Genomic DNA, 57671 nt, shown 5'->3' with positions numbered 1-57671 from the left:
TGAGTATGCCCGTCTCCGCCTGTGGCGTGTTTATTGTTAACACGAAAAACACCGGCTTTATCGCTGTACAGTGCCAGCGGTTTACCATGCTTATCGATATAGCGCCGCGTGGCTTCGAAGTAAGAAAACGTGGACTCCGATTTAACAAACAACAGTTCCATCAGTTTGCTGGTTGCATCATCAACATAGACCAGCGCGGTGCAGGCCGGGCCACGGCCTTCAAACCAGTCGTGATCACAGCCATCTATTTGTATCAGCTCACCAGTACACGGACGCCGGTACCGTGGTTGAGGGATCCTTGCGGCACGTTGTTTACGGGGAACCCATAAGCCAGCCCGCACCATGATGCGCCGGACAGTTTCTTTGCCAAGAAACAGTCCGTGGAGTTCTTCGAGCTTTTCACGCGCCAGAGTCGGACCGAAATCAGCATAACGCGTCTTGATCAGTTCCAGAGCCTGATCTGCGAGCCCGGGTGGCAACTGGCGGTTACCACGCATGCCACATCGTCTGCTGGCCATACCAAGCGGTCCGCCTTCACGGTAACGGGCAAGAAGTCTGCGGCATTGCCTGTCGCTGATACCGAGGTGCTCGGCCGCACGGCGCGTTGTGATGCGACGTTCAATGACGTCCTGTATAATCTTGATCCGGTTGATCTCTTTCAAAGTAAACACTCCTGAGCTTTCTGCGCTCATGATATGCCTCCCGGTAGTTTAAACGGACCAGTGAAGCTTACCATAGCGCGGACATCTGAATTGAGCCACAGGCGGACATTACTATTGAGCCATTACAGATAGTATTCGTGTGGTTGCTGTTATGGAAAACAATAAAAGAACCGCCATTGCAGATAATGGCGTCATCTGGATGAGACCCCTATGGCAAGGATAAAATCACGCGTACGCCGTTTCTTCAGCCTGTTATTACCTTTATTATTTATTTCTGCTGTTCACGCTGAACAAACTCCTGTACCCGCAAAAACCGTCACCGTTGAAGCGAAGAATGAAACCTTCGCTCCTCAGCATCCCGATCAATATCTCTCCTGGAAAGCCACGTCTGAGCAATCAGCCCGTGAAGATGCGCTGGCAGAAGATCCGCGTCTGGTGATCCTGTGGGCGGGATATCCATTCTCGCGCGATTACAACAAACCGCGTGGACACGCTTATGCCGTGACCGATGTACGTGAAACCTTACGTACCGGCGCACCAAAAACGGCTGAAGACGGCCCGCTGCCGATGGCCTGCTGGAGCTGTAAAAGCCCGGACGTAGCACGTCTGATCCAGAAAGACGGTGAAGATGGCTACTTCCATGGTAAATGGGCGCGCGGCGGTCCGGAAATTGTTAACAATCTCGGCTGTGCAGATTGCCATAACACTGCGTCACCAGACTTCGCCAAAGGCAAGCCAGAGCTGACGCTGTCGCGTCCTTATGCAGAACGCGCGATGGAAGCAATCGGCAAACCGTTTGAGAAAGCCGGTCGCTTTGATCAGCAATCCATGGTCTGCGGTCAGTGCCACGTGGAATACTACTTCGACGGTAAAAACAAAGCCGTTAAGTTCCCGTGGGACGAGGGCATGAAAGTCGAGAACATGGAGAAATACTACGACACCATCGCCTTCTCTGACTGGACCAACTCCCTGTCGAAAACGCCGATGCTGAAAGCGCAGCACCCGGAATATGAAACCTGGAGCGCGGGCATTCACGGCAAGAACAACGTGACCTGTATCGACTGTCACATGCCGAAAGTGCAAAACGCGGAAGGCAAGATCTACACCGACCATAAAATTGGTAACCCGTTCGATAACTTTGCTCAGACCTGTGCGAACTGCCACACCCAGGATAAAGCGTCCCTGCAAAAAGTGGTCGCCGAGCGTAAACAGGCTATTCATGACCTGAAAATCAAGGTCGAAGATCAGCTGGTTCATGCGCACTTCGAAGCGAAAGCTGCATGGGATGCGGGTGCGACTGAAGCGGAAATGAAGCCGATTCTGGAAGATATCCGTCACGCACAATGGCGCTGGGACCTGTCTATCGCCTCACACGGTATTCACATGCACGCTCCGGAAGAGGGTCTGCGGATGCTGGGTAGCGCCATGGATAAAGCCGCCGATGCGCGTACCAAACTGGTCCGTCTGCTGGCGACTAAAGGCATCACCCATGAAATCCCGTTACCGGATATCTCTACCAAAGAGAAAGCCCAGGCGGCGATTGGTCTGAACATGCAGCAAATCAATGCTGAGAAGCAGGACTTCATCAAAACGGTGATTCCGCAGTGGGAAGATCAGGCGCGTAAAAACGGTCTGTTAAGCCAATAACCCCATTTCGCCCCGTCAGGGGCGGATAACTCAACGGAGTGAATATGAGCGTATTACGTTCGTTATTAACTGCTGGGGTGCTGGCGTCAGGCTTGTTCTGGAGCCTGAGTGGAATCACTGCCACGCCAACGCCGCAGGAGTCGGATCAACGCTGGACGGTTACCCAACAGCGTAATCCGGATGCCGCCTGTCTGGATTGTCACAAGCCAGATACCGAAGGCATGCATGGTAAGCATGCAGAAGTCATCAACCCGAATAATAAACTGCCGGTCACCTGCACCAACTGTCACGGCCAGCCGTCACCGAACCACCGTGAAGGGGTGAAGGATGTGATGCGCTTTAATGAGCCGATGTACAACGTTGAACAGCAGAACAGCGTCTGTATGTCCTGCCACCTGCCTGAGCAGCTACAAAAGGCGTTCTGGCCACACGATGTTCACGTAACCAAAGTGGCGTGTGCCAGCTGTCACTCACTGCATCCGAAGCAAGACACGATGCAGACGCTAAGTGATAAAGGACGGATCAAGATTTGCGTCGATTGCCACAGCGATCAGCGTAACAATCCGAACTTTAACCCGGCGTCGGTTCCGTTGCTTAAGGAGCATCCATGAGTTGCTCTCGTCGCCAGTTTATCACCCGCGTCGGCGCGCTGGTGGCAGTGAGCGGGACGGCGGGACGCGTTGTGGCGAAGACGCTGAACATCAACGGCGTACGTTACGGTATGGTACATGATGAGTCACTATGCATCGGCTGTACGGCTTGCATGGATGCTTGTCGGGAAGTAAACAACGTGCCGGAAGGGGTATCGCGTCTGACGATTATTCGCAGCGAGCCGCAGGGGACGTTTCCTGATGTGAAGTATCGCTTTTTCCGTCATTCGTGCCAGCATTGCGACCATGCCCCCTGCGTTGACGTCTGCCCGACGGGGGCATCGTATCGCGATGCCGCCAGCGGTATTGTGGATGTGAACCCGGACCTTTGCGTTGGCTGCCAGTACTGTATCGCCGCGTGTCCTTATCGCGTGCGCTTTATCCATCCGGTTAGCAAAACGGCGGATAAATGCGATTTCTGTCGGAAAACCAATCTGAAAGCGGGCAAGCAGCCCGCCTGCGTTGAGTCGTGTCCGACGAAGGCGCTGACGTTTGGTAATCTGGACGATCCCAACAGCGATATCTCCCGCTTGTTGCTGCAGAAAACCACCTACCGTTACAAGCTGGCGTTGGGCACAAAACCGAAGGTCTACCGCGTTCCCTTTAAATTTGGGGAGGTGAGCCAATGACATCCGCTTCTGCATTTCATTTTGAATCACTGGTGTGGGACTGGCCCATTGCCATCTATCTGTTCCTGATTGGCATCTCCGCCGGACTGGTCACGCTGGCGATTCTGCTGCGTCGTTTCCATCCGGAGGCGGGCGGTTCTGACAGCACGCTGCTACGCACTACGCTGGTGTTAGGGCCGGGGGCGATTATCTTCGGTCTGCTGATTCTGGTGTTCCACCTGACGCGTCCATGGACCTTCTGGAAACTGATGTTCCACTACAGCTTCACTTCGGTGATGTCGATGGGAGTCATGTTGTTCCAGTTGTACATGGTGGTGCTGGTGCTGTGGCTGGCAAAAATCTTTGAAAAAGAGGTGATTGCTCTGCAACAGAGCTGGCTGCCGCGATTAGGGATCGTACAGAAAATGCTGACGTTGATTGCGCCGTTTCATCGCGCGCTGGAGACGTTAATGCTGGTGCTGGCGGTCCTGCTCGGGGCGTACACCGGTTTTCTGCTGTCGGCGCTGAAATCCTACCCGTTCCTGAATAACCCGATCCTGCCGGTGCTGTTTCTGTTCTCCGGGATCTCCTCCGGCGCGGCGGTGGCGCTGATCGCCATGGCGTTACGTCATCGTAGCAATCCGCACAGTACCGAAGCGCACTTTGTGCATCGCATGGAAGTCCCGGTGGTATGGCTGGAGATCTTCCTGCTGGCGGCGTTTTTCGTCGGTCTGGCGCTGGGCGATGACGGCAAAATGCGCGCGCTGGCGGCGGCACTGGGCGGCGGATTCTGGACCTGGTGGTTCTGGCTGGGCGTGGCCGGGCTTGGGCTGATACTGCCGATGCTGCTAAAACCTTGGGCCAACCGCAGTTCGACGTTTCATGGCGTGCTGGCAGTGTGCGGCGCCAGCCTGACCGGCGTACTGCTGCTGCGCTTTTTTATTCTCTATGCGGGTCAGCTAACCGTTGCGTAAGGTGATATCTGGACGTTCTCCTTCCTGAAGCCGGTTTTCTGGCACTGTTGTTAAGCCTCGGGGTCAACGTGTTGACCCCGCTTGCCGTGTTGGTGGGTGTCCGCCAGCGCTGGCAAGGCGTAATGCGCCTGGCAAGCGTGGGCATGTGGACGCAATTTTCGCTGCTGCTGCTGGCCTTTGCCATTCTGATATTCTGCTTTCTGACCAGCGACTTTTCGGTGGTCTACGTTGCTCAGCATAGCTACAGCCTGCTGCCGTGGGGATTAAAACTGGCGGCGGTGTGGGGTGGGCATGAAGGATCGCTGCTGCTGTGGGTGCTGTTTCTTTCCGGCTGGAGCGCGCTGTTCGCCTTGCGCTATCGGCGTGATTCCGACCTGCTGTTTCCGTTAACGCTCAGCGTCCTCGCACTGATAACGGCCCTGCTGCTGCTGTTTGTGGTGGTATGGTCCGATCCGTTCGTGCGTATCTTCCCGCCAGCCATTGAAGGGCGCGACCTTAACCCGATGCTGCAACATCTCGGGTTAATCCTCCATCCGCCGCTGCTGTACCTGGGTTACGGTGGCTTGATGGTGGCGGCAGGTGTGGCGCTGGCCTCGCTGCTGCGCGGTGACTTTAATGCGCAGAGCGCCGGGGTGTGCTGGCGCTGGGCGCTGCCTGGCTGGTGTGCGCTGACGCTGGGGATTATCCTCGGCTCCTGGTGGGCCTACTGCGAGCTGGGCTGGGGCGGCTGGTGGTTCTGGGACCCGGTAGAAAATGCCTCCTTATTACCCTGGCTATCCGCCAGTGCGCTGCTGCATAGTCTGTTCATCACGCGCCAACGTGGGATCTTCCGCCACTGGTCGCTGCTGCTGGCGATCGTCACGCTGATTTTATCGCTGCTGGGGACGCTGATTGTGCGTTCCGGCATTCTCGTTTCCGTGCACGCTTTTGCGCTGGATAACGTCCGCGCCACGCCGCTGTTTGCGCTGTTTACCGTATTGAGCCTGGCATCGCTCGGGCTTTACGCCTGGCGGGGACAGCAAGTCCGCCAGAATGCGCGTTTTGGCGGCTGGTCGCGCGAGATGCTGATTCTGGTCGCGCTATTACTTTTTTGCGCGGTGCTGCTGATTGTGCTGATTGGCACCCTTTACCCGATGATTTACGGGTTGTTCGGCTGGGGGCGGCTCTCCGTGGGCGCACCGTACTTTAACCGTGCTACGCTGCCCTTTGGCCTGCTGATGCTGCTGGTTATCGTGTTGGCGACAATCAGAAGCCGCAAAGTGTCTGTGCGTTGCCAGCTTCCGGCACTGCTGGCGCATGCCGGGGTGCTGGTGTTTGCGGCTGGGATCGTCTTTTCCAGCGGTAGTCGTCAGGAGATAAGCCTGAATCTCAGCCCCGGGCAGCAGGTGGAACTGGCGGGCTATATTTTTCGTTTTGAGCGTCTCGACCTGGAAGCAAAAGGTAACTACACCAGTGAAAAAGCGCAGATCACGCTGTGGCAAAATGAGAAACGCATTGGCAGCCTGCAGCCTGAAAGACGCTTCTATGCCGCGCGCCGTCAACAGATGATGGAGCCGGGGATCCGCTGGAATCTGATACATGACTGGTATGCGGTAATCGGCGAAAAAACCGGACCGGACCGTTATGCCATGCGCTTGTACGTACAGACCGGCGTGCGCTGGATTTGGGGCGGGGGACTGTTAATGGTCTTTGGTGCGCTGCTGAGCGGATGGCGAGGGAGAAAGCGCGATGCATAAACTAATCAACGCGTTGCCAGATGGCGGCGAACGGGGTGTGAAAACGGTAGGTCGGATAAGCGCAGCGCCATCCGGCAGAACATGTTTACTGTTAGCTATCATTTTGTTTTTCATCGCCTTCGCGACACATGCCCAGGTTGTGGACACATGGACTTTTGCCAACCCGCAACAACAGGAAAAAGCGTTGTCTATTGCCAGCCAACTGCGCTGTCCACAGTGTCAAAACCAAAACTTGCTGGAATCCAATGCGCCGGTAGCGGTCAGTATGCGCCACCAGGTTTATAGCATGGTGGCGGAAGGGAAAAGTGAAGCCGAGATAACGACGTGGATGACCGATCGCTACGGTGATTTTGTGCGCTACAACCCGCCGTTGAATGAGCAAACGCTGCTGCTGTGGGCGTTGCCGTGCCTGTTGTTATTGCTGGTGGGCGTGGTGGTCTGGCGGGTGAGAAGGCGTCAGCGCGTAGAGGAGGATGTGCAATGAGCCAGTCCACCCATTCCCCTGCGCCGTTACGCCCACTCCCCGTGAAGTGGCTGACCGCTGCGACGGTGCTGATGGTTGTGGCCTGCATCGGAGGTTACCTGTTGACACCCAAATGGCAGGCGGTGCGTCAGGAACAGACGCGGCTGGCGGACCCATTACATGCGTTCACCGATGAAAATGTTCAGGAAAAACAGCTGCTTTTGCTGCAATCGCAAATTCGTGCTAATCCACAGGACGGTGTGAAATGGGCGCAACTTGGTGAGTACTATCTTTGGCAAAACGCGTATCATAATGCGCTGCTGGCCTACGAGCAGGCGCTACGTGTAGGGGGTGAAAATGCTGAGATCTATTCAGCGCTGGCAACGGTATTGTATTACCAGGCCGGGCAGCATATGACACCGCCCACTCGCGAGATGATTGATAAGGCTCTGGCGCTGGACCCGACAGAGGTCACTGCGCTGATGCTGTTAGCCTCAGATGCGTTTATGCAGGCAGACTACGCCCAGGCCATTTCAGTGTGGCAAAAAGTTATGGATTTAAACTCGCCGAGGGTGAACCGGGCACAGCTCATTGACTCTATTAATATGGCGAAGCTGTTGCAGAATCGGCAAAAATAAATTTGTTTCTTTTGTGATTTGTATCATTTGGCCTGTTTAAAAAACAGGCGAACGAACAAATGAGCAAAAAAACTCACGCCATGACTTCTTCATTTTTGAACATATTAAAATTCTTTTATAACAAAAAGTTATTCATCAATACCCCGATAAAATTGCATTTTTATGCATAAATTCAGCTGAAGGCTCTGTTCCTGGAGGGTTGCGCGAGACAGTACGCAAATGATAATGATAATAAGCGTTAAAAAACTCCATAAACGAACGCAACACAATTCATACCCTTTCAGTATGTACTATTACCACACACCGCATGTGGAATAGCGCTCCATCGAGGAAGTCCGTTGTTATGAAAAATTTGAAAGTCAGCCTGGCATGGCAGATTCTGATCGCTATGGTGCTGGGCATTCTGCTGGGGAGTTACCTGCATTACCATAGTGACAGCCGTGAATGGCTGGTTGTAAACCTGCTGTCACCGGCGGGCGATATCTTTATCCATCTGATCAAAATGATTGTGGTGCCCATTGTTATCTCTACGCTGGTTGTCGGTATCGCCGGGGTCGGTGATGCAAAACAGCTGGGCCGTATTGGCGCCAAAACTATTCTCTATTTCGAAGTGATCACCACCGTGGCGATTATCCTGGGTATCACGCTGGCGAATGTGTTCCAGCCAGGCACCGGGGTGGATATGTCGCAACTGGCGACCGTGGATATTTCGAAATATCAAAGCACGACCGCAGAAGTACAGAGCCACGCGCATGGCCTGATGGGGACAATTTTGTCACTGGTGCCAACCAACATCGTCGCATCGATGGCAAAAGGCGATATGCTGCCGATTATCTTCTTCTCGGTGCTGTTCGGTTTAGGTCTGTCTTCCCTGCCGGCAACTCACCGCGAGCCGTTGGTTACCGTATTTCGCTCTATTTCCGAAACCATGTTTAAAGTCACTCACATGGTTATGCGCTACGCGCCAGTCGGCGTTTTCGCGCTGATTGCCGTTACCGTCGCGAACTTCGGTTTTGCCTCCTTGTGGCCGCTGGCGAAGCTGGTGCTGTTGGTGCATTTCGCCATTCTGTTCTTCGCGCTGGTGGTGCTGGGGATCGTGGCGCGCATCTGCGGTCTGAGCATCTGGATCCTGATCCGCATTCTGAAAGACGAGCTGATTCTGGCCTACTCTACCGCCAGCTCCGAGAGCGTACTGCCGCGTATTATTGAGAAGATGGAAGCCTATGGCGCGCCAGCTTCAATCACCAGCTTTGTGGTGCCGACCGGCTACTCATTCAACCTTGATGGTTCAACTCTGTACCAGAGTATCGCCGCTATCTTTATCGCGCAGCTGTATGGTATCGACCTGTCGCTGTGGCAGGAAATCGTGCTGGTGCTGACGCTGATGGTGACCTCAAAAGGGATTGCGGGTGTGCCGGGCGTATCATTCGTGGTGCTGCTGGCTACGCTGGGCAGCGTGGGGATCCCACTGGAAGGCCTGGCGTTTATCGCCGGTGTTGACCGTATCCTCGACATGGCGCGTACCGCGCTGAACGTGGTGGGTAATGCGCTGGCGGTACTGGTTATCGCCAAGTGGGAACACAAATTTGACCGCAAGAAAGCGCTGGCCTATGAGCGCGACGTGCTGGGTAGATTTGATAAGACCGCTAATCAGTAATTCATGACAGCTTGCCGGATAAGCGTAGCGCCATCCGGCAATGCAAATCATTACCCGTTTGTTAACTTATCAAATTCTTCGCAGCCGGTATCGAATCCTTCCATACAGCTCAGATTCAGCCAGTGCAGCGCCTTCTGTTTATTCTTCACGATAAAACCCTGTTCACCGTTTAAGAACATCATCCCTGCCCAGTATTCGGAATAACCGGTGCGTGAAATGGCTGAGCTTCGTTTGAAATACCACGTCGCTTTCTCATCGTCAGCGGGAATGCCCACACCGTTGGCGTAAATCAGGCCGAGCAGCATTTGCGCGTCGACGGCGGAGTCATTTTCCAGGTCTTCGGAGGCGTTTTGCAGCAAGGTAATGGCTTTAGGGTAATCGGTACGTCCAGCCTGGGTGTTGACCAGAATCCGCGCCAGGGTAAGTTCTCCCGCTTTACTGCCTGCTTTGGCTGCTTTTTCCGCCAGCGTTTTAGCCTGGGGGTAATCCAGACTGACCGGATTCGTAATTTTGATTTGCGCCAGTAGCGCACAGGCGTCGGCATCGCCGTTGTCGGCGGCTTTTTGCGCCCAATACTCGGCTTTGCTCAAATCGCCCGAACTGAACCAGGTATCGGCAAGAAAGTACTGTGCGCGACGATCCCCTGCCTCAGCGGCCTGCAAATACTGGCTTCCTGGCTCAGTATCACTGGCATGGGCAAAGAATGTCATAAAGAACATCAATGCAATGAGTTGTTTCATTTTGAGTTTTATTTAGGGTACGGAATGAACAGTATAAAGAGATCGTATGGATAAAAAAACAGCCTCCGGGCGGAGGCTGTTGCAGAACAGTTACGTAAACGGACTAACCCATCGCGCTTTCGCGCAGGCTGGCTTTCAGCTTGGTGTACTCATCAATGACATACTGCTCGGCAGCGCGCTGATCGGCAATGCGTTCAACGTTAACGGCACAGTACTTGTACTCCGGCGTTTTGGTAATCGGGCTTAAGTTCTCGGTTACCAGCTCATTACATGCGCCAATCCACCACTGGTAGGTCATGTAAATCGCGCCTTTGTTTGGACGATCGCTGACTGCTGCACGGGTAATGACCCGGCCTTTACGCGAGTTAACCCACACCAGCTCTTCATCCTGGATGCCCAGGCGTTCTGCGTCGGCGGTGTTGATCTGGGCATAGCCCGGCTCATCCGCCAGCGCGGCCAGCGCCGCACAGTTACCGGTCATCGAACGGCAAGAGTAGTGGCCGACTTCACGCACCGTGGACAGCACCATCGGGTACTCCTCAGTGAGTTTGTCGATTGGCGCTACCCAGTCGCAGGTAAAGAACTGCGCCAGACCGTTCGGGGTATCGAACTTCTCTTTGAAGAGATAAGACGTACCCTGGTCGGTTTCTGAGGTGTCGCGGCAAGGCCACTGGATATAGCCCAGTTCGCCCATTTTCTCGTAAGTGGCACCGTAGAAATCCGGGCACAGATGACGCAACTCATCCCAGATTTCCTGGGTGTTGTTGTAGTGCATCGGGTAGCCCATACGGGTGGCGATTTCACTGATAATCTGCCAGTCCGTTTTCAGATCCCACTTCGGCTCAACGGCTTTAAAGAAGCGCTGGAAGCCACGGTCAGCCGCGGAGAAGACGCCTTCATGCTCGCCCCATGACGTAGACGGTAAAATAACGTCTGCGGCAGCGGCAGTTTTGGTCATGAAGATATCCTGCACGATGACCAGTTCCAGATCCTCAAAGCCTTTGCGCACTGCGGAGAGTTCAGCATCAGTCTGTAATGGATCTTCACCCATAATGTACGCCGCGCGGACTTCGCCATGCGCCGCACGGTGCGGCAGTTCACTGATGCGATAGCCGGTATGTGCAGGCAGACTTTCCACGCCCCAGGCTTTAGCGAACTTCTCGCGGTTAGCCGGATCTTTCACATACTGATAGCCCGGATAGGTATCCGGTAGCGCGCCCATGTCGCATGCGCCCTGAACGTTGTTCTGGCCACGAACCGGGTTAACGCCCACGCTTGGCTTACCGAGGTTGCCGGTCAGCATTGCGAGGCTGGTCAGTGAACGCACGGTTTCCACACCCTGATAGAACTGGGTAACACCCATGCCCCACAGGATGGCCGCGCTTTTTGCCGTGGCGTACATACGAGCAGCCTGACGAATATCCTGTGCGCTAACGCCAGTGACATCTTCGACGGACTCCGGCGTGTAGCCTTCGACAATCTTGCTGTACTCTTCGAATCCTTCTGTACGGGAGGCGACGAACGCCTGGTCGTACAGTTTTTCTTCGATGATGACATGACCCATGGCGTTGAGCAGCGCGATGTTCGAGCCGTTTTTCAACGCGATGTGCATATCGGCAATACGCGCGGTTTCAATTTTGCGCGGATCGCAGACGATAATTTTCGCCCCGTTACGTTTAGCGTTAATCACGTGATTCGCCACGATCGGGTGGGAATCCGCCGGGTTGTACCCGAAGATGAACACTAAATCTGTGTTATCAATTTCATTGATAGCATTACTCATTGCGCCGTTACCGACCGATTGGTGCAGACCTGCAACCGAAGGGCCGTGTCAGACGCGAGCGCAGCAGTCAACGTTATTGGTACCAATAACGGCGCGCGCGAATTTTTGCATTACATAGTTGGTTTCGTTACCCGTACCGCGAGATGAACCGGTCGTCTGAATAGCGTCCGGGCCATACTTCGCTTTGATGGCGCTCAGACGAGTGGCGACGTAATCAAGCGCTTCATCCCAGGAAACGGATTCCAGTTTGCCGCCACGCTGGCGACGGATCATTGGGGTTTTCAGACGAGGGGTCAGGATCTGGGTATCATTGATAAAATCCCAGCCATAGTAGCCCTTCAGACACAAGGTACCCTGGTTGGTTTTCCCCTGCGCCGCTTCAGCCCGGACGATTTTGCCGTTATCGACCACCAGGTTGATTTTGCAACCTGATGCGCAATATGGGCAAACCGTGACGACTTTTTTCATCGGTCTCGCTCCAGTTAATCAAATCACGCATACGCGCTTGTCGCTTGAGTTATGCATCTTTTATGCCATGTTTTTATCAGGGGCATTAGTCGATATTACGGGCGAATTTTGCGCAAAACCCTGACGAAAAACAGGCTGTCGTCATATTTGACGTGACGAATCTCCAATACGTGACGGCCCGGCAGTGTGACCGAGGTTATGTTTCCCACACATCCTTGTGCCTTATCGCTGTCACTCTGTGCAGAATCAATCACACTCATTTAAGTTGGCCATAAATGGGGAAAAACAATGAAGCCAGCCATACTGGTTGTGGATGATGACATCGCTGTCTGCACGCTTTTACAGGATGTGCTGAGCGAACATGTCTTTGCAGTGACCGCATGTCACACCGGGCAGGAGGCGCTGCGCTGCATTGAGACTCAGCCGGAAATCGCTCTGGTATTGCTGGACATGATGTTGCCTGATATTAACGGTCTGATGGTGCTGCAGCAGGTGCAAAAGATCAGACCCGGATTACCGGTGGTGATGCTGACCGGGCTTGGCAGCGAGTCGGATGTGGTTGTCGGGTTGGAAATGGGCGCTGACGACTACATCGGTAAACCGTTCAATGCGCGGGTGCTGGTGGCGCGGGTAAAGGCGGTACTCAGACGCGTCGGCGTGTTAACGGCAGAAAGTGGCAGCCCGCAAACCACGGGACTTTCTTTTAACGGTTGGCATCTCGATACCGCCGGTTGCCAGTTACATAATCCTCAGCAACTGAAGGTGGAGTTGACGCAGGGGGAATACAGCCTGCTGCTGGCGCTGGCCCAAAACGCCCGCCGGGTACTTAGCCGAGAACAGTTGCTGGAACTGACGCGCAGCGACAGCGTTGAGGTGTTTGACCGCACCATTGACGTGCTAATCATGCGGTTACGGCGAAAAATAGAGCACAACCCGCATCAGCCGATGCTGATCAAAACCCTGCGCGGGCTGGGCTATGTGTTTGCCGCCGACGTTCAGCATCATGATAAGGCGGCGTAAACGTCTTATCCGGCTTACAAGGATGCTATATCGGCTTTTAACTCTGCCAACGTTTTCGCGCCGTCTATCGCGTTGGCGCACAGCAAACTGGCCCGTGCGCAGGCGTGTGCCAGCCTGACGCTGTCCGTCAGCGACCAGCGTTCATGACAGCCATACAAAAATCCGGCGCAAAACGCATCTCCCGCCCCGACGCTGCCAACGATCTCCTCCGGCGCCAGATACTGTGACGGGATCCAGACGCCCGGCAGATCCGGCGCTTCACCCCAGGCGCCTTCCGGACAGTGGATAACCACCCGCTGGCGTACGCCCGCATTCAACAGTTCGCGCGCAGCGGTGGCGATGTGCGCAATATGCAGCTCCCCGTTGGGCTGGCGGATCTCCAGCCCGCTGAATTCCCCGGCTTCCAGCTCGTTAATTACCAGATAGTCGAGATGGCGCAGAGCTGGCATCACTAACGGCTGATAGCGCGGGTCGCCCTTGCGTGAAACCAGATCCAGTGATGTTTCAAAGCCGTTGTCGCGCATTTGCGCCAGCAGCCGTGCGCTACGCGTGCCGTACTCCTCATCCGGCATGTCCAGACTGTCGAGCAGCAGCAGATAGCCAAGATGGAAGATTTTCATCGAGGTATCCAGTTGCTCAAAAGCGGGCAGATCCAGCAGCCGGTTGGCGCCGGGCGAGTGGAAAAAGGTGCGCTGACCGCTGGGATCGGTCATCACCTGTGACATCGACGTGGGGGCGAAAGTCGTGCGCTGCACATGTTGGCGATTAACATGATACTGCTCCAGCATCGCCATGATGTAGTCGCCGTCGCTATCCTGACCGATTAACCCCACCGCCTGCAGCGGCAGTCCGGTGTGCATTTTCGCCAGCGTCAGCAGTACGTTCAGCGGCGCACCGCCCGTGGCGCGTTCGCTACGGATGATTTCCGCCAGCCAGCCGCGTTCCGGCCACTGCACAATTTGATGCACATGATCGACCAGCATGTTGCCTGCGGCGATAACGCCTCTGCGTTCCATCAGACCCGTCCCGCGCTGCCAAAAATACGCATCTGTTCTGAAACGGTATCGGTAATGGCCTCTTCAATGGCGAGCAGCAGTTCGGCAAATTCGTCGTACAGGGGCTGACGATTCGCTATTCTTGTCTCTACTGCCGACAGCGCCGCCTGCGACATGCCGGTATAGAAATTAATTTTGTGAATGCCGAGTTCAATTGCGCGCTTGAAATCGTCGTTGCTGATGCCGGAACCGCCGTGCAGTACCAGCGGGATCGCCGCCTGCTGGCGAAGGGCGTCCAGACGCGGAAAGTCGAGCACCGGTTCGCCTTTATATTTGCCGTGTGCATTACCAATGGCGACCGCCAGTGCGTCAATCCCGGTTCTGTCGACGAAATCACGCGCCATCATCGGGTCGGTAAATAGCGACTCGTCGGCATGACCATACAACGCGCCGCCCTCATCGCCTCCCACCGCGCCCAGTTCGGCTTCCACCGATACGCCGACGGCGTGACACATCTTCACCACTTCGCGGGTTTGACGAATATTTTCTTCATACTCCAGCGTGGAGCCATCAAACATCACTGAACTGAAACCTAAGCGCAGTGCCCTAACCACCGACTCAAAGTGCAGGCCGTGGTCAAGGTTCAGCACTACCGGAATGTCATGCCGCGCGGCTTCGAACTTGACCGCTTCGACCAGAGAATCCAACGAGATATATTTAAAATGCACCTCGGCGATGTTGATGATAAACGGCGAACGTTCCTGCTTTGCCGCGGCAAACAGCGCGCGCAGGAAGTGTGAGTCCAGAACGTTAAACGCCCCTAAGGCATAGCGGTGCTCGCGGGCATGGGCAAGGCCATCGGCGAGAGATATCAACGGCATAATGCGCTCCTTGGTTAGCGGAACAGGCGATACTCATTACACAGCACCAGCTGCGCCGGTTCGTCTTCTTCAATGTCGTTATAGCGGGCGATCGGTTGCAGAAAGTGGTTATCGTGGTCGTCGTCATTAACAGAAGAAACCTCGCCGACCAGCACGTCGCCAAAACCTTCTTCCGCCCAGAAGCTGTGATACAGGCCCGGTGGCAGGCAGATGCTTTCACCCGGCGTCAGGCGCAGTTGACTGCCTGCCGCATGGGTTTGCCGACAGCCGTCAATCACCACGCTCACGTCGCTGTCCTCCGTTTGTTCTCGGATCCCCGCATTCCACAGTTCCACAATTAAATTACCGCCGCCGCGATTGATAATGTCTTCGCGTTTACGCCAGTGAAAATGCATCGGCGTGACCTGCGCATCGCGAACATGCATGATTTTCTCGGCGTAGCATTTCTCGTAAGGCATTTCTTTCGGCGAGCCATTACGCAGGGTAAACAGCGTTAACCCTTGCGCGGCGAAATTGTTGCCGCCAAACGCGGTGACATCCCAACCGAGCTTAAGGTCGAAAACTTCTCTCCAGGCGGCGGGATCAAGCTTGCGCCATTGGGTCGGCGGGAAACTGGCAAAAGGGGGGAGATGCACGTCGTGCAGAGAGAAAAACTGGCGCGTGTGGCCCAGTATCTCGTTGATAGCGGAACGTTTCATCGGCAGAATCCTCCTTAATATCATGCCGGATGGCGCTGCGCTTATCCGGCCTACAAAATCATACCGATCTTGTAGGTCAGATAAGGCATTTTTGCCGCCATCCGGCGTTGTTGTGGCGGGTTATTTCACCGTCCAACCCTTATAGCTGCCGACGTTGTTTTTATCGATCATCGTCACCGGGATCAGTACGGGCTCTTTCGGGGCGGGTTTCCCCTGCAATATGTCATAGCCGATTTCGACCGCTTTGGCAGCCATCACCTGCGGATCTTGTGCAGGCGTCGCCACAAATAGTGAGTTTTCCCGCTTCAACGCTTCTTCAGCGTCTGGCGATCCGTCTACGCCGACAATAAAGAATTCGCTACGTTGTGCCTGTTTTGCTGCCAGATCGGCACCGATCGCCGTAGGATCGTTAATGGCGAATACGCCGTCGATCTTCGGATTCGCCGCCAGCAGCGCGGTCATGATCTCTAGTCCGCCTTCGCGACTGCCTTTGGCGTTTTGGTTATACGACAGCACTTTGATATCCGGGTGACGTTTAAACTCGGTCTGGCAGCCTTCCACGCGGTTCTGGACGGCGGAAACCGGCGGCCCGTTGATAATGACGACGTTGCCTTTCCCTTTCAGACGGTCGGTAATGTATTTACAGGCCATTTCACCCGCCTGGGTGTTATCGGAGGTAATGGTCGCATCTGCGCCTTCCGCCGCTACGTCAACGGCAACCACTACAATCCCTGCGTCTTTCGCGCGTTTTACCGCTGGGCCGATGCCTTTGGAGTCGGCGGCGTTAAGGATAATCATGTCGACCTTGGCGGCAATAAAGTTGTCGATTTGCGACACCTGTTGTCCCAGATCGTAGCCGCTGGAAACCAGCGTCACTTTAACGCTATCACCCGCCAGTTTGCGTGCTTCCAGCTCCGCGCCTTTGGTGATCTGCACGAAGAACGGGTTGGCCAGATCGCCCACCGTAACGCCGATCGATTTCAGTTCTTTTGCCTGCACAAACGGAGCTGCAACAAGCAGTGCGCCAGCACAGAGCGCGGTGACTAAGGGCTTCAATCTCATGCTGTATTCCTCGAAGTAAGATGTTGTTGTTATGCACTTTGATGGTGTCGGGTACGGTATTTGTCGATCAGTACCGCTATGATGATCACCGCCCCTTTGATCACCAGTTGCCAGAAATAGGAGACGCCCATCAGCGTCATGCCGTTATTGAGCGTGGCGATAATCAACGCCCCTACTAGCGTGCCGGTGATGGTACCGATCCCCCCAACAAAGCTGGTACCGCCGAGGATCACCGCCGCGATGGCGTCCAGCTCGTAACCCATGCCTAAGTTGCCGTTGGCGCTGTATAGCCGCGAGGCGCTCATCACCCCGCCAAGACCTGAGAGCACACCGCTCATGCCGTAGACGAACAGCAGCACCAGCCACACTTTGATACCGGTTAAACGAGCGGCCTGCATATTGCCGCCGACCGCATAAATATGAACGCCGAGTGTGGTGCGCCTAAGAATGAACCAGCACATCACCACCACCGCCAGCGCAATGACCACTAGCCACGGAACCGGACCAAGATAGTTGTTACCGATCCACTCAAAGCTGATATTGGAATTGATCACCGTCGTGCCGTCGGCCAGCAGATAGGCCGCGCCGCGCAGCGCCGTATACGTTCCAAGCGTGACGATAAACGGTGGCAGTCCGGCAAAAGCAACCAGCGCGCCGTTAAACAACCCCAGCACCAGACCGAGCATCAGCGCCGCCGGAATCGACAGCATGGCAAATTCAGGGATCAGCGAAACGACCATAGCCGCGACGGCGGTGGTGCCGAGAATCGAGCCAACCGAGAGGTCGATCCCGCCGGTCAAAATAATGAAGGTCATGCCTGCCGCCAGCACGATGTTGATCGACGCCTGGCGGGTTATATTCAACAGGTTGCTTTCGGTAAAAAAGTTTGGCGCGATAAAGCCAAATACCGCCACTATCAGGATGAGAATCGGCAAGATGCCGACCGTTTGCATCAGATCGCTCATCAGCAATTTTTTCGCGGAGGCGGATTTCGCCACCTGCTGGGGAGTGGTTGGATTATTCATGGGACACCGCCTGATGATGGGAGTCGTTCACGCCGGTTGCCAGCGTCATAATATTTTCCTGGGTAATACTTTGCCCGTTCAGCTCACCGGCAATGCTGCCTTCCCGCATGACGTACACGCGATCGCTCATACCGACAACTTCCGGCAATTCGCTGGAGATCATCAGGATCGCCACGCCTTTGCGCGCCATGTCGTTCATGATCCGGTATATCTCGCTTTTGGCGCCAACGTCCACGCCGCGAGTGGGTTCATCGAGGATCAAAATGCGTGGGCCGATCGCGACCCAGCGAGAAATCAGCAGCTTTTGCTGATTACCGCCGGACAGCCCGCCCGCGCGTACCTGGGCGTGCGGAACGCGGATGTTGAGCAATTGGATGGCGTCATCGGAAATAGCCTGCGCCTTTTTGCGATCGAGCATGCCCCAGTTGGCGTCACGTTCCAGCGTCGCCATGGTGATGTTCTCTGCTGCCGCCAGCTCTAAAAACAATCCCTGCTCTTTGCGGTTTTCCGTCAGAAAGCCAATGCCGTGGTCAATCGCCTCGCGAGGGGAGTGGATCACCACCGGTTCACCGTCTACTTCAATCATGCCGCCGATGGCTTTACGTACGCCAAAAATCAGTTGAGCCAGTTCAGAACGCCCGGCGCCGACTAACCCGGCAAGGCCGACGATCTCCCCGGAGCGCACCAGCAAACTGCACGGCTGGACTTTATGGCCGTCGGTCAGGTGGTGGACGTTGAGGCGCGCTTTACCTAAGGGAATATCGCGCTCTTTGTTGAACAAATCGCTTAACGGTCGGCCCACCATCATGCGCACCAGCTCAGAGGCGTTGAGTTTGTCGCGGGTCAGGCTGCCTACATATTGCCCGTCGCGCAGGACGCTGACGCGGTCCGAGAGTTCATACACCTCCGCCATGCGGTGGCTAATGTAGATAATCGCCATCCCCTCATCGCGCAGGCGCATGATCAGTTCAAACAAGCGGTGGGTTTCACGTGAGGAGAGGGCGGCAGTGGGTTCATCCATCACCAGAATGCGGCTGTTACGGTGCAGGGCGCGGGCGATTTCCACCTGCTGCTGTTCGGCGATGGTCAACGTCATCACGCGATCGCTGGCCTTAAACTGGGCGCCGAGTCGGTCGATGACTTTTTGCGACTGCATCACCATCTCTTTACGCTGGACCAGACCGCCGCGCGACAGCTCGCTGCCAAGAAAGATATTTTCCGCCACCGTCAGGTTCGGCGCGAGCTGCATCTCCTGGTAAATCAGCGTGATGCCTGCGCTGAGCGCGTCTTTTGGCCCGCGAATGTGAAACGGCTGACCGTCGATCAGGATCTCACCGCTGGTGGCCGTATACGCGCCCGCAAGGATCTTCATCAGGGTGCTTTTCCCCGCGCCGTTCTCACCCATCAGGGCATGAATCTCACCCGGCCAGACCGTTAAATCGACCCCTTTCAGCGCATAAAATTTACCAAACGCTTTGGCAATGTTGCGCATCTCCAGAACCGGTGTCCTGCTCATAGCGGATCTCCTGTGGGGTGGCCGATATCAGCAGTCCATCACAGGAATGTAAATGCAAAATGTCAGAAGCCGTTCATATTTGTCATATTGCGATTTTTCTTCACGGAGCGTGATATGCCGCAACCAGGACGTCACTTTTTCGCCAGTGCGCGCGGACGATTGCTGTTCTTCAATCTGCTGGTGGTGACGGTCACGCTGATGGTAAGCGGTGTGGCGGTGCTGGGGTTTCAGCATGCCAGTCAAATCCAGGAACAGGTGCAGCAGCAAACCGTTGACGACATGACCGGCAGCATGAACCTGGCCCGGGATACGGCGAACGTGGCGACGGCGGCGGTGCGGCTGTCGCAGGTGGTCGGCGCGCTGGAATACAAAGGTGAAGCGGAGCGGCTGCAGGAGACGCAACGGGCGCTGAAGCATTCGCTGGAACAGTTGGCCACCGCGCCGTTGGCGCAGCAGGAGCCGGCGCTGGTCGAGCGTATTATCCAGCGCAGCCAGGAGCTACAAAGCAGCGTGGAAGGTATGCTGCAGCGCGGGCAACGGCGACATCTGGAACGTAACGCCCTGCTCAGTTCGCTGTATCAGAATCAAAGTTATTTACGTCATCTGCAAAAGCTGACCGGCGCGCAGGATGACGTGCTGCTGGGGCAGATAGACCGCTTAATTGTTGCCGCCATTGAAACACCCACGCCGCGTTCGGTGGTGAAACAACTGGACGGCGTGATGCCCGCGCTGCCTGTGCAAAATAGCAATCCGCTGATTACCAACATCCTCACCGACTTCAACCAGGAGTTGCATAAGCTGGAGCCGCTCTCTTCTGCGCTTGAGCAGAGCGATTTGGCGATCAACTGGTATATGTTTCATATCAAAGCGCTGGTGGCGATCCTCAACAGCGATATCAACCGGTATGCTTCGCAGGTGGCGCTGATCTCCGAACAGCGGGTGGCGCAAAGCCATCAGGAACTGCAATCCGGCGCGTTGTTTATTTTGGTGTTTGCGCTGTTGGCGGTGGTGATCACCGGTTTTGCCGGCTGGTATATCTACCGTAACCTCGGCTCTAACCTGACGGCCATTTCGCGGGCGATGACCCGGCTGGCGCACGGTGAATCGGACGTTAGCGTCCCTGCCCTGCAGCGGCGCGATGAGCTGGGCGAGCTGGCCCGCGCCTTTAGCGTCTTCGCCCGTAATACGGCATCGCTGGAGCACACCACCCGACTGCTAAAAGAAAAAACCAGCCAGATGGAAATCGACCGCACCGAGCGCCAGGGGCTGGAGGAAGCGCTGTTGCACAGTCAGAAACTGAAGGCGGTAGGGCAACTGACAGGCGGATTAGCGCACGATTTCAATAACCTGCTGGCAGTCATTATTGGCAGCCTGGATCTGGTGAACCCAGACTCCCCCGATGCGCCACGGGTCAATCGGGCGCTAAAAGCCGCCGAGCGCGGGGCGCTCCTTACCCAGCGGCTGCTGGCCTTTTCGCGCAAACAGTCGTTGCATCCCCATGCGGTGGAGCTGAAAACGCTGCTGGAAAATTTGGGCGAACTGATGCGCCACTCTCTTCCGGCTACGTTGACGCTGGAGATTGAAGCCCAGTCTCCCGCCTGGCCCGCGTGGATTGATGTCAGCCAACTGGAGAACGCCATTATCAATCTGGTGATGAATGCCCGTGACGCCATGGACGGGCAGGCGGGCACGATTAAAATCCGTACCTGGAATCAGCGGGTCACGCGCAGCGATGGGCGTAAGCAGGATATGGTGATGCTGGAAGTTGCCGACCAGGGAAGCGGGATGTCGCAGGAGGTGAAAGCTCAGGTCTTCGAGCCGTTTTTCACCACCAAACAGACCGGCAGCGGCAGCGGGCTGGGGCTGTCTATGGTCTACGGTTTTGTGCGCCAGTCCGGTGGCCGCGTGGAGATTGAAAGCGCCCCTGGGCAGGGAACGACGGTCAGATTGCAGCTTCCTCGCGCGGTTGTGCCGGTGCAGACACCGGTGGAGACAATCGCACAGCACACCCCGACTCGCGGTGAAAAACTGGTGCTGGTTCTCGAAGATGAAGCCGATGTGCGCCAGACGTTATGTGAGCAATTACACCTGCTGGGCTACCTGACGTTAGAGGCCGCCAACGGCGAACAGGCTATGCATATGCTGGCGGCTTCATCCGAGATTGATATTTTTATCAGCGACTTAATGCTGCCCGGCGGTTTAAGCGGTGTGGATGTGATTAATCATGCGCTGGCACATTATCCACAACTGAACATCCTGCTGATTAGCGGCCAGGATTTACGTCCGGCGCATAATCCGGCGCTGCCAGATGTGGCGTTATTGCGTAAGCCCTTCACTCGGGGAGAACTGGCGCAGGCGCTGCGGCATTCGCGTAATTGAGATTCCTCCGCTACCCGCGCAAATACGTTTTGATTACCGTGGGGCGAGTTTCTTGATGAGGCTGGTTTTATGCAACGCTCCGCGACATTCTTACTTTTCACTCTGCTGATGATGACCACCGTATCGGCGCAGGCGGATATTATCGATGACGCCATCGGCAATATTCAGCAGGCAATTAACGACGCCTACAAACCGGACAGCGGGCGGGATTATGACGACTCTCGTGATGAAAGCTGGCAGCGACAGATGAGTGACGATCGTCGCAGGCAGTATGATAATCGCCGCCGCCAGTTTGAAGACCGACGCCGCCAACTGGATGACCGCCAGCGCCAGCTCGATCAGGAACGGCGTCAGTTAGAAGACGAAGAGCGCAGAATGGAAGAAGATTACGATCGTTAGCGCAATCTTTCGCTGGCAAGGTTATAGGGGGCAGAGACCTGTTAACAAGCCTTTAAGTGCGATGTAAACCTACCTCAGCACAATTTCCATTCCGTCATACCCGGCTTCGAGCCCTGTCGGTAGCGGATTCTCCATCATCCACAAATCAAACTGATGACTGATATGCGTCAGGATCACCCGTGGGCAGCGGATAACCGCGTTCAAGGCGATAACGGTATTTACATCGCTGTGATTACGCGGCGGTTGTGCGCGCGGGGCGTGGCTGCAGTCGATGATAATCACCTGAGGCTGGTTATTGTGGAGAAACTTCAGCGTCTTGTCGGGAAGTCCGGCGGTATCGGAGAGCCACGCCACGCGGCTGTGCGCGGTCTCCAGCAGATAGCCAAACGTCAGCTTTGAGTGGTTGAGCGGGAGTGGCGTCACCTGCAACCCTTGCAGGTTAAACACCACGAATGGCGCGACGGTATGGCTAAAATCGAGGATGCCAGGGTGCTTAAACAGATCGTCGCATCCCTGTTCATCCGGCGGACCGTACACCGGGATAGTCGCCCCCACGCCCCAGCGCAGCGGAAACAGCCCCTGCACGTGATCCATATGGTAGTGGGTGAGCAGAAACTGCTGGAAGCTGCCTGCTGGCCAGTCGTCCATCAGATGCGGGATCCCCGCGTCCAGCAGCGTCAGCGCATTGTTAAATTTGACCACCCCGCTACAAGGGCGTCGACGGTATTGCGCCTGTAAGCGTGCTCGTTGGCAGGCCGCACAGTCACATCCAAATGCCGGCACCAGTTGCGCGCCGCCGGTTCCCGTCAGCGTAATGGTCAGACTCATGGCTCCCCCCTACAACGGTTTGGTGAAGCGAAAATGGCTCATGGTATAGCCTTCGCGCTGGTAAAAGCGGTGCGCGTCAAGGCGTTGGGTACTGGTAGAAAGCTCGGTTATTTCTGCGCCCGCTTCGCGCGCGGTGGCTTCGGCCCAGGTCAGTAACTGACTACCCACTTTTAGTCCTCGTGCCTGTGGCATCACCACCAGTTCCTGGATCTCGCCAATCCAGTTGGCGTGGTGCAGATGAAACTGCAGGTGCAGACCGATCAAGCCGACGACCTGTCCGTCGAGCAGCGCCAGCTGGTAGTGCATATTGGGATCTTGCAGATTTGCGGCGTAGCCGGCGCTAAAGGCCTGCAGGTCGAATTGGCCCTGTTTCAACTCACAGATAAGCGCGTAAACCGCATCGGTATCGTATAGCGTGGCGCGGCGTAATTCACAGACAGACATGTTTCTTCTCCTTGCGTCCCATCAGTGTGAGCAGTGTATCGACAGACTGTAGCAAACTTCCATCATTGTTCAGGACGTGGCAGTCATACGGCGTGTAGCGTGCCGCGCGTTCAAGGCGGGCAGCGATTTCCGTTTCGCTCTCCCGTCCACGTGCCTGCAGGCGCTGGCGTAAAATGGCCGGGGAAACCTGTAAGCAAATGGGAAGTAAAGAAGCGCCGTAACGGGCCTGCGCCAGGGGCAGATGCGCGCGCGAGCCGTTGACCACCACATCAAAACCGGCGTGCAGCCAGAGGTCAATCTCTACGCCGACGCCGTAATAGAAGCCGTTGGCGTGCCAGCTCAGCGCCAGCAGGTTCTGCCCGGCGCGGGTAAAAAACTCTGGTTCGCTGAGGGCAATATGGTTTTCATTCCCTGCGTTGGCGGCGCGGGTGATGTAACGGTGCGCCACCAGCAGTTGCGCAGGTTCCTGCTGGCGAAGTTCTGCCAGTAGACTGTCCTTACCGGAGCCAGACGGCCCCATCAGCCAGATCAGTTTCCCCATAGTCAGAATACCCTTTTGCCCTGACGCCAGACGTGGTCGATATGGATGTGATCGCCTTTGCGATGCGCCAGCACCAGATCCGCGCGTTTACCTTCGGCTACAACGCCACGATCGTCGAGATTTAATGCCCGCGCCGGATTGCGGGTCACCAGACGAATGGCCTGCGGCAGCGTAAAGCGGTTGGCATCATCGTCCGCCACGCGGAATGCCGCATCGAGCAGGCTGGCGGGGTAGTAGTCGGAGGAGAGAATATCCAGCAGCCCCAGCTCAGCCAGCTTATGCGCCGCCACGTTGCCGGAGTGAGAACCGCCGCGCACGATGTTGGGCGCGCCCATCAGTACGTTCATACCATGCTGGCGCGAGGCCTCTGCGGCGGCAAAGGTAGTAGGAAATTCGGCGATCACGCTGCCAAGTTGATGCGATTCCAGCACATGATCGCAGGTGGCATCGTCATGGCTCGCCAGCGCTATCTGGCGCTCACGACACATCTGAGCAATCGCCGTGCGGTTGGGTTGCGACCAACGTGCAGCCAGAGCTAACTGTTCTTCTTCGTAGCGGGCCATTTGCTCGTCGGTAAGTGAATACTTGCCCTGATAGTACTCGCGGTACTTCTCGCGATTGGCAAACTGACGCTGGCCGGGGGAGTGGTCCATCAGCGATACCAGCGTCACCGGCTCACGACTGACCAGTTTTTCAAACAGCGGTAGGGTGGTGTGATGCGGCAGCTCGCAGCGCAAATGCAGGCGGTGCTCGGCGCGATTGACCCCGCGCTTTTGCGTCTCTTCCACCGCGTTGATCATCTTCTCCAGATTTTCCAGACGGTCACCGCCGTCGCGCACATCGCCAATCGCCACCGCGTCCAGCACGGTGGTAATGCCGCTGGCGACCATCAACGCGTCGTGGCTGCTCATCGCCGAGTGGGCGGGCCAGTCTACCTTCGGGCGCGGGGTGAAAAACTTGTCGAGATTGTCTGTATGCAGCTCGATAAGCCCTGGCAGCAGCCAGCCGCCTTCTCCGTCCATCGCTTGGGCCAGTTGGCTCTGACTTTCGGCAAAGGCGCGGATCGTTCCGCCCTCAATTTCCAGCGATCCTTGCACCACTTCATCTTCCAGCACCAGCTTTACATTATTGATAATCATGCTGTTGTTCCCATCAGGTGCAGGCGATCCGCGACGCGGTCGCGCACGGTTTGATCGTGAAAAATGCCGACAATTGCCGCGCCGCGGGCTTTCGCTTCTTCAATCAATGCGACGACGGCGGCGCTGTTTTTGGCGTCCAGCGAGGCGGTGGGCTCATCGAGGAGTAGAATCGGGTAATCGACGATAAACCCTCGGGCGATATTGACGCGCTGCTGTTCGCCCCCGGAAAACGTCGACGGCGCCAGATGCCACAGCCGCTCCGGCACGTTCAGGCGGGTAAGCAGGTTAGCCGCTTTGGCTGCGCACTCCTCGCGTGACACGCCGAGATCCAGCAGCGGCTGCATCACCACATCCAGCGCAGAAATCCTTGGGATCACGCGCAAGAACTGGCTGACCCAGCCGATGGTTGAACGGCGAACTTCCAGCACTTTACGCGCCGGAGCCTGCACCAGATCGACCCATTCGTCGCTGTGGCGGATGTGGATGTGTCCTTCATCCGGCAGGTAGTTGGCGTACAGCGAACGCAGCAACGTGGATTTGCCGCTGCCAGAGTGACCGTGCAGCACCACGCATTCGCCGTTTTTAACTTCCAGAGTGGCGTCTTGCAGCACCGGCAGACGCACGCCGTTTTGCTGATGCAGTACAAAGGTTTTACTGACGTTTTCAACGCGGATCGCGTTCATTTTTAGCCTCTTTAAGCATTTTTGCGTTCGATTGCCTGATGGCGCTTCGCTTATCAGGCCTACAACCGATGCCGATCCGTAGGCCGGGTCGCGAAGCGCCACCCGGCAAGACAAAATCAGTTTTGCAAAACTGATGACACCAGCAACTGGGTATACGGATGATGCGGATCGTCGAGTACGCGGTCGGTTAACCCACTTTCCACCACCTGACCCTGCTTCATCACCAGCAAACGGTCGGCCAGCAGGCGCGCTACGCCCAGATCGTGGGTGACAATAACCACTGCCAGATCCAGTTCCACCACAAGACCGCGCAGCAGGTCCAGCAGTTTGGCCTGTACGGAAACGTCCAGACCGCCGGTGGGCTCGTCCATAAACACCAGTTTGGGATGGGTGACGAGATTGCGGGCGATCTGCAGGCGCTGCTGCATGCCGCCGGAAAAGGTGGTTGGCAGGTCGTCGATACGCGAGGCCGGGATCTCCACTTCTTCCAGCCAACGCTGCGCGGTGGCACGAATATCGCCGTAGTGGCGCGCCCCAGTGGCCATCAGGCGTTCGCCGATATTGCCGCCAGCGGAGACCTGACGGCGCAGGCCATCCAGCGGATGCTGATGCACCACGCCCCATTCGGTGCGCAGCAGACGGCGACGGTCGGCCTCGTTCATGCCGTACAGCGAACGGTTCTGATACAAAATCTCACCGCTCTGCGGCGTCAGCCGTGAAGAGATCGATTTCAGCAGCGTGGTTTTGCCGGAACCGGACTCGCCGACGATACCCAGCACTTCACCAGGCCACAGGTCAAAAGAGACATCGCTGAAGCCCTTGCCCGGCGCGTAGAGATGGGTCAGGTTGTTGACTGAAAGCAGCGGTTGCGTCATTTGCTGAGGGCCTCACTCTGTTGGCGGCAGTAGTCGGTGTCGGAGCAGACAAACATGCGTTTGCCGGTGTCATCGAGCACCACTTCATCGAGATAGCTGTGGGTTGAGCCACAGATGGCGCAAGGCTCATCCCAGCTCTGCACGGTAAACGGGTGATCGTCGAAATCGAGGCTTTCCACGCGGGTATAAGGTGGAACGGCATAGATGCGTTTTTCGCGGCCTGCGCCAAACAGTTGCAGGGCCGGCATCATGTCCATCTTCGGATTGTCGAATTTTGGAATTGGCGACGGATCCATGACGTAGCGGTCGTTAACCTTCACCGGATAGGCGTAAGTGGTGGCGATATGGCCGAAGCGGGCGATATCTTCATACAGTTTCACCTGCATGATGCCGTACTCTTCCAGCGCGTGCATGGTGCGGGTTTCCGTTTCGCGCGGCTCGATAAAGCGCAACGGCTCGGGGATCGGGACCTGGAAGATAATGATCTGGTCTTCCACCAGCGGCGTTTCCGGGATGCGGTGGCGGGTCTGGATCAGCGTCGCGTCTTCCGTGCGCTCGGTGGTGTTCACCCCGGTCACGCGTTTAAAGAAGTTGCGAATCGACACGGCGTTAGTGGTGTCATCCGCGCCCTGGTCAATTACCTTCAGCACGTCCGGCTCGCTAATCACGCTGGCGGTGAGCTGAATACCGCCGGTTCCCCAACCGTAGGGCATCGGCATTTCACGTCCGCCAAACGGCACCTGGTAACCGGGGATCGCCACCGCTTTCAGAATCGCGCGGCGAATCATGCGTTTGGTCTGCTCATCAAGATACGCAAAGTTGTAGCCGGAGAGGTTAGTGGTCACGGGTGGCCTCCTGTTGCAGGCGTTTGAGCAGTTCCAGCTCGGCCTGGAAATCGACGTAATGGGGAAGTTTGAGGTGCGAAACAAAACCCGCCGCCTCGACGTTATCCGCATGCGCCAGCACGAACTCTTCGTCCTGCGCCGGTCCCGTGACCGCTTCATCGTATTCGGCTGCCTGTAGGGCGCGGTCCACCAGCGCCATCGCCATCGCTTTACGTTCGCTCATGCCGAACACCAGCCCGTAGCCACGGGTAAAATGGGGGGATTCGTTTTCTGGCGCGACAAAACCGTTGACCATTTCACATTCGGTCATCAGCAATTCACCGACGTTCACCGCAAATCCCAGCTCTTCCGGTACGGTTTCCAGTGCCACATAGCCGCTGCGAATTTCGGCGGCAAACGGGTGATTACGCCCGTAGCCGCGTTGGGTGGAGTAGGCCAGCGCCAGCAGATATCCCTCATCGCCGCGCATCAGCTGTTGCAGACGTGAGGCTCTTGAACAGGGGTAAACCGGTGGCGTGCGGGTGATGTCGTCGGGCGTGGCGCCATTATCCTCTTCACGCTTTGCCAGTCCCTGGTTGGCCAGCAGGGAAAAGACGTGCGGAGAGGCGTCCTGCGCGTCGTCTGCGCTGCGCAGGGGTGGCGTTTCGCCATTGGCCAGCAGGGTAAAATCCAGCAGGCGATGGGTGTAGTCATAAGTGGGACCTAACAACTGCCCGCCGGGAATATCCTTGTAGACCGCAGAGATTCGGCGCTCAAGGCGCATTTCTGCACTGTTAACCGGTTCGCTGACCGCCACCTTTGCCAGCGTAGTGCGGTAGGCGCGGAGCAAAAAGATGGCTTCGACGTTATCGCCGCTGGCCTGCTTCAGCGCCAGCGCGGCCAGTTCGCGGTCGGCGATGCCGCCTTCGGTCATCACCCGGTCGACGGCCAGGTTCATCTGTTGTTCGATTTGCGCCACGCTCAGTTCAGCAATGGTCTCTTCGCCCCGGCGTCGGTTTTCCTGCAGGGCGTGGGCGTTGGCTATCGCCTTTTCGCCCCCTTTGACGGCGACATACATCAGCACACCTCCACATGGGTAGTTCGCGGAATAGCCAGCAGGCGTTCGCCGCAGGTGAGGATCAGGTCGACCCCCAGCGGGAACGGATGCGGGCGTTCGGTGAGTTCGTGAATCAGGCATTCCGGTAGCTGTGGCGCGATCATGCGCTCTTCAGCGATACCGGCGCCGGTCAGACGCAGCATGCGTCCACCGCTTAAGCCAGAGACCTGCACAATCAGCGTGGCGCTGGTTTCTGGCGCGACGGCGGAACCGGCGGAGAGGGCGTTAAGCTGTTCGCTGCTGATGCGTTCGTCGGCGACGGCAAAGGCCGCCAACTGCGGCTGATCCACCAGCGGCGCGTTGGTGTGAAAACGCAGATTCTGCCGGGCGATATCGTTATCCATCGACGGCGCAAGCCATACCGGCGTGTCGCCGTCGACCAGGGTCAGTAGCACGCTGGTGGTTGCCAGGCCCAGTGGCTGCCAGCCGTGTTTCAGTTGATGCAGGGCGACGATCACGCCCGGCTCACTCATGGCCTTCAGCAGGCGACGAAAGCTCTGCTGAGCATCCTGAACGGGTAAATTAAAAGCGGTTTGTAAGGTCATGCGTTATCTCCGCGTACCAGCGTGAAGAAGTCGACCCGGCTGGCGTTGACTTCGGCACGGCGTGCGCTAATCAGCGCATCGCGTTCCGCTTCCAGCGGGGCAATTAAGGTTTCCATTAGGCTCTGGAAATGCGTTTGTTCCTGCAGCAGCGCGTCAATGACCGCGCACTGCTCGGCGTGTTGTTTGTTGCGTCCCAGCAGGTAGCTGTAGCCCAGCGTGCCGTTCTTCAGGCGTACCACTGCGCGGGTAAGCGTGGTATCACCGGCAAAGAAGCGGTTGCCGGTGCCGCCCATGCGAGCCTGGAGCTGCATCAGTCCGCTTTCCGGTGCGCGGATAAGTTCATAGTCTGGCGTCAGTTTGAGCGCGTGGATGCGGGCGTTCAGGGCATCGGCATTGCTGTAAGCCAGCGCGCGCATCCAGCGCTGGCGGGTGGCGGTATCGAAATGCATTCAGTGCTCCATAGTGAATTCGATCATGTCGGCGCGGGTCAGGCTGACGGAGTATTCCGCCGCGTGTTCTTCGCCTTCACGGTGGTTCAGGGTGCGCACGCACAGCAGCGGCGCCATATTGGGGATTTCCAGCACTTTGCTCTCTTTAGCCTGTGCGCGGCGGGCGCTGATGCGCGTTTGTGTGCGCAGGAGCGTCAGACCGGACTGTTCGCGCAGGTAGTCGTGCAGTGAGCCGTTGTTAAAGCCCTGCAGCAGCGGCCATAGCGTGAGGTCGGAAAAATAGTGGTCGATCTGGCACAGTGCGATACCGTTTACCCGGCGCAGGGTGCGCAGATGAATCACGTTATCGCCCTCGTTAATGCTGAGCGCATCGGCAATGTGGCTGGAGGCCGGGCGCAGCACCGCCAGCAGTTTTTCGCTGGTGGGGTGGCTACCCTGGTCCAGCAGGTTCTGGCTAAAGCGCGCCTGGGCATTAAGCGGGTAATCGAATGGGCGCATCAGCACCAGTACACCAACGCCCTGGCGACGCTGGACCCAACCACGCTCAACCAACTGGTCAATAGCGCGGCGCAGGGTGTGGCGGTTTACCTCGTAGCGCGCGGCAAGCTGATGCTCGGCGGGCAGATAGTCACCGCAGCGATAATGATGACGAAGCTCCTGCTCAAGTCTCGCGGCAATTTCCTGATAACGCGTTGGATAACTGGTCGGATGTGTAGACAAGTGCATAGCAATCAATGCCTCGCTAATCAGATAAAGTGCTTACGCAAACGCTGGGAAAGGAAATCCAGCAGGCTGACGGTGACGATGATTAACACCATCAGGGCGCAGGTTTGCTGGAACTGAAAGCCGCGAATCGCCTCCCATAAAGTCACGCCAATACCGCCCGCACCCACCATTCCGACCACCGTGGCCGAGCGGACGTTGGATTCAAAACGATACAGCGAGTAGGAGATAAGCAGCGGCATAACCTGTGGCAGAACGCCGTACAGAATCTCTTCAATTTTGTTGGCCCCGGTGGCGCGAATGCCTTCTACTGGACCCGGCTCAATGGCTTCTACCGCTTCGGAAAGCAGCTTGGAGAGCACCCCGGTGGTGTGGATAAACAGCGCCATTACCCCGGCGAACGGACCTAAACCCACGGCGACCACGAACAGCATGGCGAAGACCATTTCATTGATGGCGCGGCAGGCGTCCATCAGGCGACGCATCGGCTGGTAAATCCACCACGGTACGAGGTTATCGGCGCACATCAGGCCAAAGGGAATCGACAGCACAACGGCGAGGGCGGTACCCCAGACGGCAATTTGCAGGGTGACGGCCATTTCACCGAGATAGTCCTGCCACTGACTGAAGTCTGGCGGAAAGAAGTCGGCGGCGAAGGTCGCCATATTGCCGGAATCCTGGATCAGCGTGAGCGGAGCCATTTCGGCACCTTTCCACGAGACCACCAGCACGGCGAGAAGAATGGCCCAGCTCAGCAGTGAGAACCAGCTACGTTTGGGCGGGGCGACGGTGATGGTTTGCATGTTTAGCTCCGTGCGTAGGTTTATCGCCGGATGGCAGCGCTTGCGCCTTATCCGGCCTACAGAACATCGTCTGCCCGGTAAGCGAAACGCCACCGGGCATCAGGTTTACTGCACCGCTTTAGTCACGCTGGTCATGGCGCCCAGGGCGGCGGTCAAACGGTCAAGGTCGTCGAGCTGCGCTTTCAGCGCCGAGGTTTTGCTGGTTTTCTCTTCCTCGTTCAACCCTTTGTTGCCCTTCACGCCCTGCATCTCTTTAAACAGTGCCAGTTGGCGAATCGGTACCAGTTGCAGGTCGCTGGAGGCACGGAACGGTGCCCATCCCAGGCGTTCCAGGACGGTTTTTTGTTCCGGCGTTTTGCCGTAATTCATAAAGAAGTCGTACACCTTGTCCTTGGTGGTTTCGGAGAGGTTTTTGCGCCAGACGATCGGATCGCCCGGGATCAGCGGTGACTTCCAGATAACCTTCAGCTCTTTCAATTTTTCCGGCGCGGAGGTTTTCAGCTTGTCGAGGTTTTCGGTGTTGTTGGTGGCGACATCGACCTGTTTGTTGGCGACGGCCAGCGCGTTGGTTTCGTGTCCGGCGTTAACGGTGCGTTTGAAGTCGCTGGCGGAGATGTTGTTTTTGGCGAAGACGTAGTAACCGGGGACGAGGAAGCCTGACGTTGAGTTGGGATCGCCGTTGCCGAATGTCAGATCCTTACGTTTGGCGATCAGATCGTTCAGGTTGTTGATCGGACTGTCTTTGTTAACGATCAACACGCTCCAGTATCCCGGGGAGCCGTCGGCAGCGACGGTTTGGGCAAACACTTGTCCGTTAGCGCGATCCACTGCTTCCATTGCCGAGAGGTTGCCGTACCAGGCGATATCAACTTTGTTAAAACGCATTCCCTGAATGATCCCGGCGTAGTCCGGAGCGAAGAAGGCGTTCACTTTCACGCCCAACGATTTTTCCATGTCCTTCAGGAATGGTTCCCACTGTGGCTTCAGGTTTTGCTGTGATTCGGTCGAAATAATGCCAAAGTTCAGCGCTTTTTCTTGCTCTTCGGCCTGCGCCGGGCTGAACAAGGTGCTGATGCTGAACATGCTGGTAAAGGCCAGCGCGGCAACGGTCTTATAGCTCATGTTGTTTCCTTAATTAGTCTTTGTTCCAGGCTATTTCACTTGCCAGCCTGGCTGCGCCAATAACGCCTGGTTTTTTAGAACTATGCAGCCTGCGCGTTCTGTTCGACGCGGTTCATGCTGCGGTAGAGATGGTCAAAACGATCGTTATCAAAATGCTGGCTGCTGCCATCAAAGAAGACGTTGCCCTGACGAAGCGCGACAATGCGTTCGCAGTAGCGCAGGGCGTAATCCACCTGATGCAGCGTGACGACCACGGTGATGCCGTCGGTCTGGTTAATGTCGCGTAGGGTGTCCATCACGATGCGTGCGGATTCCGGGTCCAGCGAGGCTATCGGCTCGTCGGCAAGGATCACTTTGGCTTGCTGCATCAGCGCGCGGGCAATCGCCACGCGCTGCTGTTGCCCGCCCGAAAGCGTGGAAACGCGCTGGTATGCAAAGTGCGCCATGCCAACGCGGGTCAGCGCCTGTAATGCACGCTGTTTCTGTTCCTGGCTAAACCAGCTAAAACAGGTGCGCCAAAACGGCGTGCTGCCGAGTGCGCCAATAAGGACGTTTTCCAGTACCGTCAGGCGGTTAACCAGATTGAACTGCTGGAAGATGTAGCCGGTGTGGGCGCGGCTTTTGCGGATATCGCGCGCCAGGCGGCCTTCATGTTGAACGGTGCGACCCAGCAGTTCGACGTGGCTACCAGGGGATTTATCACCGACGATCAAACCGCTTAAATGACGTAAAAGGGTGGATTTGCCGGAGCCAGACGGCCCAAGCAGAGCCACCATCTCACCGGAACAGATGTTCAGATCAACCGCATTGAGCGCTTGATGTTGATTGAAGGACTTGGAGAGTTTTTCGACGCGAATAATCGTTTGCATGATGCGGCCTCCCTTAAAAAGTGGCCCCATCGTGGCGGATCAATGTGACGTTTTCGTTAAGGGATGGTTACTTGGTGATGAAGATTTGAGCGATTTTTGATGACAGTACGGGAGGGCTGGCCTCCCGTTGGATTACTCTGTAGGTTGCTGCTGTTTGACGACGTTGATCATCCACGGCACGCCATACCGATCGCTCACTTTACCGAAACCATGAGCCCAGAAGGTTTCCTGCCAGTCCATTTCGATTTTTCCGTTTGCTGCCAGGTTATCAAACCAGCGTTTGCCTTCGTCGACGTTTTGCGTGTCGAGTACCAGCGTAAAGCCAGAGTAGTGGGCATTTCCGTCGGGGGCGCTATCGCTCATCATGATGTCGCTGCCCGCAACGCGCAGGTTGGCGTGGGCAATGGCGGTATCGGGGAATTTCATGCCTGAAGGGCAACCCTCTTCGCTGTTCTGCGCCGGTTTGGGCATTTCACCGAAGTTGATTTTGTAGAGTAGCTCAGCGCCTAATGTTTTTTGGTAGTAGGCGATAGCATCAGCGCAGTTACCTGCGAAGGAGATATAGGGACTTAACGGCATAATCTTTACCTCAGGTAAAAGAAACCAGTTAAGTGTAGTTATCGTCTGCAAAAATAAGCCAGGCGGGAAGTATGAGCTTCCCGCCTGGCAGATGAGCTGGCGTCGGCCTGATTGACGTAGCGCCATCAGGCAATTTGCATCAGTTCTTTTTCACAAACTCAGATTTCAGCTTCATTGGGCCAAAGCCATCGATTTTGCAATCGATGTTGTGGTCGCCTTCAACCAGACGGATGTTCTTCACTTTGGTCCCGATCTTCAACATGGAAGAGCTACCTTTTACCTTCAGGTCTTTCACTACGGTAACGCTGTCGCCGTCAGCCAGCAGGTTGCCGTTGGCATCTTTAACGATCAGTTCGTCGCTGTCCTGAGCCGGTTCAGCATCGTTCCATTCGTGAGCGCATTCCGGGCAGATGAACATGCCGTTATCTTCGTAAGTGTATTCGGAGTTGCATTGTGGGCAGTGTGGTAATGACATGTGGATTTCCTCAAAAGTCAGCAGGGGCAAATGCGCCCAAAAATGGCAGATTGCCGAAAAAGGCCGCAATTATACATAAAATCCCTGCTTTTGTCGGGACTACTGCGTGATTATGCAAAATGATCTGCTGTAAAGACCCTTTGCTTTTACCTCAATGAAAGTATGGTGGAATATTTTTTAAGGGAAATTGCTACGCTTAGGTATTTAAGATAAGGTGAGGCGAAATATCTGATATTCATAGGTAACGTTGCTTACGGATGCCTAAGCCATTGTGATTGAATATCATTGACCCCCTTAATTTTAGTAGGGGGATTACGCGGGTATTTTTTAAAACTGAACTACGCTGTTTATCTTTCTTACTTATTACATAAGTGAGAGGCATCCGGCCAGCGGTTATACGCCAAATTTATTTTAATAATATCAGTTGGTTGTTTTGATTTTAATTATTTCTACACGTAATTATAAAAGCCAAAAAATCTATAAATAAAACGATTGGGCTAAATAAAAGTAATGCTATTTGCGTTAAGGAAGAATTTTCCATGCACACACAGACAATATATGAATTAAGTCAGGAAGCGGAACGCTTGCTGATGCTCTCGCTTGAACATCTCAGGCAATTGCAAAAATTGCCTATGACGTCGTTGGATGATGTCGCGCTAAAACAAGGAGAGCATAGCAGACAGGTGGTTCAGCCTCTGCATTTCAGCGCGCGTGGCATGGATGTCCAGCAGGCAACGCTCAATAATGAACTGCGTAAGATTACGCGTCTGGAAATGGTGCTGGCGATTGTCGGTACCATGAAAGCGGGAAAATCGACGACGATTAACGCGATTGTGGGGACCGAAGTTTTACCTAATCGTAATCGTCCCATGACGGCGCTACCAACGCTAATTCGCCATACGCCGGGGCAGAAAGAGCCGGTGTTGCATTTTTCACATGTCACGCCTATCGATGCCTTAATGAAGGTTTTACAGCAGCGCGTACGCGAGTGCGATCGCCAGCGTCTTACGCAGACCCTGGAAATTGATAAGGATATGAATGTCCTGCTGCAGCATATTGAAAACGGCGTGGCATTTGAGCGGTATTATCTTGGCGCACAGCCTATTTTCCATTGCCTTAAAAGTCTGAATGACCTGGTGCGTTTGTCAAAAGCACTGGAAGTGGATTTTCCTTTTGCCGCCTATGCCGCGATTGAGCATATTCCGGTTATCGAGGTCGAATTTGTCCATTTGGCCGGTCAGGCGAGCTATCCTGGGCAATTAACCCTGCTGGATACGCCGGGGCCGAATGAGGCCGGGCAACCGCATCTACAAAAGATGCTGAATGAACAGTTGGCGCGGGCTTCTGCGGTACTGGTGGTGATGGATTACACCCAACTGAAATCGATTTCCGATGAAGAAGTGCGCCACGCGATCATGGCGGTCGGCAAGTCAGTGCCGCTGTATGCGCTGGTGAACAAATTCGATCAGAAAGACCGCAACAGTGACGATGAAGAGCAGGTGCGGGCATTAATTTCCGGCACGCTGATGCAAGGTGGGATTGCCCCGGAGCGAATCTATCCGGTTTCTTCGATGTGGGGGTATCTGGCGAACAGGGCGCGTCATGAGCTGATGGCTCGCGGGCGGCTGCCGGATCACCAGGTGCAACGTTGGGTACAGGATTTTGCCGAAGCGGCGCTTGGCCGACGCTGGTGCACCAACGATCTTGAGGATACGGAGCACATCCGCCATGCAGCCGATCTGTTGTGGGAGGATTCGCTGTTTGAGCAGCCGATCCAGAAAGTGATTCATGCCGCTTACGCCAATGCTTCGCTGTATGCGCTACGCTCAGCGTCGCATAAGTTATTGAACTATGCGCAAAGCGCGCACGAATATCTGGAGTTTCGCGCCCATGGGTTAACGGTTGCCTATGAAAAACTGCGGCTGAACATCACGCATATTGAAGAGGATATGCAGCAGTTAGAAGTGAGTCAGGGGCGGGTGAGTGATGAAGTCAGTCATGAGGTCGAGCTGGCGCTGGAGGCTGCCGCGGCCTATCTCAATGAGCAACAGACTGAGATTCTGTGCGGCATCAACACGTTCTTTATCAAAGAAAACGTCCTGATGATGTCACAACATGGCCAGGGGGCTGGCGTTTCCTCGGCAGAAATGGCCGGAGAAATGCTGGTGTTGCACGATGAAGGGCAGGCGAAAATCGTGCTGGATAAAATGCGCTCGTCCTGTGAAGTTGTCTTGCTGGCAGCGCAGGAAAGCATTAGCCGGGATTTAGCTCTGCGCTTTGAACAGCTTGAGTCGACGCTGTCCCGGGCGCTAAATGACGCCATGCGCCCCATTGAGCAGCGGGTGAAAGAGGAGCTGAACCACGCTGGTTTTCGTGCGCGGATCCGTTTTCCGGCGTTTCATGCGGCGATGTTTAACTTCAACACCCGCCAGTTGTTCAACGAGGCCATTGAGCAGGATATTCCGGCGGAAAATGCGCCGTCAACTGGCGGTGTGGTGCGTGATACCTTCTCTCGCTGGTTGAATCAGCCCAACTGGGGATGGAATGAGTACGTCGAAACAAAAACGCGTTATCTCATTGATATGGGTGCACTGCATAAGAACCTTGTGCACTATGTCACCCAGTTTTGCCAACAAATTCGTAAAGCTTTAGCTGCGCAGGTCGATATTTCCGTTACGGCAGGCATGGCCACGTTTTTTGCTGATTTTTCACTGTGTTTGACGCAATTACAGGCGAGCCTGCGTGAGAGTTTGACCCTGCGCCAGCAAAATGAATCTGCGGTGAATGCCTTGAACGAACAACTGCAGCATCGCATTACGACTGCGGCATGGCTTTATGAAGATTCCCGCTTGCTGCGCGACGATATCAATACCCTTTTTGCAACCGAGCACACATGACTAACGTGTTACTGGAAGGCCCCGGGCGGACGCTGGAGTGTGTCTACCCGAAGTTTATGGTCGATCTGGTTCAGGGAGATGAAACCAAACGTTCCGGCGGTTTTCTGCAACAACAGCAGCGGCTGCGTGCGCGTCTGACGCAGGAGGTGCTATCCCAGACGCAACTGCGAGCATGGGTGTTGGCAGGCGTGTCCAGCGAGCATCTGGTGATGCGTCTAAAACTGGTGGAAAAACTGGCGGGCATGATCGATCCGGGCCATCTGGCGCTGGTACGGATCGCCGAAGGGTTGATGTTTTTACAACAAACCGAAGACCCGCGTGGACTCTCCACGCCCGGTCTTCTGCAGCAGATAAATTCACTCGCTGACTGGTTTACCCAGCGCGGCGCTTATAAAGAGAAGGCAGTAACGCAACGCGGCCTGACGGTGCAAGCGGGCGAACATAGCGAGCAAATTTTTACCCGCTGGCGGGCTGGCGCGTATGACGGCTGGTCGTTACCTGGACGCTGTTTTGTGGCGTTAGAGGAGCTGCGTTGGGGAGCCTTTGGTGACGCCTGCCGGTTAGCAAATGCCGATGTGGTGTCAATGCTAAAAGACAACCTGCGAACGATGGCTGCTCAGGCGCTGGCAGACAGCGTGAATGCGGCCCCCGCCACGCGTCATTACTATCATCATTGGCTCAGCACGCCGGTGGTTGGCGGCTCGGGTGAGCACAACGATATGTTGAGCTGGCTCGGGGACTGGTGCGATGCGCAGCGTCATCCGGTGAGCTGGTCGGTGACGCAGCGTTGGCAAAATGTGGCGTTGGGCATGCCGAGATTGTGTTCGGCGAAGCGGCTGGTTGATGCGATGGTTGAGGAGATTTTTGCACCGTCCCCGCTCATCAATTGAGCAGGAACGGTGAGTGGGATAAAGGCAGGTTTAGTGGTGCAGGGAGTCTGCCGGGGTAGCCGCCGTCTCATTGACGACCGGGTTTTTATTAAAACGTTTGGCATACAGCGCGGTGATAATCGGCACCAGAATCGCGGTGACTATCACGCTGGCGGCAACCAGCGCCGTAGCGGATGCGGCAACCGGTTCAAATGCCGGGTTAATCTGGGCGATAATCACCGGGTTTGCCACTGCAGCACCTGCTGCAGAAGAGGCTGCTACGCCTGCCGTACCGTTCCCGCCACCAATAACGCGGTCAGCAATAATCAGCGGAATACCGGTGATGACGATAACCGCGACGCCCAGCAGGATGCCCAGCAGACCCGTATCAACGATGACGCTCAGGTTAATCGTGTTGCCCAGCGCGAAGCCGAAGAACGGGATCAGCACCGGCGTGGCTTTGCTGAAGAAGGAACGCAGATCGTGATCCAGGTTACCCAACGCAAAACCAATCAGGAACGGTAATACCGCGCCGACAAAATGGTGTGGTTCGAAGGAAGCCAGACCCGCGGAGCCGAGGATCACCATGGTCATTAACGGACCGGATTCCAGAGACATCAACACAAATGCGCCAGACTCTTCTTTGGTTCCGTACTGGTTCATCAGGCTGGCGTACAAACCGCCGTTGGTCATGTCCATCGCTGAAACAATTGCCAGTACCGAAAGACCGGCAAAGAACCCAGTTTGAATACCGGTATCAGGAATAAATGAAGCAGCAATCATTGCCACTACCCATGCCACGGCTATTTTAGTTAATACCAGTGTGCCGGATTTGCGTAATACCGTGCCGGTTGCTCGTAAATCAATAGATGCACCGATACAAAAAAACCACACTGCCAGAATCGGCACCGTTCCGCTGATCATTCCTTTGGTAAACGAACCGAAATACGCGCCGGTATCCGGAGCTAACGTATTTAACACTGCGCCTAATAACAGAGGAATCAACATCATTCCGCCAGGGATGCGTTCAATCGTAGCTTTAATTTTCATAAGCGTCCTCATCTCTTGTCGCAGGCAATACACGCGCAAGGAAATAAAAATTAATAAATTCAAGTGGTTACTGATGTTTCTTAACAAAGAAAACAGCTATCTCTTTGTTTTATAAAATCTAACGCGGCATACGTTGAGCGTGTTGCTGCTCCCAGGGATATTGCGTCTGGAATTAGTTTGCATTCATGGGAACATTGATTCAATCAAAATAAAACGATGTTTTAGTTATCTTCATCACATATTCCGAGCAAAAGTTCCTGAGTGCTCTGATTATTAAAAAAGCTGTGATCTTTTTGTGAAGAGATTAGGGGGGGTTTTGCCTAGCAGAATAATAGTGACTGTTGTGATTGTTGGTGCAACAAAGTGATTTATTCTTGTATTTAATTGCCAGAAAATCGCAAGCATTACATGTAAAAAAGTTGACTAAGAATGACCTGATTTACGCATGTTGACGAAATGGAAATCTATATGTGAAGTTGATCACAAATTTAAACACTGTTAGGGTAAAGAGGTCATTAACCGCCCAATCAGGCGTCAACAGGTTCGGTTGTACTGCTCGTTTCTCGTCAGTGTAAGTAAACCTGCTACGCTTGTTACAGGGAATGCGTCTGTGCATTCCCCGCTCGGTGATGACCTTGACGCAGGGGCGTTGAGGGACTCGATCTGTAGCGTGACAGGGCTAAGTCTATGAGGACGAGTATGCTAAAAAGGAAAAAAATAAAACCAATTACGCTGCGCGACGTTACCATCATTGATGACGGTAAACTGCGAAAAGCCATTACTGCGGCGTCGTTAGGTAATGCGATGGAGTGGTTTGATTTTGGTGTTTATGGGTTTGTTGCTTACGCATTAGGTAAAGTGTTCTTCCCGGGGGCTGACCCCAGCGTACAGATGGTTGCTGCACTTGCCACCTTCTCTGTTCCCTTTCTGATTCGACCGCTTGGCGGATTGTTCTTCGGTATGCTTGGCGATAAATACGGTCGTCAGAAGATCCTCGCTATCACCATTGTGATTATGTCGATAAGTACCTTCTGTATCGGTCTCATTCCCTCGTATGCCTCGATTGGTATCTGGGCGCCGATTCTGCTGTTGCTGTGTAAAATGGCGCAGGGGTTCTCGGTCGGCGGAGAGTATACCGGGGCGTCGATTTTTGTCGCAGAGTACTCGCCAGACCGTAAGCGCGGATTTATGGGCAGCTGGCTGGACTTCGGCTCGATTGCCGGGTTTGTGCTGGGTGCGGGCGTGGTAGTCCTGATCTCAACTATCGTCGGCGAAGAAAACTTCCTTGAGTGGGGCTGGCGTATTCCGTTCTTCCTGGCGCTACCGTTAGGGCTTATTGGTCTGTACCTGCGTCATGCACTGGAAGAGACTCCTGCGTTCCAGCAGCACGTGGATAAACTGGAGCAGGGCGATCGTCAGGGACTGCAGGACGGTCCGAAGGTGTCGTTTAAAGAGATTGCGACCAGGCACTGGCGCAGCCTGCTGGCATGTATTGGTCTGGTGATTGCCACCAACGTCACCTACTACATGCTGCTCACCTATATGCCGAGCTACCTGTCGCATAACCTGCATTACTCTGAAGACCACGGCGTGCTGATTATTATCGCCATCATGATTGGTATGCTGTTTGTGCAGCCGGTGATGGGTCTGCTCAGCGACCGCTTCGGACGCCGTCCGTTTGTGATTATGGGCAGTATTGCGCTGTTTGTGCTGGCTATTCCGGCATTTATTCTGATTAACAGTAACGTCATCGGCCTGATTTTCGCCGGGTTGCTGATGCTGGCGGTGATCCTCAACTGCTTTACCGGGGTGATGGCGTCAACGTTACCAGCGATGTTCCCGACGCATATTCGCTACAGTGCCCTGGCCGCAGCGTTTAATATCTCGGTATTGGTCGCCGGTCTGACACCGACGTTGGCCGCATGGCTGGTGGAAAGCTCGCAGAATCTGATGATGCCTGCTTATTATCTGATGGTGATTGCGGTGATAGGTTTAATTACCGGCGTGACCATGAAAGAGACGGCTAATCAGCCGCTGAAGGGGGCTACGCCTGCCGCTTCGGATATTCATGAAGCGAAAGAGCTCCTCGGCGAGCACTACGATAATATTGAGCATAAAATCGAAGATATCGATCAGGAAATTGCTGAGCTGCAGCTTAAGCGTACGCGCCTGGTGCAGCAGCATCCGCGGATTGATGAGTAATCATGTGATTTATCATATCCACTTAAGGTTGGCTTAATCTGTGTCAGGCAAACTCTCCTCCAGAGTATCGGAGGAGAGTGTCATGAAAAACCGCATTTATGAAAGTTTGACCACCGTGTGCAGCGTGCTGATCGTCAGCAGCTTTTTGTACGTTTGGGTGAGTTCTTACTGACCTTTCGCTAATTCCACCCAAGCGCGAGTGCCGGTGGTTCCCTGACGATTTTGCAAATAGAAATGCCCGTGATGTAACTGGGTGATACGACTGACAATGCTCAGCCCCAGCCCAATCCCGCCAAAACGGCTGTCCATACGCACAAACGCTTTACTCAGCTCCCCGCATTTACTCTCATCAATGCCTGGGCCTTCATCTTCGACGGCGATAACGGCATCATGCTCTGTATTCAGGCTAATCGTAATATGGGTGCCTTCCGGGCTGTAACGATGCGCGTTCTCCACCAGATTTCGCAGCAGCATTCGTAATAGCGTCGCATCGCCACGTACGACAACGTCCGCCGTGCTTTGCGGTAGGAGCAGCGTCTGCTGACGCTGGTCCAGCATGGTGCTGAGTTCATCGTAGGAGGGCAAAATCACGTCCTCCAGCAGTTTGACGTGCTGGTAGCTCCCGGCCGAGAACGACTGTCCAACGCGGGCGAGTTGCAGCAGTTGCGACACGCTGTCCATCATTTGGTCAAGGCGGGCAATTAACGGTGAAACGTCGACCTTATGGGTTTTGGACAGTAATTCCAGATGCAGGCGAACGCCTGACAACGGGGTGCGCAGTTCGTGGGCGACATCGGCGGTAAATAAGCGTTCGTTTTCAATGGTGCTCGTCAGCCGTGTCACCAGCTCGTTGAGCGCTGAGACGACCGCCTGGATCTCAACGGTTGAACTGTGAACTTCAATCGGAGCAAGGTTATCGGCTGCCCGCGTTTCTAACTCTTTTTGCAGATCCGCCAGCGGGCGAGTAATACGCCGCACTGCCTGGTAGCAAATCAGCAGCGTCAGGCTGACCATAAAAATACCGGGGACGATCAGACTGGCGATGGCCTCGCGGATTTCATGCAGGATGTGGCGATCGTTGTTACGATTTTCGCGTAACGCCTGCTCAAATAGCTGTATTTGTTCGGTGCTTTCGTGCCACAGCCAGAAGGTGCTAATCAACTGGAAGACCAGCAGAATAAGACCGATGGTCAGCATCAGGCGATGACGCAGCGGGAGCGGTTTTTTTAGATATTGCAGTAGCTTCACTTAGCTTTCCTCAGTGGCAACCAGCATATAGCCAAATCCCCTGACTGTGCGGATACGTGATTTACCCACTTTGTCCCGCAGGTTGTGAATGTGCACTTCCAGCGTATTGGTCGACGGTTCGTTATCCCAGCTGTAGATGTCGTTATACAGGATCTCCCGGTGTACCGGGCTGCCCGCTTTAAGCATCAGGCGCGACAGGAGTGCGTATTCTTTCGGCGTTAAGATAACTTCTTGTCCATCCATCCACACCTGGCGACGACCGATATTCAGCGTCAGGTTACTGACAATGAGTTCACTTTCACCCTGATTGTTATGACGACGCAGCAGCGCCCGGATGCGGGCATGCAGTTCTTCCAGTGCGAACGGTTTGACCAGATAGTCATCGGCGCCAACGTCCAGCCCGCTGACCCGGTCTTTCACCGTATCGCGGGCGGTGAGGATAAGCACCGGCACGGTGTATTTTTTCTGTCTGATGCGGTTCAGGAAGTGCAGGCCGTCTTCATCCGGTAAGCCCAGGTCCAGAACCACCAGACTGTAATGGCCGGTCTCCAGACACTGCTCCGCGGCACGGGCCGTTGATACGCCGTCGCAGGCATAGCCTTCTGTTTGCGCGGCGAGTATCAGTCCCTGTAATAACAACGTATCGTCTTCAACAATCAGAATTTTCATTCGTTTAGCCTCCCCGGCAGGGTTGCAGAATATCATCTGCCGCCTGATATTTCTGAGTTTGCACGCCTGTTAATCCCAGCAGGGTTGAGAAGAGATTATCCTGTGAGAAGTCCTCTGAGCCTGCCCGTTTTTGCAAACATGTCTGAGAGACTTGATAGCGTTGCTGATAATCTTCTGAGAGCCACAGCAGCATCGGCACATGTTTTTGCGTATCTGGCGCAATCGAATATGGCAGGCCGTGTAAATAGATGCCATTTTCCCCTAAGGATTCACCGTGATCGGAAAGGTAGACCAGGCTGGTGGTGAAATTATCCTGATGCTCTTTCAGTATATTGATTGCTTTATCAACAATATAGTCGACGTAAAGAATGGTGTTGTCATAGGTATTGACCAACTGTTGCTGTGAACAAGTCTGGATTTCGTTGGTGTCACAGGTTGGCGTAAATTTCTTGAACTGCGCAGGATAGCGGTTGTAATAGGTCGGACCGTGGCTGCCGATGGTGTGCAGCACAATCACGCCGTCGCCTTGCAGGTTATTAATGTACTCTTCCAGCCCGTGGAACAGCACGTCATCGTAGCATTCCCCGTCAATACACTGCCCTGGCAGGTTCAGCTTAGTCATATTCTGGTGCGGTACCCGGTCGCATGCCCCTTTGCAGCCGCCGTCGTTGTCGTTCCACAGAACGTTAATTCCCGCCCGCTGAATAATGTCGAGCACGCCTTCCTGATGCTGCGCCAGTTCTTCATCGTAGTGCGCGCGTGGCATACCCGAGAACATGCAGGGGACAGATACTGCCGTTGCCGTTCCGCAGGATGTGGTGCGGGGGAAATAGACCACATCATCTTTTTCCAGCAGCGGGTTGGTCTGGCGCGAATAGCCTGACAGCGAGAAGTTATCGCCGCGTGAGGTCTCGCCGAGCACCACAATCGTCAGGTTCTTACGCTTTTCTTTCACCATCAACGGATTGCGATGGGCGTCTTCACCAATGCGTACCAGCGGCAGGTGGGCCAGCCTCTGGTGTGAATACCAGGAAGAGGTCGCCACAATGCTGTTGGATGGGCTGAGGGATTTCACCAGTTCTTTATTGTTGCGAAACAGTGAGGCGTAATCTTTGTAGAAGAACGCGGCGACCAGCACGATCAGCAGCGCGGAGATCAGAATATTCGCGCCACGGAACAGTACGCTGCGCATGGCCGGGGCGATCGGTTTGATTCTTATCCAGCAGGCAATGAGCGCGGCGAGAATGCCGCTCACTCCGAGCGTGATGAGCATTTGCGGCGTCAGTAAAGCAAAGGTTTCGGCGGGTGTGGTGTCCATCATATTGGCGATCATCGAGCGGTCAATGATGATGCCGTAGGTCATGATGAAATATTGGGCCGATGCGCCAACCAGAATGAAAACGCAGGCCACCAGGCGATTAAGCCACAGGAATGAGGCCAGCGTCAGCACAATGTTCATGACGCTGAAAGCGACGACCGGCATCGACAAAAACACCAGCACGTTACGCACGGAATCCAGGGGCAGTTCTTGCAGCACTTGTTTATAGAACGCAATGTTCAGGAAAGTCGCAAGATAAAATGAGATCAGGAGAAGCCAGCTGATTAGCCCAAGAGTGGGTCTTTTAAACAGGTGCTTTAACATTAAGGGGGGTTCCATCGACTAAGTGCTACAAATCCTCTCAAAGTAAAATTAAGCCAACCTTAAGTTCTTAATGTTGATTTCAGGAATCGCGGGGGGCGGCGTTGGCCCGATGGCCTTACACCATCGGGCAACGACGACTGTTTGCGTTAGTTATTGTTTACCGGGGCATCCAATGGATATGGGTTTTTATGGATCCGATTGTAGTTCAGTGCATACAGCGCGGTGATGATCATCAGTGTGACGAATGACCACATCACCTCTTTGGCACCGGAACCGACAACCGCCCAAATGCAGTAAACAAAAGCGATAAAGGTCACTAGTAAGTACATCGGACGCGCTTTACCAAAGTGACCATGGCCGAGCAGCAGCAGCGCGGCGCAGGTGTACAGATACGGCACCAGCGTGAAGATAACGGAAACCGAAGAGACCAGACCAAACTCTTTCGCAGCGTTTGGCGACATGCTGCTGAACTGGAAGATGGTCATCAGAACGCCGACGATAATTAACCCGGCTACCGGCGTACCGGCTTTGTTAACACGGGCAAAAATCGGTGGGAACAGGCCGTCATCGGCTGCCGCTTTGGCGGTTTGCCCGGCAAGCAGCGTCCAGCCGCCCAAGGAACCAAGGCACCCGGCCGCGGCGCAGAAGGAGACAATCGCCCCAGCGGTGTCACCCAGCGCCATGCGTGCGGCATCACCGAACGGGGAGGCTGAAACACGCAGCGCCGCGTTAGGGATCATACCCATAATCGCCGTGGTGGAGAGCACATAGCAAACGGCGGCAATCAGCACGCCGCCCATGGTGGCGATAGGCACGTTACGTTTGGGATTTTTAACCACACCTGCCGCGACGGAGGCGCTTTCCACGCCGATAAATGACCACAAGGTTACGTTCAGAGTGCTTTGAATCGCACCGAAGGTGTTCATACCGCTGACGTTCCATGCCGCCATATAGGTTTCACCCCGGAACCAGAACCAGCCGAAGACGGCAATACCGACAATTGGCACCAGCGCCAGTACCGTTGCGACGGCCTGTACACGGGTGATCATTTTCGGTCCGACAATGTTCAGCAATACGAAGATCCACAGTACCACGACGCAGGTCAGCGTCAGGACCAGCGGATCTTTTAAGATGGGGAAGAAGTAGCTCAGGTAACCGACGCCAATAACCACCATGGCGATGTTACCAATCCAGCAAGCCAGCCAGTACAGGACGTTGGTCTGGTAGCCCAAAAAAGGACCGAAACAGCGGCGGGCATAAGCGTAAGAACCACCGGGACTGGAGTCTAAGGACGACATTTTCGCGTACACCATCGACAGCGCCAAAGCACCGATAATAGTGACCAACCATCCGTAGATTGCAATCCCGCCAGTTGACGCAAGGTTTGCGGGTAGCAGGAATACACCGGAACCCATAATATTCCCCGACACCATAAGGGTGACGGGGATTAAGCCCACTTTGTGAGCATCAGCATCCGTCGACATATTTAGTAACTCCTGATAAGGATAAATGACGTCTTATCATACCTCTTCAGAAGACTATTTTATGATGGCGGACTGGGGGTATCGCTAATGCTGATATTATTATGGCTTATCGCTAACTGATTAAAAATCAGGCAGCGGATGGCTCCCTATGTTGACTGACATAATGCAGAGGCGTCATCCCATAGAACTCTTTGAATACGGATATAAAGTACGAGGTACTGTTATATCCGCACAGTTGAGAGACCTGGGAAATGTTTTTGCCATCCATCAATAATTGATTGACGGCATAACGCATGCGACACGTGGTAATTATTTGGCTGTAACTTGTATTTTCACTTTTGAGCTTTTTCTTTAACAAACTGGGGCTCAGGCATAAGCAACTGGCAACCATGCTTAAATTCCAGTCTTTATGTATATCGCTCTCAATAATGTGATAAACGCTGTCGCTGATACGACTGCGTAGTATATGCATGAGCAGAGAAATAAACTTTTTGCTGCCGAGAAAGCGTGATAACACCGTGAACAGTAGCGAGCGCGTGCGCACACTTTCACCTTCGTCCATTGTGTCCATTACGCTATATTGGGCAGCCACCCGGAAGACATCCGGCGTCAGACAGACGGCGGTCATCACTGGGTTGGCACTGCGTTGCCAGAGTGGGATCTGTGAAAGGTCTTTATTTAAAAAACGTAGATAGTCTTTAATGATATCACGGCTGATATGTACGACCAGTGCGTTATTAAGTGATGAGAAATCGATAATATTATTATCGCATGCTACCAGCGCCATATGATTAGCTTTTAAGCTGATGGCTTCTTTACCGTTAATCCTTAACCAAACATCCTTCTCCGTTAATACAACAACACAAGCTGCTCTGCTGCAAACCCTCATACCCAAACTCCAGGAATATGAACATAAAACACCGTAGCTCACCATCAGATGAACCATATCGGCTAAATTGAAATTGTATGATGAATCCAGGACCGCATTAAAATAACGTCTCTGAAATTAATTACAATGTTTGGTGGGAATTTTCTTATGTACACTTTTTTTTACGCAAGTGGAAACGTGATATTTGCGTATAAAAAAAGCGCGGGGTGGTCCCGCGCAAAAAGGTATGACAATGTTATTGTTTTGCAGCAATACTCAGGAATTACTCAAGCATGACATGTCTACCTTAAAAATCGGACTATCTATAAAGTGACATTATGCTTTCACGCACATGACGTGATATACACCGTCAATAATTTCCGTTCCTTCGGTTTCATGTTCAAATCCAGGGAAGTGGTGGTCCCAGGACTGCAACGAACGTAGATAACTAATCTGCGGGCTATTGGCGTCGCCAAAGTTTTCCCCGGACAGCAGCATTGGAATTCCCGGTGGGTAAGGAATCACGGAATTCGCAGCTATACGACCCGGCAGATTTTCAATGGCCACCATCTCAACGTTATCGCTGACTATCGCGTTATAGGCTTCACGCGGGGTGATTTCAGCAACAGGCAGGCCGGAGTAGGCCGCGTTGAGTCGGCTGCCAGGGTTGTTCTCTTTCAGCCAGGCAAACATGGTGTCGCCCAGATCGTGAATGCCCATGTTGGCGTAAGTGTCAGGATGTTCCTCAACCAGTTCTGGCATCACCTGCGTCAGCGGTGTATTGGCATCGTAATGGTGTTTGAATGAGCACAGGGTATTGATCAGCGTGCCCCATTTCCCACGGGTAATCCCCATTGAGAACAGGAACATAATCTGGAAATCTGTGGTACGGGTCGGCACGATACCGTGGCGGCCAAGCCAGGCGGTGACCAGCGCTGCCGGTACGCCGCTCTCTTCCAGTTCGCCATCATCGCCCATCCCCGGCGCCAGAATACTGACTTTGATTGGGTCCAGCATGCTCCAGTTATCCGGCAGGTCTTTAAACCCGTGCCAGGATTCACCCGGACGCATCACCCAGCAGTTCTGGTCAGTGGTCAGGAGTTGAGTTGGCGCATCGGCAAAGTCATAGGTTTTGCCGGTTTGCGGGTCAGTTACCACTTCTTTGTTCCACGGTTTGAAGAACCAGTCGCCTTCGGCGGAAAATTCTTTGTACAAACGCGCCATGGCCTGACGGAAATCGACCGCTTCGTCGATCACTTCCTGAGTGAGCGACAGACCGCTGTTGCCGTCCATCATGGAGACAGCCACGTCGTTTGATGCGCAGATGGCATACAGCGGAGAGGTGGTGGCGTGCATCATGTACGCCTGGTTAAAGCGGGAGAAGTTCACGGCCCCACGACCTTCACGGACGTGAATGTAAGACGCCTGAGAGAGCGCGTTCAGCAGTTTGTGGGTCGAGTGGGTCGCAAAAACGGTAGGACCGTTATGATCGCCCGGCGCGCCACGCATAGCGTAGTGATCGGCATAAATTGGGTTAAAGCGAGCATAGCCGTACCAGGCCTCATCGAAGTGGATGCGATCGCTGGTTTGCGCGAGCAGGTCCTGGGCCTCTTTGGCGTTGTAGCAAACACCGTCATAAGTACAGTTGGTCACAACGCTGTAAGACGGTTTTTGCCCGGCCTTGCCCTTGGTCAGCGGGCTTTCGCTGATTTTTTTCTGCAATGTTTCAGGTTGCATTTCTTGCGGGTAGATAGGGCCGATAATGCCGTACCGGTTGCGACTTGGCACCATGTACACCGGTTTTGCGCCGGTGAGGATCAACCCCTGCTCGATAGATTTGTGGCAGTTACGATCCAGCACCACGACGTCGTTGTCGGTCATACAAGCCTGCATGATGGTGCGGTTAGAGCCGGAAGTCCCGACCACTACGGACCAGGATCGGTCAGCGCCAAACACGCGGGCGGCATATTTTTCGCTCTCGCCAAATGCGCCGGTATGATCCAGCAGTGAGCCGAGCGATGCGCGTTCAATACCCATGTCGCTTCGGAATAAGTTTTCACCGTAGTAATCATGGTAAAAACGACCCGCCGGCGTTTTGGTAAATCCGACACCGCCCTGGTGACCAGGCGCTGCCCAGGAGTATTCATGGATGTCGCCGTATTTCATCAGCGCGCTGAACAGTGGCGGCAGAAGTTGCTGGCGGTAACGGGTCATCGCCGCAACGGCACGTCCGGCGATAAAGTCTGCGGTATCTTCCATAATCCAGGCGAATTCATCGACAAGCTCCAGCAGGTCGCGATCCAGCGATGCGGTGGCTTTTTCGCGATCGCCCAGCAGGAAAACGGGAACGTTTTGCTGGCGCTCGTGGAGCTTGCCGATCAATTGCCTGACGTTCAGGTGCTCGTCTTGTTGTTCCATTTGATAGCTGAACATCAGGCAATCAATGGCTTCATTAGCGGCGAGGATTGCGTAACCATCGTCGAATGAGGTGGACTTAATGACGGTAACATTTTGGCGGCTTAATGCATCAGCCAGACGTTCGACAGCGCTACCGACCCAGGTGTCCTGATGCAGAAACTCACTTTCAACAATTAATACTTTCATCATCTTTTACCCGGTTGTGGAAAGGTTGCAATTTATGGATTGCAGACACACCGTATGAATGTGACGCAGGCAAGTATTATCCTGACAAAATGGGCTGTAAAGCGGGTGATAAATAGTCTGATTTGTGTTTAATTTGTTTTTAAACAAATAGTTATGTTTGCTTATTGGCGATTTTTCACCGCTGTTTATCGACAGGGGGAATATTTTTTTGGCTGATACTGATATCGGCGAACGATAGGGATCGTAGGCTGGAGTAACGCCGGTGGTTTCTGGGCTGCTCAGCCAGCCATTGTTTGCCGGCGCTGTTGGCTCAGTTTGCGGTACTGCTGCGGCGACATGCCGACAAACTTGCTGAAGGTGTCATAAAAACGGCTGCTGGATCGGAATCCCGCGGTCAACGCGACGTCAAGAATGGTTTTATCGGTATCGCTAAGCAATGCGCGGACGTGATTGATCCGCATTGCGGTGATGTACTGCTTCATGGTGAGTTGCATCACGCGCTGGAAAATCCCCATCGCGTAGTTGGCGTTGAGCTTCACGTGTTCCGCGACGTCGTTGATAGTGAGCACCTGATCGTAGTTATCGGCAATAAAACTCAGCATCTGGCTTACGTAAAACTGGGCGTGCCGCGAAACGCTGTTTTTGTGCGTCCGCGAAGTTTTATTGACCAGGATTGGCTGCCAGCCGGAAAGGCTAAACCGCTTGAGCATCAGACCAATTTCATCAATGGCGAGCTGGCGAATTTGCTCGTTCGGGTTGCTCAGCTCCTGTTGCCAGCGTTGAACTTCAAAGGTGCTTAGCTGCTGCGACGCCAGCGATTTGATGACCATGCCATGGGTAACGTGGTTGATCAGTTCGCGATCCAGCGGCCAGGAAAGGAAAAGGTGCATCGGTAAATTGAAGATAGCCATGCTTTGGCAGCTGCCCGGACGCGTGAGCTGATGCGGCGTACAGGCCCAGAAAAGCGTAATGTGTCCCTGTTTTATCTGCACCACTTCGTTGTTGATGAGGTACTCAACGTCGCCATCAAACGGCACATTAATCTCCACCTGCCCATGCCAGTGACTGGCAGGCATAGCATGCGGTGAGCGCAGCTCAATATCCATCCGTTGATATTCTGAGTACAGCGACAATGGGCTGCGGGTTTGCTCTTCATCGCTGCTACACATGTGCGGATCGGGGGGAAGAGGCGATGTCGGTAATGTACTCATGGTTACTCCATTTCCTGAATTATCAGAATCATGTCATTTGCTGCGCATTAAGGCTGAGAATCAGGACACAAATTGGACCGATATCATTGAGCATAGCGAGATTTTGGGGCCGCATACTCTGCTTTTTGTGCAATTTTGTCCCATAAACTCAGATCCAGTATGGGGCAAAGAGGCGATCTGAGTTTATGGGAATGCTCGCCAGGGAAGTCGGAAGTTTTCATCAATGCGCTGTGCCACCATGACTGTGTTCACTAATGTTCTGGAGAGTCATGATGTCTGCACCCAAAATTACCTTTATCGGCGCCGGTTCCACGATTTTCGTCAAAAATATCCTCGGGGACGTCTTTCATCGCGATGCGCTGAAATCTGCGCATATCGCCTTGATGGACGTCAATCCTACTCGGCTGGAAGAGTCACACATTGTGGTGCGTAAGTTGATGGACTCAGCGGGCGCGTCCGGGCGTATCACCTGCTATACCGATCAAAAAGCGGCATTGCAGGATGCTGATTTTGTGGTGGTCGCTTTCCAGATTGGTGGCTATGAACCTTGTACCGTTACCGATTTTGCGGTGTGTAAACGTCATGGTCTGGAGCAGACGATTGCCGATACGTTGGGGCCAGGCGGCATTATGCGCGCGCTGCGCACTATCCCGCATTTATGGCAGATTTGTGAGGATATGACCGAAGTCTGCCCGCAGGCCACCATGCTTAACTACGTTAACCCGATGGCGATGAACACCTGGGCAATGTATGCGCGCTATCCGCATATTAAGCAGGTTGGATTGTGTCACTCGGTGCAAGGGACAGCGGAGGAGCTGGCCCGCGATTTGAACATCGACCCGGCCTCTTTGCGCTATCGCTGCGCCGGGATCAACCATATGGCGTTTTATCTGGAACTTGAGCGTAAAACGGCTGACGGTGCTTATGTGAATCTCTATCCGGAGCTGCTGGCGGCCTATGAGTCTGGTCAGGCGCCGAAACCGAATCTTCACGGTAATACCCGTTGTCAGAACATTGTGCGCTATGAAATGTTCAAAAAGCTGGGCTATTTCGTCACTGAGTCGTCGGAGCATTTCGCGGAATATACGCCGTGGTTTATCAAACCAGGGCGTGAGGATCTGATTGAGCGCTATAATGTTCCACTGGATGAGTATCCAAAACGCTGTGTGGAACAGCTGGCGAACTGGAACAAAGAGCTGGAAGAGTACAAAACGGCGGCGCGGATCGAGATTAAACCGTCACGTGAATATGCCAGCACTATCATGAACGCTATCTGGACCGGTGAACCGAGCGTGGTGTATGGCAACGTTCGCAATGACCATCTGATCGATAACCTGCCGCAAGGCTGTTGCGTGGAGGTGGCTTGCCTGGTCGATGCGAATGGTATCCAGCCAACGAAGGTGGGTACTCTCCCGTCACATTTGGCGGCCATGATGCAAACCAATATCAATGTTCAGACCCTGCTAACGGAAGCCATTCTGACGGAAAATCGCGATCGCGTTTATCACGCGGCGATGATGGATCCGCATACCGCTGCGGTATTGGGGATTGAGGAGATTTATGCGCTGGTGGACGATCTGATCGCGTCTCATGGCGACTGGCTGCCGGCCTGGTTACACCGTTAACACACCATTACGCCGGGCAGAGCATCCGGCGTTTAACCTCTGACGTTTCCTCTAACAGAAGGCGGGCGCTGGTAACGGCGATCCGATACCCTATGAGCATCTCTCTGAAAACAAAACTCAGTTACGGATTTGGAGCGTTTGGTAAGGATTTCGCCATCGGTATTGTGTACATGTACCTGATGTATTACTACACCGACGTGGTGGGATTATCGGTGGGGCTGGTCGGAACGTTGTTCCTGGCGGCAAGGATCTGGGATGCGGTAAACGATCCCATCATGGGCTGGATTGTGAACGCCACCCGGTCGCGGTGGGGAAAATTTAAACCCTGGATCTTACTCGGTACGCTGGCGAACTCATTGGTGCTATTTTTACTTTTTAGCGCACATTTGTTTGAGGGCACTGCGCAAGTCGTATTTGTCTGCGTGACGTATATATTATGGGGAATGACCTACACCATTATGGATATTCCATTCTGGTCGCTGGTACCAACTATTACGCTGGATAAACGCGAGCGTGAACAACTGGTGCCGTTCCCTCGTTTCTTCGCAAGCCTGGCTGGGTTTGTCACCGCGGGTGTGACGCTGCCCTTTGTGAGCTATGTTGGCGGGGCCGATCGCGGCTTTGGTTTCCAGATGTTTACGCTGGTGCTGATTGCATTCTTTATCGTTTCTACCGTTGTTGCGCTGCGTAATGTGCATGAGGTTTATTCGTCAGATAGTGAGGCAACGGCGGACAGCAGTCGTCTTGGGCTGAAAGCGATCGTTGGGCTCATCTATAAAAACGACCAGTTATCCTGCCTGCTAGGCATGGCGCTGGCTTACAATATTGCCGCCAATATCATTGCTGGCTTTGCCATTTACTATTTTACTTATGTGATTGGCGATGCAAGCCTCTTCCCGTACTACATGTCTTACGCAGGAGCGGCAAACCTGCTGACGCTGATTTTCTTTCCTCGATTGGTAAAAGCGTTGTCACGACGGATCTTGTGGGCTGGGGCATCAGTGCTGCCGGTGCTCAGCTGTATCGTGCTGCTGGTGATGGCGTTAGCCGGTTTCCATAATATCTTACTCATTGTTATTGCTGGTATTTTACTGAATATTGGTTCAGCACTTTTCTGGGTGTTGCAGGTCATTATGGTGGCGGATACCGTTGATTACGGCGAATACAAACTGAATGTACGTTGTGAAAGTATCGCTTATTCAGTGCAGACGATGGTGGTAAAAGGAGGGTCAGCGTTTGCCGCTTTCTTTATCGCAGTGATACTTGGGGTGATTAATTACGCGCCGAATGTCGCGCAGTCTGCAGAAACCATTGTTGGTATGCAATTCATTATGATCGCGCTACCAGCACTCTTTTTTGTGGTGACCTTAGTCCTTTACTTCCGCTTTTACCGACTGAACGGCGACACGCTGCGCAGGGTCCAGATTCATTTGTTGGATAAGTACCGTAAGGTGCCGCAGCACCATGAGCAACCGGATATCCCGGCTATTGCGATAGTCACCCCAGGTGATGTGAAGGCGTAGCTATGGAATGGCATTCGTGGATTGGGTATTTGGCGGCTAGCCTGACGACGCTCTCATTCTTACCGCAAGCGATTAAGGTCATTACCACCCGCAACACGCAGGGTATCTCCGGTTTAATGTATGTAATGTTTGTGTGTGGGCTGGTGTTGTGGCTGATTTATGGATTATTGATTGAAGATACTGCCGTCAGCATGGCGAACTTTCTGACACTCCTGTTCGCCTTGCCGATTCTGGTTATCAAGTCTCGCAATGGGTAGGGCAGATTGCCGGATAAGCGTCAGCGCTATCCGGCAGTTTTTAACTGTCTGTTATGCCAGCCCGCCAACACGAGCACCGTGGTTAGCGCACCGAGCAGGGCGCAGAACATATCCGACTGGGTATCCCACGGGTCGCCCTGCGTCCCGAGAAAATCATCCGCTCCCTGACCCATCGCCAGCGCTGCCCACCATTCGATCAGCTCATACATCGCGCTAATCGCCAGCGCCACGCAGCAGACCAAAAATGCCAGCATTTTGCGGCCACGAACTATATTACCGCGCACTAAAATCTCTCTTGCCGTCAGGGCGGGCACCAGACCCTGGAAGAAGTGACCCAGCTTGTCATAGGGGTTACGACTGAGATCCAGCCACTCCTGAACCTGAAAACCGACAGGGACTTTAGCGTAGGTATACATACCGCCGACCATCAGAATGATGGCGTGCAAGAAAATGAGCGTGTAGAGCAATGGCGTCAACGGGTAGCGCTTCACGGTCGCCAGCAACAGTGGGACGACAATAATGACCGGCGTAACTTCCATCAGCCAGGTGATTTTCTCCGTGGCTGAGATACCGGTGTAGATAAGTATTAGCGCCAGGAGCAGCGCGCCAGAGTGCAAGATTGTGGAGTTCAGTGTGCGGAGCATGGCGAATTCACAAGTAATGGAAAAGGTTACTATTCCCTGTGAGCGGCAAAAATTCAACGCCAGTAAATGGGGGGATAAAGTTGGCCCGGGGGGATCACTGGACTGACGCCAAAAATCTGTTGTCAGTCCAGTGCCGGGCCGAATGGGTTACTTCGCGCAGTTAGCGCATTGTTTGCTGACGATTTGCTGGAAGAAATCGTTGCCTTTGTCATCGACCAGAATGAAAGCCGGGAAATCTTCGACTTCGATTTTCCAGATAGCTTCCATACCCAGCTCCGGGTATTCCACGCATTCCAGATGTTTAATACTCTGCTGCGCAAGTACCGCTGCCGGGCCACCAATGCTGCCTAAATAGAAGCCGCCGTATTTGTGGCAGGCGTCTGTCACCTGCTGGCTACGGTTACCTTTTGCCAGCATGATCATGCTGCCGCCGTGAGACTGTAGCAGGTCAACATAGGAGTCCATACGACCCGCAGTGGTTGGCCCTAAAGAGCCGGACGGATAACCTGCAGGTGTTTTGGCCGGGCCCGCGTAGTAGATAGGGTGATCTTTCACGTACTGCGGCAGACCTTCGCCGGACTCAATACGTTCTTTTAGCTTCGCGTGGGCAATATCGCGACCGACAATGATGGTGCCGCTCAGCGACAGACGGGTAGAAACCGGATACTGAGAGAGCTGAGCGAGGATCTCTTTCATTGGGCGGTTAAGGTCAACTTTAACCACTTCACCTTCGCCTGCCTGGCGCAGCGACTCCGGAATGTACTGGGCTGGGTTATGTTCCAGTTTTTCGATCCAGATCCCTTCGCGGTTAATCTTGGCCTTGATGTTACGGTCTGCGGAGCAAGACACACCCATACCAACCGGGCAGGATGCGCCGTGGCGAGGCAGGCGGATCACGCGGATATCGTGCGCGAAGTATTTCCCGCCAAACTGGGCGCCGAGGCCGAGTTTCTGCGCTTCTTCCAGTAGTTCCTGTTCCAGTTGCAGATCGCGGAACGCCTGGCCGTGCGCATTACCTTCAGTCGGCAGTGCGTCATAGTAGTGTGTGCTGGCCAGCTTCACCGTTTTCAGGTTGCTTTCCGCTGACGTGCCGCCAATGACGAATGCAATGTGGTACGGCGGGCATGCTGCGGTACCCAGCGTGCGCATTTTCTCAACCAGGAAGTTTTTCAGTTTGCCGGGCGTGAGCAGCGCTTTGGTTTCCTGATACAGATAGGTTTTGTTCGCTGAACCGCCGCCTTTGGCCACGCACAGGAATTTGTATTCGTCACCATCCACGCTGTACAGGTCGATTTGTGCGGGCAGGTTGGTGCCGGTATTCACTTCTTTGTACATATCCAGCGCCGCGTTTTGCGAGTAGCGCAGGTTATCTTCAATATAGGTATTAAATACGCCCTTGGAGAGTGCCGGTTCGTCGCCGCCACCGGTCCAGACGCGCTGACCTTTTTTACCCATGATAATTGCCGTACCGGTGTCCTGGCAGGTTGGCAATACGCCTTTAGCCGCGATTTCGGAGTTTCTCAGGAACTGCAGCGCTACGTATTTATCGTTTTCGCTGGCTTCGGGATCATGGAGAATTGAGGCGACTTGCTGTTGGTGTTCAGGGCGGAGCATGAAGGAGGCATCGTGGAAGGCTTGTTGGGCCAGTAGCGTAAGTGCTTCAGGGGCTACTTTCAGGATTGTTTCGCCTTCAAACTCGCCGACGCTGACGTGATCGGAGGTCAGCAGGTAGTACTCAGTTTTGTCTTCCCCCAGTGGGAAAGCCGCCTGATAAGTGAATTCAACTTTTGACATTTGCTTCCAGCCTTTTCATTTTTCTCAGGAATTTTAAAATTCTCTGTGTCTTGACGGTGGCGTGCCGTTCCAAAGCGGACGGCACGCGCACTGTAATTACAGGAAACCGTACATTGCAGCGAAGATCCAACCAAAGACACAGGATACGCTCACGCCGATCAACCCAGGTAGAATGAAGCTGTGGTTGATAACGAAACGGCCAATGTGGGTGGTGCCGGAACGGTCAAACTGAATAGCCGCCAGATCGCTCGGGTAAGTCGGCAGAATGTAGTAACCGTAACATGCCGGAGCGGAAGCAACGATGTACGCTGGATCAACCCCAATTGCCAGTGCGACCGGAACAATCGCCGCCAGCGCCGCAGCCTGGGAGTTTACAAATTTGGAAACCAACAGCAGAACAATTGCATAGGCCCACGGATACTCTTTCACCATATTGCCCAGCACACCTTCGATTTCCGTCATGTGCGCGCCGAACATTGTTTCGGCCATCCAGGCAATACCGTACACCGCCACAATCGCGATCATACCGGAACGGAAGACTTCGTTTTTAGATATTGAAGCGGGATTGGTCTTCGTCAGGATAATAATCAGCGCACCGGTCAGCAGCATGAACATCTGGATAACCAGTACCATTGACAGCGGTTTGCCGCTGAAGGTAGGGCGCAGCTCAGAGAACGCGCCGAGCACGGCAACAACGGCGATAGCGGCAAGGAAGATCCACATGGCCAGCCAGTTGCTTTTCGGCAGCTTTTTGTCTAACAGTGTGGCGGTATCGCCATAAACGTAGTTGTGGTTTTCAGGAACGGAAATAAACTTCTGGAACTCTTCATCTTTATCCAGATCTTTACCGCGGAACCAACTGAAGATACCGATCGCCAGGATACCCAACAGGGTAGACGGGATAGTGATGCTGAGCAGGTCGAGGAATTCAAGATGCTTGCCTTCAAACGTTACGTTACCCAGCATTGCGACCAGTGATACAACGGCCACGGACACCGGGCTGGCGATAATCCCCATCTGCGCACCGATAGAACTCGCCGCCATCGGACGTTCCGGGCGAATATTGT

The 57671-nt window shown here is 54.4% G+C and carries 52 protein-coding genes and 1 pseudogene (2 of these 53 only partly in view); 17 read left to right on the top strand and 36 right to left on the bottom strand.

Annotated features, from left to right (window positions below; all coding sequences use genetic code 11):
• Window positions 1–692 carry the start of an ISNCY-like element ISKpn21 family transposase gene (locus HV350_RS22575; protein ID WP_001567368.1) on the bottom strand. 712 nt of this gene lie to the left of the window's left edge, so only the first 692 of its 1404 coding nucleotides appear in the window; the start codon lies at window positions 690–692; its stop codon lies off the left edge, out of view.
• A 180-nt stretch (window positions 693–872) separates the two neighbouring features.
• On the opposite strand from HV350_RS22575, the gene nrfA reads away from it, so the two are divergent.
• The 7 genes and pseudogenes from nrfA to gltP all read left to right on the top strand — a co-directional run bounded on the left by nrfA (window position 873) and on the right by gltP (window position 9035).
• Complete coding sequence (gene nrfA, locus HV350_RS22570) at window positions 873–2309, top strand: ammonia-forming nitrite reductase cytochrome c552 subunit (protein WP_016155372.1); 1437 nt, start codon at window positions 873–875, stop codon at window positions 2307–2309.
• Between the two features lie 44 nt (window positions 2310–2353).
• A complete protein-coding gene (gene nrfB, locus HV350_RS22565) occupies window positions 2354–2920 on the top strand; it encodes a cytochrome c nitrite reductase pentaheme subunit (protein WP_005132587.1) in 567 nt (188 codons plus the stop codon).
• A complete protein-coding gene (gene nrfC / locus HV350_RS22560) occupies window positions 2917–3588 on the top strand; it encodes a cytochrome c nitrite reductase Fe-S protein (protein ID WP_016155373.1) in 672 nt (223 codons plus the stop codon). The genes nrfB and nrfC overlap by 4 nt, the downstream gene beginning before the upstream one ends.
• Window positions 3585–4541, top strand: a complete 957-nt coding sequence (gene nrfD, locus HV350_RS22555; RefSeq protein WP_053389708.1) for a cytochrome c nitrite reductase subunit NrfD — start codon at window positions 3585–3587, stop codon at window positions 4539–4541. The genes nrfC and nrfD overlap by 4 nt, the downstream gene beginning before the upstream one ends.
• A gap of 8 nt (window positions 4542–4549) precedes the next feature.
• Window positions 4550–6761: pseudogene (gene nrfF / locus HV350_RS22550) on the top strand (heme lyase NrfEFG subunit NrfF).
• On the top strand, window positions 6758–7378 hold the full coding sequence (gene nrfG / locus HV350_RS22540) for a heme lyase NrfEFG subunit NrfG (protein WP_047357723.1): 621 nt from the start codon (window positions 6758–6760) through the stop codon (window positions 7376–7378). Before nrfF ends, nrfG begins: the two are co-directional and overlap by 4 nt.
• Window positions 7379–7721: 343 nt before the next feature.
• Window positions 7722–9035, top strand: a complete 1314-nt coding sequence (gene gltP / locus HV350_RS22535) for a glutamate/aspartate:proton symporter GltP (protein WP_016155456.1) — start codon at window positions 7722–7724, stop codon at window positions 9033–9035.
• A 50-nt stretch (window positions 9036–9085) separates the two neighbouring features.
• On the opposite strand, the gene yjcO is transcribed toward gltP, so the two are convergent.
• Together yjcO and fdhF are read right to left on the bottom strand one after the other, a co-directional pair.
• Entirely contained in the window at window positions 9086–9775 is a 690-nt protein-coding gene (yjcO, locus tag HV350_RS22530; RefSeq protein WP_016155379.1) for a Sel1 family TPR-like repeat protein YjcO, read from the bottom strand.
• Window positions 9776–9878: 103 nt separating this feature from the next.
• Window positions 9879–12026: a formate dehydrogenase subunit alpha gene (gene fdhF / locus HV350_RS22525; RefSeq protein ID WP_131347404.1), complete on the bottom strand. Its 2148-nt coding sequence runs from the start codon at window positions 12024–12026 to the stop codon at window positions 9879–9881.
• Between the two features lie 288 nt (window positions 12027–12314).
• Between fdhF and HV350_RS22520 the strand changes: the two genes are divergently transcribed.
• Window positions 12315–13046 (top strand): response regulator transcription factor, encoded by a 732-nt coding sequence (locus HV350_RS22520; RefSeq protein ID WP_016155381.1) that lies wholly within the window; start codon window positions 12315–12317, stop codon window positions 13044–13046.
• 14 nt (window positions 13047–13060) lie between these two features.
• On the opposite strand, the gene HV350_RS22515 is transcribed toward HV350_RS22520, so the two are convergent.
• The 6 genes from HV350_RS22515 to HV350_RS22490 form a co-directional block, all read right to left on the bottom strand.
• Window positions 13061–14065 (bottom strand): carbohydrate kinase family protein, encoded by a 1005-nt coding sequence (locus tag HV350_RS22515; RefSeq protein ID WP_087121875.1) that lies wholly within the window; start codon window positions 14063–14065, stop codon window positions 13061–13063.
• Complete coding sequence (locus HV350_RS22510; protein WP_016155383.1) at window positions 14062–14922, bottom strand: ketose 1,6-bisphosphate aldolase; 861 nt, start codon at window positions 14920–14922, stop codon at window positions 14062–14064. Before HV350_RS22510 ends, HV350_RS22515 begins: the two co-directional genes overlap by 4 nt.
• A gap of 14 nt (window positions 14923–14936) precedes the next feature.
• Entirely contained in the window at window positions 14937–15620 is a 684-nt protein-coding gene (locus HV350_RS22505) for a D-lyxose/D-mannose family sugar isomerase (protein ID WP_181629355.1), read from the bottom strand.
• A gap of 120 nt (window positions 15621–15740) precedes the next feature.
• Window positions 15741–16682 carry an ABC transporter substrate-binding protein gene (locus HV350_RS22500; RefSeq protein ID WP_047499594.1) on the bottom strand — a complete coding sequence of 314 codons (942 nt, stop codon included), beginning with the start codon at window positions 16680–16682 and terminating at the stop codon, window positions 15741–15743.
• A 29-nt stretch (window positions 16683–16711) separates the two neighbouring features.
• Window positions 16712–17707: a hypothetical protein gene (locus HV350_RS22495; RefSeq protein ID WP_016155386.1), complete on the bottom strand. Its 996-nt coding sequence runs from the start codon at window positions 17705–17707 to the stop codon at window positions 16712–16714.
• Window positions 17700–19223 carry a sugar ABC transporter ATP-binding protein gene (locus HV350_RS22490; protein ID WP_016155468.1) on the bottom strand — a complete coding sequence of 508 codons (1524 nt, stop codon included), beginning with the start codon at window positions 19221–19223 and terminating at the stop codon, window positions 17700–17702. The genes HV350_RS22495 and HV350_RS22490 overlap by 8 nt, the downstream gene beginning before the upstream one ends.
• A gap of 114 nt (window positions 19224–19337) precedes the next feature.
• Between HV350_RS22490 and HV350_RS22485 the strand changes: the two genes are divergently transcribed.
• A complete protein-coding gene (locus tag HV350_RS22485) occupies window positions 19338–21602 on the top strand; it encodes a hybrid sensor histidine kinase/response regulator (RefSeq protein WP_103767214.1) in 2265 nt (754 codons plus the stop codon).
• Between the two features lie 69 nt (window positions 21603–21671).
• Window positions 21672–22001: a DDRRRQL repeat protein YjdP gene (gene yjdP / locus HV350_RS22480; RefSeq protein WP_016155470.1), complete on the top strand. Its 330-nt coding sequence runs from the start codon at window positions 21672–21674 to the stop codon at window positions 21999–22001.
• A gap of 69 nt (window positions 22002–22070) precedes the next feature.
• Here the strand turns inward: yjdP and phnP are convergent, their stop codons facing one another.
• The 16 genes from phnP to HV350_RS22400 form a co-directional block, all read right to left on the bottom strand.
• A complete protein-coding gene (gene phnP / locus HV350_RS22475) occupies window positions 22071–22829 on the bottom strand; it encodes a phosphonate metabolism protein PhnP (protein ID WP_181629354.1) in 759 nt (252 codons plus the stop codon).
• A gap of 9 nt (window positions 22830–22838) precedes the next feature.
• Window positions 22839–23273 carry an aminoalkylphosphonate N-acetyltransferase gene (gene phnO / locus HV350_RS22470; protein WP_016155472.1) on the bottom strand — a complete coding sequence of 145 codons (435 nt, stop codon included), beginning with the start codon at window positions 23271–23273 and terminating at the stop codon, window positions 22839–22841.
• Window positions 23260–23814, bottom strand: coding sequence for a ribose 1,5-bisphosphokinase (gene phnN / locus HV350_RS22465; protein WP_181629352.1), 555 nt, complete (start codon window positions 23812–23814; stop codon window positions 23260–23262). The genes phnO and phnN overlap by 14 nt, the downstream gene beginning before the upstream one ends.
• Before the next feature lie 2 nt (window positions 23815–23816).
• A complete protein-coding gene (phnM, locus tag HV350_RS22460; RefSeq protein WP_016155393.1) occupies window positions 23817–24953 on the bottom strand; it encodes an alpha-D-ribose 1-methylphosphonate 5-triphosphate diphosphatase in 1137 nt (378 codons plus the stop codon).
• Window positions 24950–25636 (bottom strand): phosphonate C-P lyase system protein PhnL, encoded by a 687-nt coding sequence (phnL, locus tag HV350_RS22455; RefSeq protein ID WP_016155474.1) that lies wholly within the window; start codon window positions 25634–25636, stop codon window positions 24950–24952. Before phnL ends, phnM begins: the two co-directional genes overlap by 4 nt.
• Window positions 25637–25752: 116 nt before the next feature.
• Window positions 25753–26511 carry a phosphonate C-P lyase system protein PhnK gene (phnK, locus tag HV350_RS22450; protein WP_003844769.1) on the bottom strand — a complete coding sequence of 253 codons (759 nt, stop codon included), beginning with the start codon at window positions 26509–26511 and terminating at the stop codon, window positions 25753–25755.
• Window positions 26508–27299 carry an alpha-D-ribose 1-methylphosphonate 5-phosphate C-P-lyase PhnJ gene (gene phnJ, locus HV350_RS22445; RefSeq protein WP_249418045.1) on the bottom strand — a complete coding sequence of 264 codons (792 nt, stop codon included), beginning with the start codon at window positions 27297–27299 and terminating at the stop codon, window positions 26508–26510. Before phnJ ends, phnK begins: the two co-directional genes overlap by 4 nt.
• A 46-nt stretch (window positions 27300–27345) precedes the next feature.
• Entirely contained in the window at window positions 27346–28413 is a 1068-nt protein-coding gene (locus HV350_RS22440; protein ID WP_181629348.1) for a carbon-phosphorus lyase complex subunit PhnI, read from the bottom strand.
• Window positions 28413–28997, bottom strand: coding sequence for a phosphonate C-P lyase system protein PhnH (gene phnH / locus HV350_RS22435; RefSeq protein ID WP_003031824.1), 585 nt, complete (start codon window positions 28995–28997; stop codon window positions 28413–28415). The genes HV350_RS22440 and phnH overlap by 1 nt, the downstream gene beginning before the upstream one ends.
• Window positions 28994–29446, bottom strand: coding sequence for a phosphonate C-P lyase system protein PhnG (gene phnG / locus HV350_RS22430; protein WP_181629347.1), 453 nt, complete (start codon window positions 29444–29446; stop codon window positions 28994–28996). Before phnG ends, phnH begins: the two co-directional genes overlap by 4 nt.
• Window positions 29447–30172, bottom strand: coding sequence for a phosphonate metabolism transcriptional regulator PhnF (gene phnF, locus HV350_RS22425; protein WP_016155477.1), 726 nt, complete (start codon window positions 30170–30172; stop codon window positions 29447–29449).
• Between the two features lie 20 nt (window positions 30173–30192).
• Window positions 30193–30972, bottom strand: coding sequence for a phosphonate ABC transporter, permease protein PhnE (gene phnE, locus HV350_RS22420; protein ID WP_016155398.1), 780 nt, complete (start codon window positions 30970–30972; stop codon window positions 30193–30195).
• 105 nt (window positions 30973–31077) lie between these two features.
• Window positions 31078–32094, bottom strand: a complete 1017-nt coding sequence (gene phnD, locus HV350_RS22415) for a phosphonate ABC transporter substrate-binding protein (RefSeq protein ID WP_016155399.1) — start codon at window positions 32092–32094, stop codon at window positions 31078–31080.
• Window positions 32095–32174: 80 nt separating this feature from the next.
• Window positions 32175–32963, bottom strand: a complete 789-nt coding sequence (gene phnC, locus HV350_RS22410; RefSeq protein ID WP_016155400.1) for a phosphonate ABC transporter ATP-binding protein — start codon at window positions 32961–32963, stop codon at window positions 32175–32177.
• 132 nt (window positions 32964–33095) lie between these two features.
• Window positions 33096–33542 (bottom strand): VOC family metalloprotein YjdN, encoded by a 447-nt coding sequence (gene yjdN, locus HV350_RS22405; protein ID WP_016155401.1) that lies wholly within the window; start codon window positions 33540–33542, stop codon window positions 33096–33098.
• A 139-nt stretch (window positions 33543–33681) separates the two neighbouring features.
• The gene (locus HV350_RS22400) at window positions 33682–34017 is read right to left on the bottom strand and encodes a zinc ribbon domain-containing protein YjdM (RefSeq protein WP_003031835.1); all 336 of its coding nucleotides are present in this window, start codon (window positions 34015–34017) and stop codon (window positions 33682–33684) included.
• Between the two features lie 539 nt (window positions 34018–34556).
• Here HV350_RS22400 and crfC point away from each other — a divergent pair.
• The gene (gene crfC, locus HV350_RS22395) at window positions 34557–36914 is read left to right on the top strand and encodes a clamp-binding protein CrfC (RefSeq protein ID WP_109017806.1); all 2358 of its coding nucleotides are present in this window, start codon (window positions 34557–34559) and stop codon (window positions 36912–36914) included.
• The gene (locus HV350_RS22390; RefSeq protein WP_049282262.1) at window positions 36911–37804 is read left to right on the top strand and encodes a diguanylate cyclase regulator RdcB family protein; all 894 of its coding nucleotides are present in this window, start codon (window positions 36911–36913) and stop codon (window positions 37802–37804) included. Before crfC ends, HV350_RS22390 begins: the two co-directional genes overlap by 4 nt.
• Before the next feature lie 30 nt (window positions 37805–37834).
• Here HV350_RS22390 and kdgT read toward each other — a convergent pair whose 3' ends face one another.
• A complete protein-coding gene (kdgT, locus tag HV350_RS22385) occupies window positions 37835–38833 on the bottom strand; it encodes a 2-keto-3-deoxygluconate transporter (protein WP_016155482.1) in 999 nt (332 codons plus the stop codon).
• Between the two features lie 699 nt (window positions 38834–39532).
• On the opposite strand from kdgT, the gene proP reads away from it, so the two are divergent.
• Both proP and pmrR read left to right on the top strand, forming a co-directional pair.
• A complete protein-coding gene (proP, locus tag HV350_RS22380; RefSeq protein ID WP_016155405.1) occupies window positions 39533–41035 on the top strand; it encodes a glycine betaine/L-proline transporter ProP in 1503 nt (500 codons plus the stop codon).
• 82 nt (window positions 41036–41117) lie between these two features.
• Window positions 41118–41207 (top strand): LpxT activity modulator PmrR, encoded by a 90-nt coding sequence (pmrR, locus tag HV350_RS22375; protein WP_016155406.1) that lies wholly within the window; start codon window positions 41118–41120, stop codon window positions 41205–41207.
• On the opposite strand, the gene pmrB is transcribed toward pmrR, so the two are convergent.
• The 7 genes from pmrB to melR form a co-directional block, all read right to left on the bottom strand.
• A complete protein-coding gene (gene pmrB, locus HV350_RS22370) occupies window positions 41201–42283 on the bottom strand; it encodes a two-component system sensor histidine kinase PmrB (protein ID WP_016155407.1) in 1083 nt (360 codons plus the stop codon). The two genes, pmrR and pmrB, sit on opposite strands and share 7 nt — an antisense overlap.
• Window positions 42284–42952 carry a two-component system response regulator PmrA gene (pmrA, locus tag HV350_RS22365; RefSeq protein ID WP_016155408.1) on the bottom strand — a complete coding sequence of 223 codons (669 nt, stop codon included), beginning with the start codon at window positions 42950–42952 and terminating at the stop codon, window positions 42284–42286.
• A gap of 4 nt (window positions 42953–42956) precedes the next feature.
• On the bottom strand, window positions 42957–44594 hold the full coding sequence (gene eptA, locus HV350_RS22360; protein WP_181629345.1) for a phosphoethanolamine transferase EptA: 1638 nt from the start codon (window positions 44592–44594) through the stop codon (window positions 42957–42959).
• Window positions 44595–44740: 146 nt separating this feature from the next.
• Window positions 44741–46078, bottom strand: coding sequence for an arginine/agmatine antiporter (gene adiC, locus HV350_RS22355; protein WP_016155410.1), 1338 nt, complete (start codon window positions 46076–46078; stop codon window positions 44741–44743).
• Window positions 46079–46205: 127 nt separating this feature from the next.
• Complete coding sequence (locus HV350_RS22350) at window positions 46206–46967, bottom strand: AraC family transcriptional regulator (RefSeq protein ID WP_016155411.1); 762 nt, start codon at window positions 46965–46967, stop codon at window positions 46206–46208.
• 315 nt (window positions 46968–47282) lie between these two features.
• The gene (adiA, locus tag HV350_RS22345; protein WP_181630681.1) at window positions 47283–49550 is read right to left on the bottom strand and encodes an arginine decarboxylase; all 2268 of its coding nucleotides are present in this window, start codon (window positions 49548–49550) and stop codon (window positions 47283–47285) included.
• A gap of 278 nt (window positions 49551–49828) precedes the next feature.
• A complete protein-coding gene (gene melR / locus HV350_RS22340; protein ID WP_016155413.1) occupies window positions 49829–50761 on the bottom strand; it encodes a transcriptional regulator MelR in 933 nt (310 codons plus the stop codon).
• Window positions 50762–51030: 269 nt separating this feature from the next.
• Here melR and melA point away from each other — a divergent pair, with 269 nt between their 5' ends.
• From melA to HV350_RS22325, 3 genes are all read left to right on the top strand, one after another.
• Entirely contained in the window at window positions 51031–52386 is a 1356-nt protein-coding gene (gene melA, locus HV350_RS22335) for an alpha-galactosidase (protein ID WP_181629343.1), read from the top strand.
• Between the two features lie 92 nt (window positions 52387–52478).
• Window positions 52479–53909, top strand: a complete 1431-nt coding sequence (melB, locus tag HV350_RS22330; RefSeq protein ID WP_181629341.1) for a melibiose:sodium transporter MelB — start codon at window positions 52479–52481, stop codon at window positions 53907–53909.
• 2 nt (window positions 53910–53911) lie between these two features.
• On the top strand, window positions 53912–54166 hold the full coding sequence (locus tag HV350_RS22325; RefSeq protein WP_016155416.1) for a SemiSWEET transporter: 255 nt from the start codon (window positions 53912–53914) through the stop codon (window positions 54164–54166).
• A gap of 26 nt (window positions 54167–54192) precedes the next feature.
• Here HV350_RS22325 and HV350_RS22320 read toward each other — a convergent pair whose 3' ends face one another.
• From HV350_RS22320 to dcuB, 3 genes are all read right to left on the bottom strand, one after another.
• Window positions 54193–54810: a DUF2238 domain-containing protein gene (locus HV350_RS22320; RefSeq protein ID WP_019077832.1), complete on the bottom strand. Its 618-nt coding sequence runs from the start codon at window positions 54808–54810 to the stop codon at window positions 54193–54195.
• Between the two features lie 147 nt (window positions 54811–54957).
• Window positions 54958–56604, bottom strand: coding sequence for a class I fumarate hydratase FumA (fumA, locus tag HV350_RS22315; RefSeq protein ID WP_181629340.1), 1647 nt, complete (start codon window positions 56602–56604; stop codon window positions 54958–54960).
• 96 nt (window positions 56605–56700) lie between these two features.
• A protein-coding gene (gene dcuB / locus HV350_RS22310) for an anaerobic C4-dicarboxylate transporter DcuB (protein ID WP_003031873.1) crosses the window boundary here: on the bottom strand, window positions 56701–57671 show its 3' portion. Its footprint extends 370 nt past the window's final position; the window shows 971 of its 1341 coding nt (coding positions 371–1341); its start codon lies off the right edge, out of view; it ends in the stop codon at window positions 56701–56703.

The organism is Citrobacter sp. RHBSTW-01013, assembly GCF_013781985.1.
Lineage (GTDB): Bacteria > Pseudomonadota > Gammaproteobacteria > Enterobacterales > Enterobacteriaceae > Citrobacter > Citrobacter braakii.
This window is presented reverse-complemented; position numbering and strand designations above follow the sequence as displayed.

Excerpts from the sequence above, each read along its gene's own strand:
- phnN (WP_181629352.1), bottom strand. The coding sequence starts at position 23,814 with ATGGGGAAACTGATCTGGCTGATGGGGCCGTCTGGCTCCGGTAAGGAC.
- nrfB (WP_005132587.1), top strand. The coding sequence starts at position 2,354 with ATGAGCGTATTACGTTCGTTATTAACTGCTGGGGTGCTGGCGTCAGGC.
- HV350_RS22325 (WP_016155416.1), top strand. The coding sequence starts at position 53,912 with ATGGAATGGCATTCGTGGATTGGGTATTTGGCGGCTAGCCTGACGACG.
- HV350_RS22320 (WP_019077832.1), bottom strand. The coding sequence starts at position 54,810 with ATGCTCCGCACACTGAACTCCACAATCTTGCACTCTGGCGCGCTGCTC.
- crfC (WP_109017806.1), top strand. The coding sequence starts at position 34,557 with ATGCACACACAGACAATATATGAATTAAGTCAGGAAGCGGAACGCTTG.
- phnJ (WP_249418045.1), bottom strand. The coding sequence starts at position 27,299 with ATGATTCGCCGCGCGATTCTGAAAGCGGTGGCGATCCCCGGTTACCAG.
- phnC (WP_016155400.1), bottom strand. The coding sequence starts at position 32,963 with ATGCAAACGATTATTCGCGTCGAAAAACTCTCCAAGTCCTTCAATCAA.
- nrfC (WP_016155373.1), top strand. The coding sequence starts at position 2,917 with ATGAGTTGCTCTCGTCGCCAGTTTATCACCCGCGTCGGCGCGCTGGTG.
- yjdP (WP_016155470.1), top strand. The coding sequence starts at position 21,672 with ATGCAACGCTCCGCGACATTCTTACTTTTCACTCTGCTGATGATGACC.
- HV350_RS22495 (WP_016155386.1), bottom strand. The coding sequence starts at position 17,707 with ATGAATAATCCAACCACTCCCCAGCAGGTGGCGAAATCCGCCTCCGCG.
- HV350_RS22390 (WP_049282262.1), top strand. The coding sequence starts at position 36,911 with ATGACTAACGTGTTACTGGAAGGCCCCGGGCGGACGCTGGAGTGTGTC.
- phnD (WP_016155399.1), bottom strand. The coding sequence starts at position 32,094 with ATGAGCTATAAGACCGTTGCCGCGCTGGCCTTTACCAGCATGTTCAGC.
- phnG (WP_181629347.1), bottom strand. The coding sequence starts at position 29,446 with ATGCATTTCGATACCGCCACCCGCCAGCGCTGGATGCGCGCGCTGGCT.
- HV350_RS22490 (WP_016155468.1), bottom strand. The coding sequence starts at position 19,223 with ATGAGCAGGACACCGGTTCTGGAGATGCGCAACATTGCCAAAGCGTTT.
- HV350_RS22520 (WP_016155381.1), top strand. The coding sequence starts at position 12,315 with ATGAAGCCAGCCATACTGGTTGTGGATGATGACATCGCTGTCTGCACG.
- adiA (WP_181630681.1), bottom strand. The coding sequence starts at position 49,550 with ATGAAAGTATTAATTGTTGAAAGTGAGTTTCTGCATCAGGACACCTGG.
- eptA (WP_181629345.1), bottom strand. The coding sequence starts at position 44,594 with ATGTTAAAGCACCTGTTTAAAAGACCCACTCTTGGGCTAATCAGCTGG.
- pmrA (WP_016155408.1), bottom strand. The coding sequence starts at position 42,952 with ATGAAAATTCTGATTGTTGAAGACGATACGTTGTTATTACAGGGACTG.
- yjcO (WP_016155379.1), bottom strand. The coding sequence starts at position 9,775 with ATGAAACAACTCATTGCATTGATGTTCTTTATGACATTCTTTGCCCAT.
- adiC (WP_016155410.1), bottom strand. The coding sequence starts at position 46,078 with ATGTCGACGGATGCTGATGCTCACAAAGTGGGCTTAATCCCCGTCACC.
- HV350_RS22500 (WP_047499594.1), bottom strand. The coding sequence starts at position 16,682 with ATGAGATTGAAGCCCTTAGTCACCGCGCTCTGTGCTGGCGCACTGCTT.
- HV350_RS22485 (WP_103767214.1), top strand. The coding sequence starts at position 19,338 with ATGCCGCAACCAGGACGTCACTTTTTCGCCAGTGCGCGCGGACGATTG.
- nrfG (WP_047357723.1), top strand. The coding sequence starts at position 6,758 with ATGAGCCAGTCCACCCATTCCCCTGCGCCGTTACGCCCACTCCCCGTG.
- yjdN (WP_016155401.1), bottom strand. The coding sequence starts at position 33,542 with ATGCCGTTAAGTCCCTATATCTCCTTCGCAGGTAACTGCGCTGATGCT.
- nrfA (WP_016155372.1), top strand. The coding sequence starts at position 873 with ATGGCAAGGATAAAATCACGCGTACGCCGTTTCTTCAGCCTGTTATTA.
- kdgT (WP_016155482.1), bottom strand. The coding sequence starts at position 38,833 with ATGAAAATTAAAGCTACGATTGAACGCATCCCTGGCGGAATGATGTTG.
- melB (WP_181629341.1), top strand. The coding sequence starts at position 52,479 with ATGAGCATCTCTCTGAAAACAAAACTCAGTTACGGATTTGGAGCGTTT.
- phnO (WP_016155472.1), bottom strand. The coding sequence starts at position 23,273 with ATGTCTGTCTGTGAATTACGCCGCGCCACGCTATACGATACCGATGCG.
- HV350_RS22505 (WP_181629355.1), bottom strand. The coding sequence starts at position 15,620 with ATGAAACGTTCCGCTATCAACGAGATACTGGGCCACACGCGCCAGTTT.
- phnF (WP_016155477.1), bottom strand. The coding sequence starts at position 30,172 with ATGCACTTGTCTACACATCCGACCAGTTATCCAACGCGTTATCAGGAA.
- HV350_RS22400 (WP_003031835.1), bottom strand. The coding sequence starts at position 34,017 with ATGTCATTACCACACTGCCCACAATGCAACTCCGAATACACTTACGAA.
- fumA (WP_181629340.1), bottom strand. The coding sequence starts at position 56,604 with ATGTCAAAAGTTGAATTCACTTATCAGGCGGCTTTCCCACTGGGGGAA.
- phnE (WP_016155398.1), bottom strand. The coding sequence starts at position 30,972 with ATGCAAACCATCACCGTCGCCCCGCCCAAACGTAGCTGGTTCTCACTG.
- phnH (WP_003031824.1), bottom strand. The coding sequence starts at position 28,997 with ATGACCTTACAAACCGCTTTTAATTTACCCGTTCAGGATGCTCAGCAG.
- HV350_RS22440 (WP_181629348.1), bottom strand. The coding sequence starts at position 28,413 with ATGTATGTCGCCGTCAAAGGGGGCGAAAAGGCGATAGCCAACGCCCAC.
- nrfD (WP_053389708.1), top strand. The coding sequence starts at position 3,585 with ATGACATCCGCTTCTGCATTTCATTTTGAATCACTGGTGTGGGACTGG.
- melR (WP_016155413.1), bottom strand. The coding sequence starts at position 50,761 with ATGAGTACATTACCGACATCGCCTCTTCCCCCCGATCCGCACATGTGT.
- HV350_RS22350 (WP_016155411.1), bottom strand. The coding sequence starts at position 46,967 with ATGAGGGTTTGCAGCAGAGCAGCTTGTGTTGTTGTATTAACGGAGAAG.
- phnM (WP_016155393.1), bottom strand. The coding sequence starts at position 24,953 with ATGATTATCAATAATGTAAAGCTGGTGCTGGAAGATGAAGTGGTGCAA.
- melA (WP_181629343.1), top strand. The coding sequence starts at position 51,031 with ATGATGTCTGCACCCAAAATTACCTTTATCGGCGCCGGTTCCACGATT.
- phnP (WP_181629354.1), bottom strand. The coding sequence starts at position 22,829 with ATGAGTCTGACCATTACGCTGACGGGAACCGGCGGCGCGCAACTGGTG.
- HV350_RS22510 (WP_016155383.1), bottom strand. The coding sequence starts at position 14,922 with ATGCCGTTGATATCTCTCGCCGATGGCCTTGCCCATGCCCGCGAGCAC.
- proP (WP_016155405.1), top strand. The coding sequence starts at position 39,533 with ATGCTAAAAAGGAAAAAAATAAAACCAATTACGCTGCGCGACGTTACC.
- phnL (WP_016155474.1), bottom strand. The coding sequence starts at position 25,636 with ATGAACGCGATCCGCGTTGAAAACGTCAGTAAAACCTTTGTACTGCAT.
- gltP (WP_016155456.1), top strand. The coding sequence starts at position 7,722 with ATGAAAAATTTGAAAGTCAGCCTGGCATGGCAGATTCTGATCGCTATG.
- pmrR (WP_016155406.1), top strand. The coding sequence starts at position 41,118 with ATGAAAAACCGCATTTATGAAAGTTTGACCACCGTGTGCAGCGTGCTG.
- phnK (WP_003844769.1), bottom strand. The coding sequence starts at position 26,511 with ATGACGCAACCGCTGCTTTCAGTCAACAACCTGACCCATCTCTACGCG.